Annotated in this window: 51 protein-coding genes, 1 tRNA gene, 2 other RNA genes and 1 pseudogene (1 of these 55 running past the window's edge); 29 read left to right on the top strand and 26 right to left on the bottom strand. The window is 50.0% G+C overall.

Annotated features, from left to right (window positions below; genetic code table 11):
* Positions 1–252: 252 nt before the first annotated feature.
* Complete coding sequence (locus K3G39_RS00005) at positions 253–1,794, bottom strand: amidohydrolase family protein (protein WP_220624123.1); 1,542 nt, start codon at positions 1,792–1,794, stop codon at positions 253–255.
* A 303-nt stretch (positions 1,795–2,097) separates the two neighbouring features.
* On the opposite strand from K3G39_RS00005, the gene K3G39_RS00010 reads away from it, so the two are divergent.
* Both K3G39_RS00010 and K3G39_RS00015 read left to right on the top strand, forming a co-directional pair.
* Positions 2,098–2,691 (top strand): hypothetical protein, encoded by a 594-nt coding sequence (locus K3G39_RS00010; RefSeq protein WP_220624124.1) that lies wholly within the window; start codon positions 2,098–2,100, stop codon positions 2,689–2,691.
* Between the two features lie 109 nt (positions 2,692–2,800).
* Positions 2,801–3,262 carry a DUF4440 domain-containing protein gene (locus K3G39_RS00015; RefSeq protein WP_220624125.1) on the top strand — a complete coding sequence of 154 codons (462 nt, stop codon included), beginning with the start codon at positions 2,801–2,803 and terminating at the stop codon, positions 3,260–3,262.
* A gap of 77 nt (positions 3,263–3,339) precedes the next feature.
* On the opposite strand, the gene K3G39_RS00020 is transcribed toward K3G39_RS00015, so the two are convergent.
* The 5 genes from K3G39_RS00020 to K3G39_RS00040 form a co-directional block, all read right to left on the bottom strand.
* Positions 3,340–4,572 carry a nucleoside recognition domain-containing protein gene (locus K3G39_RS00020; RefSeq protein ID WP_220624126.1) on the bottom strand — a complete coding sequence of 411 codons (1,233 nt, stop codon included), beginning with the start codon at positions 4,570–4,572 and terminating at the stop codon, positions 3,340–3,342.
* 92 nt (positions 4,573–4,664) lie between these two features.
* Positions 4,665–6,116, bottom strand: a complete 1,452-nt coding sequence (locus K3G39_RS00025) for a M14 family zinc carboxypeptidase (RefSeq protein WP_220624127.1) — start codon at positions 6,114–6,116, stop codon at positions 4,665–4,667.
* Positions 6,117–6,213: 97 nt separating this feature from the next.
* Positions 6,214–6,648: a hypothetical protein gene (locus tag K3G39_RS00030; protein ID WP_255593653.1), complete on the bottom strand. Its 435-nt coding sequence runs from the start codon at positions 6,646–6,648 to the stop codon at positions 6,214–6,216.
* Positions 6,649–6,798: 150 nt separating this feature from the next.
* A complete protein-coding gene (locus tag K3G39_RS00035; RefSeq protein ID WP_220624128.1) occupies positions 6,799–7,365 on the bottom strand; it encodes a cyclopropane-fatty-acyl-phospholipid synthase family protein in 567 nt (188 codons plus the stop codon).
* Between the two features lie 175 nt (positions 7,366–7,540).
* Positions 7,541–8,959: an APC family permease gene (locus tag K3G39_RS00040; protein WP_220624129.1), complete on the bottom strand. Its 1,419-nt coding sequence runs from the start codon at positions 8,957–8,959 to the stop codon at positions 7,541–7,543.
* Positions 8,960–9,209: 250 nt separating this feature from the next.
* Between K3G39_RS00040 and K3G39_RS00045 the strand changes: the two genes are divergently transcribed.
* The 4 genes from K3G39_RS00045 to K3G39_RS00060 all read left to right on the top strand — a co-directional run bounded on the left by K3G39_RS00045 (position 9,210) and on the right by K3G39_RS00060 (position 14,537).
* Entirely contained in the window at positions 9,210–10,688 is a 1,479-nt protein-coding gene (locus K3G39_RS00045; protein ID WP_220624130.1) for a Do family serine endopeptidase, read from the top strand.
* A 9-nt stretch (positions 10,689–10,697) separates the two neighbouring features.
* Positions 10,698–11,444: a DUF72 domain-containing protein gene (locus K3G39_RS00050; protein WP_220624131.1), complete on the top strand. Its 747-nt coding sequence runs from the start codon at positions 10,698–10,700 to the stop codon at positions 11,442–11,444.
* Between the two features lie 157 nt (positions 11,445–11,601).
* Positions 11,602–14,031 carry a TonB-dependent receptor gene (locus K3G39_RS00055; protein ID WP_220624132.1) on the top strand — a complete coding sequence of 810 codons (2,430 nt, stop codon included), beginning with the start codon at positions 11,602–11,604 and terminating at the stop codon, positions 14,029–14,031.
* Between the two features lie 86 nt (positions 14,032–14,117).
* A complete protein-coding gene (locus K3G39_RS00060; RefSeq protein ID WP_220624133.1) occupies positions 14,118–14,537 on the top strand; it encodes a DUF983 domain-containing protein in 420 nt (139 codons plus the stop codon).
* Positions 14,538–14,624: 87 nt separating this feature from the next.
* Here the strand turns inward: K3G39_RS00060 and K3G39_RS00065 are convergent, their stop codons facing one another.
* Positions 14,625–15,506, bottom strand: a complete 882-nt coding sequence (locus K3G39_RS00065) for a DUF3078 domain-containing protein (RefSeq protein WP_220624134.1) — start codon at positions 15,504–15,506, stop codon at positions 14,625–14,627.
* Positions 15,507–15,684: 178 nt separating this feature from the next.
* A complete protein-coding gene (locus tag K3G39_RS00070) occupies positions 15,685–16,386 on the bottom strand; it encodes a protein-L-isoaspartate(D-aspartate) O-methyltransferase (protein ID WP_220624135.1) in 702 nt (233 codons plus the stop codon).
* A gap of 192 nt (positions 16,387–16,578) precedes the next feature.
* Here K3G39_RS00070 and K3G39_RS00075 point away from each other — a divergent pair, with 192 nt between their 5' ends.
* Together K3G39_RS00075 and K3G39_RS00080 are read left to right on the top strand one after the other, a co-directional pair.
* Positions 16,579–17,790 carry a serine hydrolase gene (locus tag K3G39_RS00075; RefSeq protein WP_255593655.1) on the top strand — a complete coding sequence of 404 codons (1,212 nt, stop codon included), beginning with the start codon at positions 16,579–16,581 and terminating at the stop codon, positions 17,788–17,790.
* Between the two features lie 123 nt (positions 17,791–17,913).
* A complete protein-coding gene (locus K3G39_RS00080; RefSeq protein WP_220624136.1) occupies positions 17,914–18,198 on the top strand; it encodes a DUF2255 family protein in 285 nt (94 codons plus the stop codon).
* Positions 18,199–18,236: 38 nt separating this feature from the next.
* Here K3G39_RS00080 and K3G39_RS00085 read toward each other — a convergent pair whose 3' ends face one another.
* Positions 18,237–18,440 (bottom strand): hypothetical protein, encoded by a 204-nt coding sequence (locus K3G39_RS00085; RefSeq protein ID WP_220624137.1) that lies wholly within the window; start codon positions 18,438–18,440, stop codon positions 18,237–18,239.
* Between the two features lie 632 nt (positions 18,441–19,072).
* On the opposite strand from K3G39_RS00085, the gene K3G39_RS00090 reads away from it, so the two are divergent.
* A complete protein-coding gene (locus tag K3G39_RS00090; protein ID WP_220624138.1) occupies positions 19,073–19,231 on the top strand; it encodes a hypothetical protein in 159 nt (52 codons plus the stop codon).
* 154 nt (positions 19,232–19,385) lie between these two features.
* On the opposite strand, the gene K3G39_RS00095 is transcribed toward K3G39_RS00090, so the two are convergent.
* A tRNA-Glu gene (locus K3G39_RS00095) sits at positions 19,386–19,457 on the bottom strand.
* Between the two features lie 198 nt (positions 19,458–19,655).
* Between K3G39_RS00095 and K3G39_RS00100 the strand changes: the two genes are divergently transcribed.
* The 3 genes from K3G39_RS00100 (at position 19,656) to K3G39_RS00110 (ending at position 21,178) form a co-directional block, all read left to right on the top strand.
* Positions 19,656–19,931: a hypothetical protein gene (locus K3G39_RS00100; RefSeq protein WP_220624139.1), complete on the top strand. Its 276-nt coding sequence runs from the start codon at positions 19,656–19,658 to the stop codon at positions 19,929–19,931.
* A gap of 75 nt (positions 19,932–20,006) precedes the next feature.
* Positions 20,007–20,315, top strand: coding sequence for a hypothetical protein (locus K3G39_RS00105; RefSeq protein ID WP_220624140.1), 309 nt, complete (start codon positions 20,007–20,009; stop codon positions 20,313–20,315).
* A 152-nt stretch (positions 20,316–20,467) separates the two neighbouring features.
* Positions 20,468–21,178, top strand: coding sequence for an SIMPL domain-containing protein (locus K3G39_RS00110; protein WP_220624141.1), 711 nt, complete (start codon positions 20,468–20,470; stop codon positions 21,176–21,178).
* 86 nt (positions 21,179–21,264) lie between these two features.
* Here the strand turns inward: K3G39_RS00110 and K3G39_RS00115 are convergent, their stop codons facing one another.
* From K3G39_RS00115 to K3G39_RS00130, 4 genes are all read right to left on the bottom strand, one after another.
* Positions 21,265–22,263 carry a hypothetical protein gene (locus tag K3G39_RS00115; RefSeq protein WP_255593657.1) on the bottom strand — a complete coding sequence of 333 codons (999 nt, stop codon included), beginning with the start codon at positions 22,261–22,263 and terminating at the stop codon, positions 21,265–21,267.
* A gap of 621 nt (positions 22,264–22,884) precedes the next feature.
* Positions 22,885–23,342, bottom strand: an RNA gene (gene rnpB / locus K3G39_RS00120) — RNase P RNA component class A.
* A 140-nt stretch (positions 23,343–23,482) separates the two neighbouring features.
* Entirely contained in the window at positions 23,483–24,442 is a 960-nt protein-coding gene (locus K3G39_RS00125; RefSeq protein WP_220624142.1) for a DUF2027 domain-containing protein, read from the bottom strand.
* Between the two features lie 147 nt (positions 24,443–24,589).
* The gene (locus K3G39_RS00130) at positions 24,590–25,495 is read right to left on the bottom strand and encodes a DUF2279 domain-containing protein (RefSeq protein WP_220624143.1); all 906 of its coding nucleotides are present in this window, start codon (positions 25,493–25,495) and stop codon (positions 24,590–24,592) included.
* A gap of 711 nt (positions 25,496–26,206) precedes the next feature.
* On the opposite strand from K3G39_RS00130, the gene K3G39_RS00135 reads away from it, so the two are divergent.
* Positions 26,207–29,650, top strand: coding sequence for a pyruvate carboxylase (locus K3G39_RS00135; protein ID WP_220624144.1), 3,444 nt, complete (start codon positions 26,207–26,209; stop codon positions 29,648–29,650).
* Between the two features lie 358 nt (positions 29,651–30,008).
* Here the strand turns inward: K3G39_RS00135 and K3G39_RS00140 are convergent, their stop codons facing one another.
* On the bottom strand, positions 30,009–30,341 hold the full coding sequence (locus K3G39_RS00140) for a tetratricopeptide repeat protein (RefSeq protein ID WP_220624145.1): 333 nt from the start codon (positions 30,339–30,341) through the stop codon (positions 30,009–30,011).
* Between the two features lie 67 nt (positions 30,342–30,408).
* Between K3G39_RS00140 and K3G39_RS00145 the strand changes: the two genes are divergently transcribed.
* The 4 genes from K3G39_RS00145 to K3G39_RS00160 all read left to right on the top strand — a co-directional run bounded on the left by K3G39_RS00145 (position 30,409) and on the right by K3G39_RS00160 (position 34,161).
* Entirely contained in the window at positions 30,409–31,149 is a 741-nt protein-coding gene (locus K3G39_RS00145) for an electron transfer flavoprotein subunit beta/FixA family protein (RefSeq protein WP_220624146.1), read from the top strand.
* 1 nt (position 31,150) lies between these two features.
* The gene (locus tag K3G39_RS00150) at positions 31,151–32,131 is read left to right on the top strand and encodes an electron transfer flavoprotein subunit alpha/FixB family protein (RefSeq protein WP_220624147.1); all 981 of its coding nucleotides are present in this window, start codon (positions 31,151–31,153) and stop codon (positions 32,129–32,131) included.
* A gap of 18 nt (positions 32,132–32,149) precedes the next feature.
* Positions 32,150–32,749 carry a bifunctional nuclease family protein gene (locus K3G39_RS00155; protein ID WP_220624148.1) on the top strand — a complete coding sequence of 200 codons (600 nt, stop codon included), beginning with the start codon at positions 32,150–32,152 and terminating at the stop codon, positions 32,747–32,749.
* A gap of 101 nt (positions 32,750–32,850) precedes the next feature.
* A complete protein-coding gene (locus tag K3G39_RS00160; RefSeq protein WP_220624149.1) occupies positions 32,851–34,161 on the top strand; it encodes a NupC/NupG family nucleoside CNT transporter in 1,311 nt (436 codons plus the stop codon).
* A 294-nt stretch (positions 34,162–34,455) separates the two neighbouring features.
* On the opposite strand, the pseudogene K3G39_RS00165 reads toward K3G39_RS00160, so the two are convergent.
* Together K3G39_RS00165 and K3G39_RS00170 are read right to left on the bottom strand one after the other, a co-directional pair.
* Positions 34,456–35,199, bottom strand: a pseudogene (locus K3G39_RS00165) (ABC transporter ATP-binding protein); the annotation flags it as partial.
* 30 nt (positions 35,200–35,229) lie between these two features.
* A complete protein-coding gene (locus K3G39_RS00170) occupies positions 35,230–35,961 on the bottom strand; it encodes an ABC transporter permease (RefSeq protein WP_220624150.1) in 732 nt (243 codons plus the stop codon).
* Between the two features lie 116 nt (positions 35,962–36,077).
* On the opposite strand from K3G39_RS00170, the gene K3G39_RS00175 reads away from it, so the two are divergent.
* From K3G39_RS00175 to dnaN, 7 genes are all read left to right on the top strand, one after another.
* Positions 36,078–36,791, top strand: coding sequence for an SDR family oxidoreductase (locus K3G39_RS00175; protein ID WP_220624151.1), 714 nt, complete (start codon positions 36,078–36,080; stop codon positions 36,789–36,791).
* A 54-nt stretch (positions 36,792–36,845) separates the two neighbouring features.
* Positions 36,846–37,559: a hypothetical protein gene (locus K3G39_RS00180; RefSeq protein WP_220624152.1), complete on the top strand. Its 714-nt coding sequence runs from the start codon at positions 36,846–36,848 to the stop codon at positions 37,557–37,559.
* Between the two features lie 21 nt (positions 37,560–37,580).
* Positions 37,581–38,285, top strand: a complete 705-nt coding sequence (locus tag K3G39_RS00185; protein WP_220624153.1) for an SDR family oxidoreductase — start codon at positions 37,581–37,583, stop codon at positions 38,283–38,285.
* A 117-nt stretch (positions 38,286–38,402) separates the two neighbouring features.
* On the top strand, positions 38,403–39,314 hold the full coding sequence (gene gldA, locus K3G39_RS00190) for a gliding motility-associated ABC transporter ATP-binding subunit GldA (protein WP_220624154.1): 912 nt from the start codon (positions 38,403–38,405) through the stop codon (positions 39,312–39,314).
* A 9-nt stretch (positions 39,315–39,323) separates the two neighbouring features.
* Complete coding sequence (gene gldF, locus K3G39_RS00195) at positions 39,324–40,052, top strand: gliding motility-associated ABC transporter permease subunit GldF (protein ID WP_220624155.1); 729 nt, start codon at positions 39,324–39,326, stop codon at positions 40,050–40,052.
* Entirely contained in the window at positions 40,046–41,746 is a 1,701-nt protein-coding gene (gene gldG / locus K3G39_RS00200) for a gliding motility-associated ABC transporter substrate-binding protein GldG (RefSeq protein WP_220624156.1), read from the top strand. The genes gldF and gldG overlap by 7 nt, the downstream gene beginning before the upstream one ends.
* A 106-nt stretch (positions 41,747–41,852) precedes the next feature.
* The gene (gene dnaN, locus K3G39_RS00205) at positions 41,853–42,977 is read left to right on the top strand and encodes a DNA polymerase III subunit beta (RefSeq protein ID WP_220624157.1); all 1,125 of its coding nucleotides are present in this window, start codon (positions 41,853–41,855) and stop codon (positions 42,975–42,977) included.
* Between the two features lie 78 nt (positions 42,978–43,055).
* On the opposite strand, the gene K3G39_RS00210 is transcribed toward dnaN, so the two are convergent.
* Positions 43,056–44,090: an endonuclease/exonuclease/phosphatase family protein gene (locus K3G39_RS00210; RefSeq protein WP_220624158.1), complete on the bottom strand. Its 1,035-nt coding sequence runs from the start codon at positions 44,088–44,090 to the stop codon at positions 43,056–43,058.
* Positions 44,091–44,168: 78 nt separating this feature from the next.
* On the opposite strand from K3G39_RS00210, the gene gldC reads away from it, so the two are divergent.
* A complete protein-coding gene (gene gldC, locus K3G39_RS00215) occupies positions 44,169–44,510 on the top strand; it encodes a gliding motility protein GldC (RefSeq protein ID WP_220624159.1) in 342 nt (113 codons plus the stop codon).
* A 61-nt stretch (positions 44,511–44,571) separates the two neighbouring features.
* On the opposite strand, the gene K3G39_RS00220 is transcribed toward gldC, so the two are convergent.
* The 6 genes from K3G39_RS00220 to guaA all read right to left on the bottom strand — a co-directional run bounded on the left by K3G39_RS00220 (position 44,572) and on the right by guaA (position 52,119).
* Positions 44,572–45,018 carry a hypothetical protein gene (locus K3G39_RS00220; protein ID WP_220624160.1) on the bottom strand — a complete coding sequence of 149 codons (447 nt, stop codon included), beginning with the start codon at positions 45,016–45,018 and terminating at the stop codon, positions 44,572–44,574.
* Between the two features lie 213 nt (positions 45,019–45,231).
* A complete protein-coding gene (gene dcd / locus K3G39_RS00225; protein WP_220624161.1) occupies positions 45,232–45,768 on the bottom strand; it encodes a dCTP deaminase in 537 nt (178 codons plus the stop codon).
* A gap of 173 nt (positions 45,769–45,941) precedes the next feature.
* On the bottom strand, positions 45,942–47,297 hold the full coding sequence (locus K3G39_RS00230; protein WP_220624162.1) for a transposase: 1,356 nt from the start codon (positions 47,295–47,297) through the stop codon (positions 45,942–45,944).
* A gap of 118 nt (positions 47,298–47,415) precedes the next feature.
* Complete coding sequence (gene hemL / locus K3G39_RS00235; RefSeq protein ID WP_220624163.1) at positions 47,416–48,714, bottom strand: glutamate-1-semialdehyde 2,1-aminomutase; 1,299 nt, start codon at positions 48,712–48,714, stop codon at positions 47,416–47,418.
* A 75-nt stretch (positions 48,715–48,789) separates the two neighbouring features.
* Entirely contained in the window at positions 48,790–50,493 is a 1,704-nt protein-coding gene (locus K3G39_RS00240) for an ABC transporter substrate-binding protein (protein ID WP_255593664.1), read from the bottom strand.
* Positions 50,494–50,589: 96 nt separating this feature from the next.
* Complete coding sequence (gene guaA / locus K3G39_RS00245) at positions 50,590–52,119, bottom strand: glutamine-hydrolyzing GMP synthase (RefSeq protein ID WP_220624164.1); 1,530 nt, start codon at positions 52,117–52,119, stop codon at positions 50,590–50,592.
* A 732-nt stretch (positions 52,120–52,851) separates the two neighbouring features.
* Between guaA and ffs the strand changes: the two genes are divergently transcribed.
* From ffs to K3G39_RS00265, 4 genes are all read left to right on the top strand, one after another.
* An RNA gene (gene ffs, locus K3G39_RS00250) (signal recognition particle sRNA small type) lies at positions 52,852–52,949 on the top strand.
* Between the two features lie 200 nt (positions 52,950–53,149).
* On the top strand, positions 53,150–53,806 hold the full coding sequence (gene fsa, locus K3G39_RS00255) for a fructose-6-phosphate aldolase (RefSeq protein ID WP_220624165.1): 657 nt from the start codon (positions 53,150–53,152) through the stop codon (positions 53,804–53,806).
* A 125-nt stretch (positions 53,807–53,931) separates the two neighbouring features.
* Positions 53,932–54,135, top strand: a complete 204-nt coding sequence (locus K3G39_RS00260; protein WP_007654512.1) for a hypothetical protein — start codon at positions 53,932–53,934, stop codon at positions 54,133–54,135.
* Positions 54,136–54,141: 6 nt separating this feature from the next.
* Entirely contained in the window at positions 54,142–54,855 is a 714-nt protein-coding gene (locus K3G39_RS00265; protein WP_220624166.1) for a cell division ATP-binding protein FtsE, read from the top strand.
* Between the two features lie 108 nt (positions 54,856–54,963).
* Here K3G39_RS00265 and K3G39_RS00270 read toward each other — a convergent pair whose 3' ends face one another.
* Both K3G39_RS00270 and K3G39_RS00275 read right to left on the bottom strand, forming a co-directional pair.
* Positions 54,964–56,439, bottom strand: a complete 1,476-nt coding sequence (locus K3G39_RS00270; RefSeq protein WP_220624167.1) for a lipopolysaccharide biosynthesis protein — start codon at positions 56,437–56,439, stop codon at positions 54,964–54,966.
* A gap of 31 nt (positions 56,440–56,470) precedes the next feature.
* Positions 56,471–57,671 carry the 3' portion of a hypothetical protein gene (locus tag K3G39_RS00275; protein WP_255593667.1) on the bottom strand. The gene runs 113 nt beyond the window's last position, so the window shows 1,201 of its 1,314 coding nt (coding positions 114–1,314); its start codon lies off the right edge, out of view; the stop codon is at positions 56,471–56,473.

The following is a 57,671-nucleotide window of genomic DNA, read 5'->3' on the forward strand; positions in this document are numbered from 1 at the left end:
TTTGCTCACATAATGCTCCAGGTACTCTTTATCTGATTCACTCAATTTTATTTCTATCTTCTCCATGCTTCCTCCTGCTTTTAAGGAAGAAACGCAATCATTACCTACTAAGTTGACTGTGTACTAGAGGCAATCTTAGCGTTCTAAGCTTTCTATTATAAAGGCAGGGACATATAGCGTAGTGGCGAATCAGTGCTCAGTAAAAGTTGTTATATTCTATGGTTTATAAATACTTGTGAGTCTTATCTGTTATTATTTTAAGATCAATTGGCCCGTACCTGCTGTGGTTTCTACCTTAGCTTCCTTCACCACACTACCATTCAAAATAACAAACCGAAATCCGGTTGCCTGCTGATGCGGGTTCTCATATGTCACGTTTTCTTTTACTTCTTCTGGATTAAAAACCAGCAAATCAGCTTTATAGCCTTGCTTTACAAGGCCACGGTTGCGTAGGCCGATGGTTTCAGCAGACAGGCCTGTCATTTTATGTATCGCCTCTTCTAAGGGAAGCAGCTGCTTTTGAACGACATAAGTTTCCAGAATGCGGGCAAAAGTTCCGAAGCTACGGGGATGACGCATCGTAGGGCTGCCATCACTGCAGACCATCACATGCGGGGCCTTCAGAAAAGTCTCCTGCAGGTTTTCATCCATAATAAAGTAAGCGCCGTCCGCACCGTAGGGACCAATATCTTCCATCAAGGCCAGTTCAAATGGTTTGTTTAGCTCTTCAGCTACCTGTTGCAAGGTTTTGCTTTTGTATGGTCCTGAACCGATCAGCGTTGCTTCCGGGCCATTGCGCTGTATGATTTTACTGCGAAGGAAAGTGGCCAGCTCCTGGCGGCGGGTTTTCAGCATTTCCTGGTAATCGTGCGGCTTTTTGGCCCAATCCGGGAAGAGGATGGCAATGCCGGTATAGCTGGCGGTATACGGGTAAAAATCAGCTGTGACCCGAATACCTTGCTGACGGGCAGAATCCAGCAGTTGCAGGATACGATTGGCGCGTGCTTCGCCTTTGCCATACACTACTTTAAGATGCGACACGTGCACCGGGCAATACTGACCCTGCTCCAGGAGCTCTCTGATCGAAGCTTCAACGTAGGCATCGTCCTCGTTGCGCATATGGCTCATGATGATACCACCTTTTTTACCAACTAGCTCAGCAAGTCGGTTTAATTCGGTATTACGGGCGTAGTAGCCGGGGTTATACTCCAAGCCGGTAGTCAATCCGAAACAACCTGCATCGAGCGCATCTGTCAGGAGCTTTTCCATTTTCGCCATACCTTGGGCAGAAGGGATGGAATCGTATGCTATACCTGAGAGCATACGGAGTGTGTTGTGGCCGGCAAACAAGGCGATGTTTACCCCCAGCTTTTTACTGTTTACTTCCTGCATCCATTCTTTCAGGTCTTCACGCTCCGGGCTAAAACCATCCTGGCCCAGACAGATCGTGGTTACGCCCATCGAAAGGAAATTGGAAAAGTCGGGTGTTTCGAGTGGATCGCCGTGAGCATGTGTATCAATGAATCCCGGGGTCAGGTATAGGCCGGAGGCGTTAATGGTCCGGTCTGCAGTATAGGTTTTAGTGGTGTCGGTATCGATTAGCGCAATGGAGTCACCGTTTACCAGCACATGGGCCGCAAAAGCTGCTTTGCCAGTACCATCTACAACCATGGCATTGCGAATCAGGAGTTCGTAGCGGGTTTTATCAGTAGTCACCTGCTGGCAAGAGGCAAATACAAGCAAAACAATTACAAACCTGACAAACAAAGCGGCGGGACGATACAGTTTTTCCATTCTTAAAGATAATTTATTAGCTGTAAAAAGCAATACGTTCTTAACTGCAGTTGCACTACATATTCAACTGAAGAGTATAAATCATAATTTTTTTTAGTCCTCGTCATAAATTTTTTAATCAAGGGCTTTTTGTTTTATATATGTATATATACCAGATAGTTATGGTGTTACTCAGTGGTGTTGTATCTCCAATATTAGAGCTATTATACTGCGAAAGGAAAAGTGATTTTTATTGTACTGGCACGCAACTTGTAATTAATCCTGTCAACAGAGTTTAATGTTTTTAACAAAACTGAAAGTGTTATGAAAAAGATAAGCTATATCATGAGCCTGGCACTGATGGCATCAGTAGCTTTCGGCGGATCGGCAGAGGCGCAGGAAAAAAGAACTGGCTGGAGCCCGCAGGCTAAAGGCGCTGTAATCGGTGCTGGTACAGGTGCCGCAGCAGGTGCCATAATACATAAGCGTAACCGTGTAGTAGGCGGTGTTGTGGGTGGTGTAGCCGGTGGCGCCGTAGGTTACGGTGTAGGCAAGGTCATTGATAACAAGCAGAAGAAGCGTGAAGAGGAAGCCGCACGTATAGCCGCCGCTGAAAGAGCAGCCGCAGCACAGCGTGCAGCAGCGGCAGAGCGTACCGCAGCTGCCAACAGGGCAACAGTAGCCAAAAATACGCCGGCGCCGGCTCCTGCTCCTGCTAAAAGAACACCTGCTCCGCAGTCAAGTTTGGTGGCAGCCACTCCGGCTGAAACAGCAGCAGCCAACTCATTGGCGATGATGTATGCTTCTGAAGAGGGGCCAACCCCTCAGGTAGTTTATGCCAACTTCCTGCCTAACCTGGACTATGGTGACCGCAGCAAGCCTTACTACACTTCTGAGGTTCGCAGAAAGAGCTGGTAACACGTTTACCCTATACCTTCTCCCGGCACAAAGCTGGGGGAAGGTACAAATCCAGCGGCGCATTTTTTACGTATGGCGTCGGGGATTATTAACCTAAATTTTAGAAATCATGAAAAACATTCTTTACACCTTATTTGCTGTATTCTTTTTGGCTTCCTGTGCGAAGTCGGAAGGCGGCGAGTCAGTGGATGTCCGGGAATTGAACCAGGACTTTATCAGTGCCTGGAATGCAAGGGACTCTGACAAAGTAATCTCGATGATGGCCGAAGATGTGCAGTTTCTGCAAGGCGAGGTCACCTACCGGGGCAAATCTGAGGTATCGGATAAGTGGGTGCGCGAAACCATGGGCACCATCGCCGATCTGAAAACCTACCCCGTAAGTTCAGGTATAGATACACAAATTGCTTACGAGGCCGGCACATTTTCGGTAGACGTACTGCCGGCTAGTCCCGGTGAGCCCCGCGGACTGGGCGAGGGCAACTTTATGCTGCTCTGGAAGAAAGGGGAGGACGGTAACTGGAAACTAAGCTACGCCCAGCTGGAAGGACACCCGGTTGTAGCCCGTAATTAAAACGAGAAAAATATAGTTAACAAAAAAGCGGCTGGTCCTCTGGGATCAGCCGCTTTTTTTATAGGTTTAGCCGCTTTCTAATGGAAGAACAGGTAAGCGATAAAGATGGCGGCAATAGCACCGGCAAAATCTGCCAGCAAACCGCAGGTGAGGGCGTAGCGGGAGCGCTTGATGCCAACAGATCCAAAATATACTGCCAGCACGTAAAAAGTCGTTTCGGTAGAGCCCTGGAATACCGAAGCCATGCGACCTACGAAGGAATCTACCCCATAGGTGGTCATGGCTTCCACCATCAAACCGCGGGCACCGCTTCCGCTCAGGGGTTTCATGAAAGCAACTGGCAGGGCAGGTACAAAGTCCGTATTCACACCTGTCAGGGCGATCAGGTAGCCGATGCCATCCACGATCATGTCCAGTGCGCCGGATGTACGGAACACTCCGATCGCTACCAGGATGGCTACCAGGTAAGGTATGATGGTGATGGCTACCGAGAAGCCTTCTTTAGCACCTTCTATAAACGCTTCGTACACATTCACTTTCCGGATAAGCGCCAGTCCCACAAACGAAATGATAATCGAGAACAGAATTACATTACTCGTCACTTGGGATATTACGCTTACTTGCTCCTGAGAAATGGTGCTGAAGTAATAGATAAGTCCCACGATTAACAGCAACAGCGTACCAATGTATGCCAGGATAACCGGGTTGAACAGGTTGATGCGTTGGTATAGCGCTACCGCAATCAGGCCCACGGTAGTCGAGAAAAATGTGGCTAGCAGTATAGGTATAAAAATATCAGAAGGATCGGCTGCGCCCAGTTGCGCCCTGAACACCATGATGCTGATCGGTATGATGGTGAGTCCGGAAGTGTTGAGTACCAGGAACATGATCTGAGCATTGGAAGCCCGGTCCTTGATGGGGTTGAGCTCCTGCATCTCTTTCATCGCCTTTAAACCAAGCGGTGTGGCGGCATTATCGAGGCCCAGCATGTTGGCTGAAAAATTCATCAGGATAGAGCCGAACACGGGGTGGTTTTTCGGGATTTCCGGGAAGAGGCGGTTGAAGAAAGGCGCTACCAACCGGGAGAAAATAGCAATGATGCCGCCGCGCTCGCCAACTTTCATCAGTCCCAGCCAAAGCGTCATCACACCGGTCAGGCCGAGTGAAATTTCGAAACCGAGCTTAGCGTTATCGAAAGTGCTGGTAACGAGTTTCTGGAAAATCTCTACATCGCGAAAAACGATGAGTTGGAACAAAGCAATGGCAAAGGCGATCAGGAAGAAGCCCGCCCAGAGATAGTTTAATACCATGAAGCAAAGGTTGGTCTGGAATCAGTCTGTAAGATACAAACTGATTCCAAAAGGGGAAGAGCTTTGATTGACAAATTTGTCTTGTGGCGGACTTAATGCAGTAGCCCATGAAAAAGGGTTGGTCGCTCGCCCTGCAGATCATACATAAATCCATTGAGAATCGCATACTTGGCCTGGCCTTGCTCATCTTTCAGAATAAAGTTGGCCGGCTCGTCAAGCGCCAGTTGGTGGTTCACGATGCTGGCTATACCTGTCACGTTAAGCGGGAGTAAGGTCGGGTCGGGCAGCACGCCGGGCAGGTGACGCACCCGGATGGTGGTATAGCCTTGCTTTAACAGTCCGGATGCAAGCTCGGTTGTCAGCTCGTCCAGGCTCCCGATGGGTTGCTCGTATACCTGGCCCGGCATCAGCGTAAGACCGGTTGCATCCAGTTCTTCGTAACCATGGAACACACTCATATCGCCGATCTCTTCTACCGCACTGCTATGGTAAAAGCCAAGGTGATTGGGCGCATCCACTTCAAGTCGGTTGATGCCGATGTCAAGCAAAGTCTCGCGACCGTTGTCAGTATAGCGGACGTTTCGCAGCACCAAATCGTAGAGGTGGCGCTGGTTTTCAGGTATACGGTTGTAGCCTTCCAACTCAAATGCTTTGTAGGCATCCTCTGCAATCAGGTATAGCCCCGATAGTATTGCTGTGAAATTGAGCTTGCGGATTTGCTGCTTTTCCGGGTCACCGTGCTGGCCGCCCGATTCGACCAAAATTACACTGGTGCCCCATTTCTGGATATTGTCACCAAAGGCCCGGGGCTCGTGCTCATCGTTAAACTTGGCTACTTGCCCAGGTATAAACTGCTGCAGCACATGATCCATGCCGGCAATGGTGCGCATGGCCCTTTCACGTATTGTGTTGATGTTGCGGTCGTAGTCGTAGGCCGGGGCCAGAAAAGAGATGGTGGCCGGATGCGCGGTATAGCCAGCCGTATAGTAACGGCTCTGGTCGTGCAGGTTAAAACCGAAGGCTGGTTCCAGTTGGTCGCGCAGATGTTTCAGCAATTCAGACTCCGGACTCTGCAGACGCAGGGCATCGCGGTTCATGTCTATACCGAAGGCATTGCGGCGGTTAAATAGCTCCGCACCGTCCGGGTTAAGCATTGGTACCAGGTATAGCGTCAGGTGTTCGAACATGTGTTTTCGTGCCGGTTCCAATTCGTCGGAAGTGTTGAAAAATCGTAGCAGATCGAACAGGGCCATGGTGGCGGTTGGCTCATCGCCGTGCATCTGGGACCAGAGTAATACCTTGGTTTTGCCGGTCCCCACCTTGATCAGGTAAATCGAGCGGCCCTGTACCGAATGACCAGCCACCTGCACATCAAACAAAGGTTTTGCCTGCAATTGCTCGATCAATGGCACAATATCGCGGTGCCGGAAGCGGCGGTGCCGCAGGGCAGGCTCCTTATACCTGTTGTGACTGTTATAGAGGTGTCGGCCCAATTCCTGTATTGCGGCAGGAATATTGTCTTCTGAGGGGTTTGTATTCATCATACCATTTTAAGCTACTCTTTAATAAAAAGCGCCTCCCGCTTCAGGGCTATACCTGAAAGGGGAGGCGCTGCCCTATTGGGCTATACCTGATGGCAACTTAGTTGGTTGGCCATGCATGCCAAGGAATGCGAGCCAGTACCAGAATCAGGGCGATTGTATAGAAAATGGCGATGCTGCTGAAACGTTTTCTGTCGTCCTGCAGACGCTTTGCACGGGCATAACCCACCGTGATCAGTACCACGGCGATCACCATGGTAAGCGGGTGCTCCAGTACGTAAAGTCTCTGAACGGATTCTTTCATGAAGCCTTCAGTAGCCAGCTCAATTCCTCGTGGTGACACAAAGTAAAGAATCACGCCAAGCACCCACTGCAGGTGGGCAGGTATAAGACCCAACAGGCCTCTTTTTCTGTCTTTGTCAGTAAATGGCTTATTGCCAGACATGCCCATAAAGGCAAAAATAATACTAATGATAAGACCTAGCAGTACCAGGTAGGCCATAAATGAGTGTAAGTGCAGTAATCCTGTCTCCATATCAATGAAAGTGGTTTTGTCTGGTGTAAATATAGGGATTTTATTATCAATTCAGATGCGGGCGCCCAATTTTAGATAAGGAACCATCAGGCAAAAGAAAACCCTGCACACGCGAAGTATACAGGGTTTAAAGCTAAGGTATAGCTGTGATTACTTGCCTTTGCCAATCTTTTTGCTTTCAGGTACGGTCCACAGGTAGATTGTAGAACCGTCAATCACCTGCGTTTCTTCCGGTTCCCAGTCGCCCATATCAAAGGCATGGGACACGATGCGGGTGCCCGGCTTCAGCTGCTCGAGCAGCACCGGACGGAGTTTCATGTTCACATTTGGCAGCAGGTATAGCGTTACCACGGAAGCAGGTTTATAATCTACTTTAAACAGATCCTGCTCTACAAATTTCACTTTGTTTGTTACACCGGCTTCCTTTGCGTTTTCGTTCGCTTCCTTAATGCGTTCCGGGTTTATATCGAAGCCCATGCCGGTGGCACCATGCTCTTTTGCAGCCGTAATCACGATACGACCATCGCCGCAGCCCAGGTCATACACCACATCCCCGTCCGATACCTGCGCCAATTTCAACATGGCATCTACCACCTTCTGCGGAGTCGGCACATAGGGCACATCCAGCTTGGGCGCTGTGGTAGTGGTCTGGGCAAATGCAGCCGTGGCTAAAAGTGTCAGCACAAGTGTGCAAAACGAATGTCTGATTGCTCTCATCTTGTTTTCATTAAGTTAGTAATCCGTTTAAGAAACATTAAGGTATAAGGTGAGCGGTTTTGTGGTGGCGTAGCATTACACGCACAGGCTGTATTTACGTGCCACATGGGTCAGTAGTTCCTGCTTGTGGCATTTTATGTATATTTTAGTAGGATTCATTTAAGCAAGTCAGTTGTCAGGCTGCCTCATTTTTGTGTTTTTGAATACGAGGTATAGCCAGCAATACCAGCACACCCACCACCAGCACGCCTATACCTACCAAAGCTCCCAAACCCGTGTACATCAGGCTGGAGTAAAAAAGGTAGGCACTCGTAAAGCAGAAAATAAGGGGCAGCACAGGGTATAGAGGCACTTTAAAAGGTCTCGGGCGCCCGGGCTCCTTGCGTCGCAACACGAACAGGGCTATACCTACCAGCAACAAAAAGAACCAGAAAACCGGCGCTGTATACTCTACCATCGTTTCGAAACCGCTGCGGGTGAACAGGGCTAATCCGACCAGTGCCAGGGAGACAATCCCCTGCACGACATAGGCATTCACCGGAGAGGATGCTTTGGTGTTCCACTGCCCCAGGTAACTGAAAACCGGGAAGTCCCGGCCAAGTGCGTAATTGGTACGGGCACCGGTCAGGATGGTGGCATTGGCAGAGGTGAGGGCGGCGAGCACTACAATAATACCGATCAGTACCATACCTGCCTCGCCGATGGTTACCTGCGCCAGGTCGGCAGCTATCGCATCAGAGGAGGCCATACCTTCCAACCCCAGCACATGCAGGTACGCCAGATTAATCAGCAGGTAGATCAGGGTGATGACAGCAATGCTGGCAATCAGGGCGGTGGCCATACCCCTGCGTCCGCTTTTGAGCTCTGCAGAAATGTAAGCCGCCTCGTTCCAGCCGCCGAAGGTGAGCAGCACAAACACCATGGCCAGTCCCATGGAAGTAGTACCGTTGCCTGTGGCTGCAGTGCTTGTTACAGTTGCCGTTTCATTGGGCGTGAACAGAAAAGCGGCCCCCAGCACGATCAGGATTCCCAGCACCTCCAGTATGATCAGAAAACGCTGCACTCCTGTTCCGAAACTGACACCTATAATGTTGATAGTGGTAAGTATGACCACAACCAGCGCGGCATAAAGTACTGAAGAGAATTCCCCGATGCTGTAGAGCTGGGCCATATAGTCGCCTATGATAAAGGAAAGCAGCGCAATAGAACCTGTCTGGATGACGCTCATACGGGCCCATGCAAACAGAAATGCCAGTCGTTTTCCGAAAGCTCTTGTCAGAAAGTGATAATCGCCGCCAGGATGCGGAAAGGTAGTCGTCAGTTCAGCATAGCAGAGTGCCCCGATCAGTGAAACCAGTCCGCCCAGCACCCAGGTTGTCAGGAACATAGTCCCGCTCTCCACGTTGGCGGCCACCAGTGAGGGTGTCCTGAAAATGCCGGCACCCACCACTATCCCCACAATCACGGCGATGGCGTCGAACATGCTCAGGGCGGGTCTCGGTTCTGCTTTCGGTTTTTCTTCGGCCGGTACTGCGGTTTCGGTGGTGGCCAGGGTAGTGTCTGCTGTTGGAAATTCTTCGTTCAGGTTAGGCATAAGTTTTAGCTAGGTATAGGCTTAATCGACTCTGACCCCACTGTTTACGGACAGGAACAGGAGTTGAGTTGTAAACCATGCGCTTTTGTAAAGAGTAAATAGTATAAAGGGTGGGTGCCGGATCGATTCAGGTATAGCCCGGGTAACGATTCAATTATCTCTTAAATCAGCTGTTATGAACTCAAATCTGCCTTTCAGCCAACCTGGCCGTATGATAATCGGTAAAGCAAATGGTAAAACATCAGTATTTATGGGAAAAGCTGCCGGCACCTTTTTAATTGCCATTCTTTCTGCTGTGCTCGCCATTGTGGGCTACAAACTCATCGAGGGCGATTCGCCACAAAACGGGAACTTCAACAATAACAACTCCGGCGCTATACCTATGGTATCTTCGGTTGGCAATCCGGATTTTGTGGCAGCCGCGAGTACCGTGACGCCTGCCGTGGTGCACATCAAAACGGAGTACACTGGCGGTCAAACCAGCCGCAACCCTATTTATGAACTGTTTGGCATGCCACAGCAGTCCACTCCGGTGCGGGGCTCAGGCTCGGGCGTGCTTATTTCGAAGGACGGCTACATCGTCACCAACAACCACGTCATCGACCAGGCCTCAGGTATACAGGTAGTGCTGCCCGACCGCCGGACTTTCGACGCAAAGCTGATCGGAACAGACCCGAGCACGGATCTGGCTTTGCTGAAAGTGGAGGGCAGCGACCTACCGGTGGTGCCGTTGGGCGATTCTGACAAGGTGCAGGTAGGGGAGTGGGTGCTGGCAGTCGGTTATCCGCTTTCGCTCAACTCTACGGTAACGGCCGGTATCGTCAGTGCCAAAGGCAGGAGCATTGGCATTCTCAACCGGCCGAGTCAGGGTGGTTACGTGGATCCGGCGCAGGTGGCCAACACCGCCATCGAGTCTTTCATCCAGACAGACGCGGCCATCAACCCGGGCAACTCGGGTGGTGCGCTGGTGAACACTTCCGGACAACTGATCGGCATCAACACGGCCATTGCCTCCCAGACAGGCAGCTATGCCGGCTACGGTTTTGCTATACCTGTCAATCTGATGCAAAAAGTAGTGGGCGACATCCGGGAATTTGGCAAAGTGCGTCGTGGCTTTCTGGGTGTGAACTTTCCGGTGCCGGCCGTGGAGGATCAGCTGTTACGGGCACGTGGCATTGATCCGGGTAAGGTGAGCGGCGTGTACATCATGGGGGTACAGCCGGGAAGTGGCGCAGCGAAGGCCGGTCTGAAAGAAGGTGACATCATTCAAGGTATAGACGGTATTGACGTGAATACTTCCGCAGAACTCTCCGAACGCATTGCCCGCTATTACCCGGGCGACAAAGTAGAACTGGCCCTGGTACGGGACGGCAAGCAGCGCAAAGCTACCGTCACGTTGCAGGGCGAGGAAGAAGAGACTGTATCGGACACCGCAGCGAAAGGATTAGAGGCCAGACTGGGAGCTACATTCGCGCCGCTCACCGATCGTATGAAACAGCAATATCGTCTTAACGCAGGCGTATACGTCACAAAAATTCAGCCTGGCGGTTTCTTCGATTCGGCAGGTATACCAGAGGGCACTGTAGTGGCGCGCGTGAACGGCCGACCTGTCAACAGCCTGGCCGAGATCAGCAAATCGCTGGCGGCCTCTAGAAGCGGTATGGTGCGGTTGGATGGTATTACGCCAGACGGAACAGCCTTTGTGTTCAACTTCCCGCTGGGTGCATAAGGGGGCTGCATGACTGATCAGAACAAGCTATACATTGGCACTTCCGGCTGGAGCTACCGCTGGCGGGAAGTGCTATACCCACCCGAACTCAAATCAGCAGACTTCCTGAGCCACTACGCCACTCGCTTTAACTGTACAGAAATCAACAGCAGCTTTTATCACTTCACCATGGCCAAAACCATTGAGAAGTGGCTGGCGCAGACACCGGCGCATTTTAAGTTTGCACCGAAGCTGCACCAGGAGATCACGCACAAGCGCAAGTTTCAAGGTATAGAGGAACCGCTGCAGAAGTTTATGTCGCGCTACCTGCTGATGGGCGAACGGCTGGGGCCGGTACTGGTGCAGATTGCGGGCAGTTTCCGTTTCGACAAAGGTATAGCGGGCGATTTTTACCGTACCTTGCGCGAGCTATACCCGGAGCAGCCCTTTGCGCTGGAGGCCCGGCACGTGTCGTGGTTTACAGAGGATTCTTTTGAGCTGATGCGCGAGTTCAACATCACCACCGTCATCGCCAATGCCGGGAAGCGATTTCCGGGCACCGAAGTGACAACCACCGATCTGGTATACCTGCGCCTGCATGGGGACGAGAAAATGTACGCCTCATCCTATTCCGACAAAAAGCTGGAGCGCTACGCCTACATGGTGAAAGACTGGCTGGAAGATGGCAGGGAGGTATGGGTTTTCTTTAACAACACGATCGTCGGCAATGCCGTGCTCAATGCCGACAGGATCCGGCAGCTTGTGATTGATTTGTAATTTTCCTGACAGAAATAAGCTTCTAAGTGTTTAAACGTCAATGCTTTGGTTTTGCTGTTAAGTCCTTGAAAATCCAGCAACTAAAAATATATAGCGTTTTCAAAACATTTCAGGTGCAAGTGTGTAATACCTGCGATATCTTGTAGTTTAATCAGCCATGCGTTTATTTTTATTCTTCTTACTTTTTATACCTACACTCAGTTTTGCACAATCGGGGGTGATAACAGGTATTGTGCGCGATGCCAATACCAATGAGGCCCTGATCGGGGTTTCGGTGCAGGTAGTGGGTGCACAACTGGGAACCGTTACGAACGAAAACGGCGCTTACCGGATCGATAATATTCCGTTGGGAAGCTATACCTTGCAGAGTTCTTATATTGGCTACCAGCAGTTGAATAAATTCAATGTGAACGTAACGTCGGGCAATGCTCAAATTATCAACTTTGAGCTGGTACCGGCATCGAGTCAGTTGGGTGAGGTGCAAGTGGTAGCGCGGCGCCGGCAGAGCGCAGCCATTGCAGATATCGTGACGCCGCTGTCGGTGCAGAGTCTGAGCACAGAGGAGATCCGCAGTAACCCGGGTGGTAATTTCGACATCTCGAAAGTGGTGCAGGTGTTGCCGGGTGTGGCCACCAGCGGCACAGGCGGGGGTAGTCGCAACGACCTGATCATACGGGGTGGCGCACCAAGCGAAAACGTATATTACCTTGATGGCATCGAGATTCCGCTCATCAACCACTTCACTACACAAGGCAGTGCCGGCGGCGCAACAGGTATACTCAACGTGTCGTTTATCGAAGATCTGAAAGTGAGTTCTTCCGCTTTCGACGCCCGTTATGATAATGCCCTGGCTTCAGTGTTTGAGTTCAGACAACGCTACGGAAACCCGGAGCGTTTTTCGGGAAATGTGCGCCTGAGCGGTTCGGAGTTCGCGGCCACGCTGGAAGGACCGATTTCCCCTAAAACAACCTATTTGGTTTCGGCCCGCCGCAGCTATCTGCAGTTTCTGTTTAAGTTGCTCGATTTGCCCATCCGACCTAATTACTGGGATTTTCAGTACAAAGTAGACCATAAGATCGACAACAAAACTTCGCTTTCCTTTATCGGGGTGGGAGCAATTGACGAGTTTGCCTTTGGGGTGCCACGCAAAAGCACGCCCGAGAGCGAGTACATCCTGCGCTCTATACCTTCCAACAACCAATGGAATTACACGACAGGCGTCGCGATGAAGCGACTCGTGAACGATGGCTACGTAAACCTGGCGCTAAGCCGAAATGCTTTTAACATTGATCTGGAGAAAACGGAGGCGGCACAGGAGGGAGGCACTCCGCAACCTACCCTCCAATCGAATTCACGTGAAACCGAGAACAAACTGAGGCTGGATGTGAACAAGTACCAAAACGGTTTCAAGTATGCCTACGGGGTGTCAGGTCAGTATGTACAGTTCACCAACGACATCTTCAGTTTGATCCGTAACGAGGTGCGGGATGAGAATGGCAATCTGGTGGAGCCTGCTGTTAGGGTTAACTACGATACCAATCTCGACTTCTTCAGGTATGGCGCCTTTGGCCAGGTGTCGCGCTCGGTGCTGAATAACCGGCTTGGACTATCATTTGGCCTGCGCACCGACATGAACTCCTTTACAGACGAGGGACGCAACCCCTTGAAAACACTTTCGCCGCGCCTGTCGGCTTCATACCTGCTCACCGATAAATGGACGATCAACGGCTCTTGGGGTACCTATTACAAACTGCCAACCTATACGGTGCTGGGTTATCAGGAAAATAATGATTTCCTCAATCGTTCTGCTGATTACATTCAATCGATCCACTATGTGCTGGGTACCGAATTTCTGCCGCGCGAAGATCTGCGCTTTACCGTAGAGGGCTTTTACAAAGATTATAACAACTACCCGGTATCGCTGCGCGACGGCATTTCGCTGGCCAACCAGGGAGGTGATTTTGGATCAATTGGCAACGAAGCAGTGAGCACGACCGGAAAAGGAAGGGCTTACGGAGCTGAGTTTTACGTGCAGAAAAAGCTGACAGGAACTGTATTCGGCGTGCTTTCCTATACCTATGTGGTCAGTGAGTTTGCGGGCACCGATGGCCGTTATGTGTCCAGCGCCTGGGATTACCGCCACTTGGCCTCCGGCTTATTGGGCAAGAAGCTGCCGCGCAATTGGGAGTTTGGTGCCAAGTATCGCTATGCCGGCGGAGCGCCTGCCACGCCTTTCGATCTGGAAGCCTCACAACGCAACTACGCTTCACTGGGTGTAGGTATACTCGACTATGGGCGCCTCAACACCGATCGTTTGCGGCCGTTCAGCCAGTTGGATGTACGCATCGACAAGAAGTGGAATTTTAACCGCATCACCCTGGACCTCTTTCTGGACATTGCCAATGTGCTGGGCAGCAACACCCCTGGATATGACCGCTATACCTTCCAGCGCAACGAGAACAATTCCGGCTTCGCCACCACCGACGGCAATCCGCTGCGACTGGATGGAGGCAATGCTATACCTTTCATCCTCAAAAACGACGATGGTAACCTGGTGCCTACACTCGGATTTATAGTAGAATTCTAGTCTTGTAAATTTGCTGCACTGGCGGTCTTTGTTTCTAAAATTCGTACCTTTGACAAGTATGTTGTAACATCAGACAAAGACCCAGCATGAGCCAGAAAAAATCCGCCTTATACAGCATTTTCTTTAACCGCTGCCCACGTTGCCGCGAAGGTAAAATGTTTAAGAGTGGCCTCTATACCACTAAATTTGCCGACATGCACGACGACTGCCCCTGCTGCGGGCAGGAGTTCGAACCGGAGCCCGGTTTTTACTACGGCGCCATGTATGTGAGCTTCGGTTTTAATGTGGCTATTTTCGTTATCTCGCTGGTTATCCTGTACCAGTTTGTCGAGGAGATCACGATGGCTATGATGATCGGGGTAGTGACGGCTGTAGTGGTCGGCCTGTTGCCTGTTATTTTCAGATGGTCGCGCTCCATGTACATCCACATATTTGTGCGCTATGAAGGTCCTTGCAGCGAAATTCCTAAAAAGGTGCATTCTTATCCGGCTAGCAAAGAACAGTAAACGAATACACGATTTCCTATACCTTAAAACGAGCGAGCGCATCCTGGGATTTCCGGGATGCGCTCGCTGCTTATTGATTAGGCTGGGTTAATTTAAGCTAAAGCCCTGCATGGTATAAAGGATGCCCAGCCCGAGTGACTGGTTGTATTGCACATCGCTGTCCTGGTCGTAGTCGTAAATGAAATTGGCCATCAGGTTGACGTTGATGTAGCGGTTTACTTTGGCCGTCAGTACAGAGTTGAACATGTGGTCGATGCGCTTACCGGACAGTTCCTTGTAATTGATATAAGACATGTAGTTCAGTCGCAGGTTGACGTTGGTGAAGATGTCACGGTTATAGCTGGCTTGCACCATCGCGGCGAGCCATTCTGTGCGCACGCTCTTATCTTCCGGTACACCATAACGCTCATTGGCCGCTACGGCATCATCTGCCAGAAAGGTAAAGCGAGGCGCAAAAGGACTCAGGCGCAGCGAGAAGTATGGATTTGGTTTATACTCGGCCCCCAGCGCAAAAGTCAGGAAACCCGGTGACAGGAAGTTAGAGATCAGGCGGTCATTGCCATCGGCATCTATATCGTATTCATAACCTTTGGTGAACTGCGACAGAAAGTTTGCTGACACAAAGGTGTTCCAGTCAGAAGAGATCGCATACCCATACTTGGAGTCCAGGTAGATGCGGTCGATGCTCTTGCGGCGTTCTTCGCCTTTGTTTTTGAGCAGACCATACTGCATCTGCACGGCATTGTCCCAGGATGTTTTGCCTAGCTTGTAGTCGGCCCGTGCATCGAGGTGTGCGTTAAAGGCGATCGAGCTGATGCCGCCCGCTTTCCAGTTGTCGCTGAAGGCAGCTTGGTTGAGGTTGACACCCGCAGCGAATGTTCTGCGCCAGGTGGTATCGGGTTCGACCTGCGCCGAGGCATTGGCCACAGCAAACAAGGCGAGCAGGAGGGAAAGTAAGGTTTTATTCATGTCTCAGGGGTTGGTTTTCCGGGGTGCGCTGTTCAGCAAACGCAGGTAATATGGAAATATCGCTATTCCCTATACCTGCTATATAGCGCTTACGCAATTTCGCAGGTATAGGTATAAAATTTACGAAGATGCCTCGATAACAAATCTTTCGCTGAATAGAAATACCAGAAGTACGGGATTATTTCTTCCGACCTTCTCTTGTAAAAGGCACAAAAACCACAGGCATCAGGTTGCGGGTAACCGCTTTGCCTCGTTTTTTTTCGATCAGTTTGAGGGTTTGTGTCCTGTAGACCGGGCCAACAGGTATAACCATACGCCCACCTTCCTTGAGCTGCTCAAACAGGGGAGGGGGAACAGACTCGGCTCCAGCCGTCACGACAATCGCATCGAAGGGTGCATGCGCTTCCCAGCCCGCATAACCGTCGCCGATTTTTACTTCCACGTTATCATAGCCCAGTTGCTTGAGTCGTGCGGCGGCCATTTTTCCATGTTCTGGTATGATCTCGATGGTGTATACCTGTTTCACAATCTCAGCCAACACAGCCGCCTGGTAGCCCGATCCGGTGCCAATCTCCAGTACTTTCATACCTGGCTTGGGCTTGATCGCCTCCGTCATGTAAGCCACCATGTAGGGCTGGGAAATTGTTTGATTGTGACCAATGGGCAATGCGTTGTCCTGGTAAGCTTTTGAGGCAATAGCAGGAGGTACAAAGAGATGTCGGGGGACGGAGCGCATGGCATGCAGTACGGCTTTGTCACTTATCCCACGTCGTTTCATCTGCTGCTCCACCATTTGTTCACGCTCTGCCTTGTAAGCGTCTTCCTGGGCTGGATCCACAGACAACAGCCATGAAAGCAGTATGTAAACCGGGATCACCATCGCCTTACAAATGTTAGGTATAGTTAATTATACTTCTGGCTATGGTTTATGTTTTGGGGCCGTGAAGCACGATTCAGGGTGCTGTAGTCTGTGATACCGGGGAAATACAAATTTCTTTAAGTAAGCGTGCTGGGAAAACCGATCACTTCTTTTATATTTAAAGCTCATTTCCCTTGTTGGTATATTTCAGGTATGGCATTTAGTAATATTCAGTCGCTTTTAATCCGAGGCGTAGTGGCGTGCGCTTTGTTTCTGTCTTTCAGTGCCTGCTCCGGCTTTAAAAAAGAAGAGCTGATTGTAGAGGAGGACTGTGAATTGCACGTAGAGGCGCCGGAAACCTTTACGCCCACCGTGGCCACCAAACTTGGCAAGCAGGTTGATTCCCTTTTCACACAATTGCACAAAAGAAAGGGCTTCAACGGCACTGTGCTCGTTACCAAGTATGACCAGATTATTTACCGTGGCGCTTTCGGGTACGCCGATTTCAATTCCAAGGACACCCTGAGCACCCAAACCGTATTTCAGCTCGCCTCTGTGTCGAAGCAGTTTACAGCCGTAGCCATTATGATGCTGAAAGAGCAGGGCAAACTAAATTATGACGACAGCCTGCAGGTATACATCCCGGATTTTCCTTACAAAGGCATCACGATTAAACAACTGCTCACGCACCGCTCCGGCCTGCCCAACTATACCTACTTCAGCGATGAACTATGGCCCGATCGCAAGGTAGACCTGAGCAACGATGATGTGCTAAGCATGATGGCTGTGCACAAACCTAACATCTATTACCAGCCCAATCGCACTTTCAGTTACAGCAACACAGGTTATGCGCTGCTCGCCTCAGTTGTAGAAAAGGCCTCGGGACAGCCTTTTGCCGATTTTATGCGTGAGCACATCTTTGAACCGCTTAACATGCGCAACACCTATACCTTCAACCACGAGCTGGTCGCCCAAAGCGGTAAGGTGGCTGCAGGACACATTGGCGGTCGCCGCAAACGCCTGCCAGACTACCAGGACACCGTGCTAGGTGACAAAGGCATGTATTCTACTGTGGAGGATTTATATAAGTGGGACCAAGCGCTCTATACCCAAAAGCTGGTGAAGCGCGAAACACTGGAAGAGGCCTTCTCGCCGACGGGCAAAGTGAACCGACGCGACGAGTCCTACGGCTACGGTTGGCGCATTAAGCAGCTGGAAAGTGGCGATACAGCTGTATACCACGGCGGACTGTGGCATGGGTTTAATACCTATTTCCTGCGCAATCCAAAAGATCATAGCTCTATAATCGTGCTCAGCAACCTGACCAACGGCAGCCTGAACTATATGAAAGACGTGCGCAATTTTATGTATCCGGCGCGTCCGAAAAATGAAAAGAAACAGGTGCAGGTGGCGAGTGCCCGGTAGTATGCCTGTATAGACCTGATGAAGTAACAGCAATTTCCAACCGATTTTATCAAATATCTGGGCTCTTCTACTCTCGTAGGTGTGAAATGCGGTGTAGCGCGGGAAATTTTTCTCAATATCTGAATGGTCGAAGTGGGGGGAAGAGTTTTCTCTCGTAGCTGGGCCAAGAGTGACAGAAGCTGGTTCACGGCTTTTATAGAAGAGGGCGTGGGGCAAATTCAGCATGGCCAGCGTGTACTGAACGTAAGAAGGGAGCGGTTGAAAGATACTTATCTGAACATGCTTATTGACGATGCCTATAAAGCCAAGTATACCGAGGAGCACAACCTGCCTTATGTAGCTGGCATCACCCAGCCTGAATACCACCAATATACGATGGAGTTTATTTTTGACAGTCTGTCGACTTAGCTGCCTATCAGTAACATTACAAATGCGGGTTTGATAATTTAAAAAATCGCCAGCTCCTTCCTGAACTGCCTGGGCGATACGCCGCTTTTCCGTTTGAAAAATTTTCCGAAAGTCAATTGGTCAGAGAAGTTAAGGCTATCGGCTGAATCGATAGTTTGGGTTGCTGTAGCAGCCTCGCTGTAGAGCTTCTGGAAAATGAAACCAGACACCGTCTGGCTGGTCAGGCGCTCGACTACCAGCATCAGGTAGTGGGGCGTGATGTGCAGTTTTTCAGTATAGAAGGTAACATGATGCTCTGATTTATAAAAATCCGACAGCAGCTCAATGAACGACTGAATGATCAGCTCGTCCCGCGAAAGGGTGGTACGCTGCGAGATGGATTTCTCGTTTTCGATGAAGTTGTCGAGGTCGAGCAGGAAAATCTTAAGTGCGTTCCGGATGATTTTCTTGTACTAGTTATGTGAGCTTCCGGCCAGGATCTCTTCCGCAAACTGCATGCGCCTGTAGAGCTGCTTTGCCTTGTCATCCAGCAGGTATAGCACCGCTGTTTATACTTTAAAAGTATTCGTATTATCCAAGATTCACGCTATACTCGATAAAGAAAATTAACCTGAGGTTTCTGAGAAAGGAGATAGCTTATTCAAGGTTCTAAAATGTACAGCCGGATTATCCTGTATTAAAAAGAAGCCTTCAGTTTTGCTGAAGGCTTCTTTTTAATAGAACATAGCTGTGAGAGATCAAACAAAATTCCTTTTACTTACTCCCCCTAATGCAGAAAATTATTTACTTTCGTTTAAGTGTATAATTAAGATCACGATGTAAATCTAAGTATAGGAAGGTCCGGAAATTAGTTGCAGACAAATTGAATTAGAGTATGAGTACCAGATCAAGTGACCAGCAGAAGAAGCAGCGGCAAAAAGAATTCAAGGAAAGGAAAGAACATCAGGAGCTCCTGAAAGCTGCGGCAAAAAAAGCAAAACGCGATTCATCTAGAAATGATGAAATTGATAAGGGGCCAAAAATAGAAGACTAGACTTGTCTCTTTCTTTTTCAGCACACAGTGCAGTTACTTGCGCTGGCGAAGAAGTCTCCTTATAAAAACAAGATTGGTAGACTGGAAAAGCTTTACCCGAGACCTAAAGTGCATAAAAAAAGCCGCTGCAGGTATACCTGAAGCGGCTTTTGAGTAGTCCGTAGGGGAATCGAACCCCTGTTGCCAGAATGAAAATCTGGAGTCCTAACCCCTAGACGAACGGACCGTGCTACTGTATTGCGGGTGCAAATATACAAGTCGGTTTTTAGGAAGCAAAATTATTTTCAGAAAATTAATTTTAACTCTTTGTATAGACTTAAAAGCCACTTTCGGGCAGCCGGAGGGCGTTCTAAAGCGGGTAGTTTTTGCAAACTTCATCTTATCTTGTGCCGTTATACCTACATCAGTAAAAAAGATACATACTATGTCAAAAAGAGCATTATATACGGGCGTAACGCCGGAAGCATACAACGAACTGAAAAGCAAACTTCAGACCTACGGCATGAATTTGCAGGGCAATAGCGGGCGCATAAACGAGAAAGGCGTGAATGCCAACTTCAACTACGATCCAGATGCGAAGTCGCTCGAGATCAGTGACCTATCGGTGGGTTTTCCGGCCAGCATGATGATCAACGCCGACAGCCTGATGCAGCGCATGAACGAGATGATTACTAAGTACGGAGGGCGTGCAGAGGGTTAAGGCAAATCCTGACGCGGATAATGCCGTATAAGAAAACCACTTGAACTTAATACCTAAACGAAACCGAAAATAACTATGGAAAACGATAACAAGAGCAACCAGAATGCCGACAGTAGCAAACAAAGCCAGGGCAAGAAGGAACCAAGCGCTCTCAAACTCATGCAGCCACATGATATGTCTAAAACTGTGGAGTCGGCCATGCATGTATTTCAGGGTAAGCACGACAAACTGCCTGAACTGCTGCACGATGTAGGAAAACTGGTGTTGCAGGGCGCCCGCCGCATGAGCACGACACAGCTTATCCTGACAGCAGGGGCAGTAACCCTCGGTGCGGTGCTGGTAGCGAAATATGTGGCTGACCAGGATTTCGACTTCGAAGCCTAACAGGCTGCCTTTTGATAAAAGAGAGACCCTTCACCTTAATTGTGAAGGGTTTTTTTGTGCTTCCCCATTTCTGGTACGACCTTTGTAATTGAAGCCTATATAGCAAGTGGCTATATATACCCGAATCTTTCTAACTTTTTTAAATCAGAATTATGAAAAAAGTATCCTTTATCGCCCTAATGTTTATGCTGGCAGCCGTATTTCCGGTAGTGGCCCAGCAGCAGATTATGCCTCCGCTTATCAGCGTGAACGGAATAGGGGAGGTGAAGCTTGAACCGAATGAAGTTGTGATTAGCCTGGGAGTGGAGACGCGCGAGAAGACCCTGGACCAGGCACGCAAGCAAACTGATAAACAAGCCGCTGCTATTATCGCCTATTTGCGTAAGCAAGGCGTCGATGCTAAAGATATCCAGACCTCTTTTGTGAACCTGCAACCAATTTATGCCGGTACCGAGTTCGGAAAAGCACAGCCGGAGTTTTACATGGCCCAGAAAACGATGACCATCGTTATCAAAAAAATCAACAAGTTCGACGAGCTGTTGTCAGGTTTGTATGACAATGGTGTGAATCGCATCGATAACATTTACTTCAGAGTGTCAGACATTGAAAAGCATCGTGCCGAGGCTCGTAAAAAGGCCGTAGCCGATGCCAAGCAAAAAGCCAATGCCCTGACAGCGGAGTTAGGGGCCAAAGTAGGCAAGGTATACTCCATCAACGAGCATACCTCCAACGGTTCGCCGCGCATGGGTTATGCAAAAATGTCGATGGACATGGAAATGGCACAGGGCGGTGGTCCGTCTATTGCCGGTGGGGAAGTGACTGTGACGTCTAATGTCAATGTAAGCTTCGTGATTGAGCAATAGCCAGTTCAGGTATAGAGAATCAAAAAGAGCTCCCCGGCATGTGCCAGGGAGCTCTTCTTGATTTGATGCAGGTATAGCATTGGTATTTAATTCTGCTTCTGAAAACGCTCTATCGGGTTGAAGTTGTGCTGATCATCCAGCAAAAAGCTAACCGGCTTGCCCGGATCTACCAATATCTCTTTTTCACGGATATCCCAGGGTTTGAGCATCTCCTCCAGCATGTGCGCATACGCCGTCATTTCCCAGGGGTTGAAAACCTCATTTGTTACATCATCTATAATGGTGTCGAGGGTGATATGCGTGTCTCCTGGCTTGAGTGGGCGCTCAAAATACTCGGGCACTACGTTAAAGATATAAGCCGCATAAAATACGCGCGCCTTAAACTCCGCCACTTGTATTGGGTGCAGTTGCTGTGATAGCGTGAGGCGGTAGAGTTTGCCGAGCGCTTTGCCGATAATGCCATTATCGAGGAGCGTGCACACGAGCACGACCGGACCCAGTTTGATACTGAAGGCCATAGTCGTCAGTTCATCCTGATACTCAAAAGGTAGCTCATCTTCTAGCGGGTTAACCTCCAGTATAAACAACGAGCAGGGCAGAAAATCAGAGAATTCTACCGGCACTCGCATCGACTGCAGTACTTTAAAGAACTCACGGAATTTGCCGAGCATTTTTGGGTTTTCACTCACCGGATTCTGGGGCATAATCAGCGGGTCCGCCTCTTTGATCAGCTCGGTGATCAGGGTGCCATAATACATTTTACCGATCCACTGAAACAGTTTTTTAGGATCGAGCGCCTGCAGCCCGGCTATACCTTGCTCAGCGGCTTCAGCAATTTCCTTTTCGAGCGGAATAACGTGGTAGGTATGGCAGTGGTCACAGCAAGGGATAGTGAGTGCACCGTAAGTCGTGATGCTCTTGTCGAGCAGAAGCAGTTCCTTATCGCGCAGCTTATACCTGTCTTGCAGCCAGGTAGCAAAAACAGGCGTTCGGTTTTCGGGTTCGGTATGGGCTCCGCACAGAAAGCAGTGCTTGTCGCTGAACTGCATGTTCGGAAACGGGTCGTATAGTTTCAATTCCGTCATGATCGTGTCGTTTGAGGGTGCAAAGATACGAAGAAGTGCTTGCCACAATCAGGATTTTGAGGATAAAGAAGGATTAATGGGATTGATATTGTCTGAGAGTAGGGTACAGATCTTATAGTGAATTTCAGTACTGAATGTGTACAGGTATAGCTGCAGTTTCACGTGCACGGTTAACATTCCCCTGCCCCCTGCAAAGGAGGAATCTTAGCCGCTACTATATAGGTATAAGAAGCGTTGCAGTAACTGTCACGCGCCACTGGCAGGTATAGCAAAGGTAACTTGCCCCTTGAACTATGAAACAGATCACCTAAGCCAGGTGCACTTTTTGACGCTCCACTGTTGGGGGTGAAGGGGTCCCCCTGTCAAGAGCGTTCAGCGAGTGGGGGTAGGGGCTCCCGATTTGTAGGGTCTTGATTTTTTTGCTTACTGGGGGTAGGGGCCCTCTATTTTTTCTTAATCGAGGGCCCCTATCCCCATCAAGGGAAAAAGTAAGGCCCGCCCGGCCAGGGCAAGCTATAAAACAACCAAGTTGCTATACCTGCAAAAGCCGCTGCGTTAGCCAGCAAAAAGGAAATAAGCGTAAAAGGAAGGATAGCTTCGAAATAGAAGTGAGAAAGAAAAATTAACAGCAAGCCTGTAAGCCGGGTTCTGTCGTCAGGCCAAAGCCCAACGTCTTATCATTTATCTAGGCCTGCACTCGCGCGCAGGCTCCATCGACCTACCCACTGACATCGGACGAGCAGCCCTTAGCCCCGCCGAAGCGAGACGCTGTCAGCCTATTTGGTCTTTCAACTCCTAAGGTTTACCCAGCCGGACTGGTCACCCAGCCGCTGGTGCGCTCTTACCGCACCTTTTCACCCTTACCCTTTTTCAGTAAACAGTTAGCAATAAGCAGTTACCAGAAAACTGATCCCACTTTATTGAGCCCTGTTGACTGTTAAGGGCGGTTATTTTCTGTGGCACTGGCTGTAGCTTTCCCGTCTCCAGGAAGGCCCCTTCCCGTTAGGAAGTAGGATGCTCTGCGTTGCCCGGACTTTCCTCTCCTCCCAGGCGGGAGCAGCGATAAGACGGCCTGCTGTTAAGTTTTCTACACCTGCAAAAGTACGAAACAGTAAACAATGAACAATTATCAGTAAACAAGAATCACAGATAAATAATTCTGATGCTGAATTCTCTGAGTTTATATGGGGACTTACTGATAATTGTTCATTGTTTACTGTTATCGCAGTCTTACCAAAGTAGCACCGTAGCCGAACTTTTCTTTCTTGGCATCTTCGAAGAAGCGGATACCCGGAGTACGGCTCAGGATTTTCTGAATTTCTTTGCGGAGTACACCGTTACCGGAGCCGTGTATGAAGACGATCTCATGCATGTTGGCGGCCATGGCGCGTTCCAGGGCATCCTGAAAGCGGTCCAGTTGCAGCTTCAGCATGGCGGTGTTGCTCATGCCGGCATGATCCTCAACCAACTTTTCGATGTGCAGATCTACTTCATGATCGGGTGCCTGTACCTTAATCTTTTCCTGTGCGGCTGGCTTTTCAGAAAGTTGTTCCTTTATCTTGTCAGTGTCAACTGTAACTGGTTTGGTATCGAGTTGAAAGAGGTAGGCTTCTTTGTTGAGTACCGGAGCGGTTTTCTTGCTCTTGTAGAAAGAATTGGCGCGGAACTGCACCTTCTTGGTAACCGGCTCAAACAGACCCGGAGCGCCATTGCGATGCTGCAAAAACTGCACGATCAACGTTGGCCATTTCTCGAAATCTTTCATGTGAAAATGCGTCACCACACGGCTTGCCTTTGGAGCCAGTTTGTCGTTCTGCAAACCACGGTACTGATTATTGCGCTCTTCGCCAGATGTAAAAAGCACGTCGTAATCGGTGTTGTTCACAACGGTGGCGGCCAGTAACTCGTCTGATTGGTGCACCATGGCCAGGTAAATGCCTTTTTCGGCCAGCACCGGAGCAGCCGGTTCTTTGCGGGCTGCAGGCTTTGCATAGGCCTCCGGTTCGGTATTGCGGAAAGCCTTGGCTTCTTCCGGGGCAATTAGCACGATCTCCCTTCTGGAAACAGGTATAGTAAAGTCGTTGTCAATGGCGACTTCCACAATGTTATTTTCTAGTATGCGGGTGATGATGCCTTCCTCACGGCCCGACATTAGGCGCACGCGATCTCCTACGTTCATATTCTCGTTATTCGTTAATGGATGTTGGTTGGTCACAAGCATGTGACATGTGCCAAAGGTATAAAGCTTATGACTATACCTTATTATATAAGTACAGCCTGATTTTAATCAAAGATACGATTTGTGCGCCGGATTAATCATCCTGCTTTAGAAGTATACCGGATGGAAGCTTAGTCCGTCGGCCCGGTTGTACTCCAGCGCCGGAGCCGGTATTTTGATGATACTGAGCAGGTATAGCGTGGTGTTGAGCACTTTACTGCGGCCTTTAAAATGCATCAGGTTGAGGTCGGGACTGAGATAGAACTGCCGGCGCGCATCAAAACCACGGGCCTTGTTCAGCTCCGGATCGTTGTATACCATGCCCTCTGCGCCATAGCCGACCGCGATGCTCAGCCATTTGGGGTAATTGCTTTCTTCGCTCAGAAAATCTCCCACATTCACGGAGAGCCAATAGGTTTGCCCGTTGTAGTCTTTAAGCGCCTGCTCAGCCAAGGTATGGCCCAGCACATTTGGACGCTCCGCAGCATAAGGGGTGGTCCGGAAGGAGTATTTGGGCATAATGCGCACCTCCCGCCAAGCTAGTTCCTGCGCCATAACCGCTGCCGAGCCTACCGTATTGGCAAAGGCATCGCCAACCGAAGCACCATAATCCGCCTGAAAACCGTCGAAGATCTCGATAGGAGTTTGTAGGATGATGCCCGTCAGGCCACCGTACAGGATCGCTTTTTTTTCGGGCACACCCGCCCAGCGGAGCAGGTCTATACCTGCCCGGCTCTGGTGGAAGGCGCCCCAGAAGTGACCGGCCTTATCCATTTGCTTCCATTGCCGGTTATCGTTGAAGAAGTGGAAACCAGTTTGCTCCTGATCTTGGTACCACGCTTTATTAAGAGAAACCAGCAGGCTCGTATAGCCCACCCCAAATCCGGTACCCAGCACCACCAGCCGCTTTTTGTTGACAACGGTAGTGGCGGAGTCAGGTATAGCGGCACTGCCTGACAGCGGTTGCAGGAACGTTAGGGCGCAGAGCGAAAGAAGGAAAAGGTAATGGGACATGGCGCCAAATATACACAAGCCCGGCTACAATCGTGTCGATCTCCACATTTAGACCTTCGTTTAATCAAGATTTAATTTCCTTTTAACCTGCTTTTAATAGGTCCGCTACACCTTCGTTGCATTCCGAATTGGGTTTAAGAAACGAACTTTTGTAGGATTATTCGAAATTTGATAATGCTCAAGGTATAGAAGAAGATGCAGGAGAGGCACATGGGCCAGCGTAGCTGTTGATGCAGGAGAAAATCGGTATCGGGGCAGTTACAAAGGTTACAGAAGTACGGGAGCGCATATGCTTTTTTAGCGTGATATACGAACCAGGCCAAGTAAGGCAGATCAGGTATAGCAATTGATTTTCTGATAAAAATAAAGTTTGGGTGTTTATTTGTTTGGTAGCGTTACTGTTCAACAGTGGCGCTATTTTTTTTGCTTGCCGCCGGATCAATCTCTATATTAGTGTTTTACAATGTGTTGCGAACCCCTGAGAGGAAAAGTATAGGGAGGGCTCGTTTCTGCCTCGATTGCAGTATAACCTTATCCGGAAAAAGCCTGTATTAAGGGATGTTTTCAAAAGGGCAGGTCGCTTCATTTCCCATCTGCCATTCGTCTATACCTAGTTATTATAGTGTTGCTTGTACCGGTGGCGTATGGGGTTTTCCCTTTCGCCGTTTATCCATAAAATATAGTGCAGCTATACCTTACATCTCACCTTGTATGAAAATCAAAAAAGTACTTGTCGCTAACCGCGGCGAAATTGCCATACGTGTGCTGCGGGCCTGTACCGAGCTCAACATTCAGACGGTGGCCATCTATACCTACGAAGACCGCTATTCTCTGCACCGCTACAAAGCCGACGAGGCCTACCAGATCGGCAAAGATAACCAGCCGCTGCAGCCCTACCTCGACATCGAGGGCATTATCAAAATAGCCAAGGAAAACGGCGTAGACGCCATTCACCCGGGCTACGGCTTTTTGTCTGAAAACCAGCATTTCTCACGAAAGTGCGCCGAGAATGGTATTATTTTCATCGGTCCGCGACCGGAGGTAATGGGGGCATTGGGGGATAAAGTATCGGCCAAAAAAGTGGCGATGAGCTGCGAGGTACCCATCATCCAGAGCAGCAATCTCGACCTGAATACCTACGACACCGCTTTGGAAGAAGCCCACCGCATTGGCTATCCGCTCATGCTCAAAGCCGCTGCCGGTGGTGGCGGACGTGGTATGCGTGTGATCCGGGATGACGAGCAACTGGAAAAAGGCTTTTTCGAAGCGAAGAACGAAGCCCTGAAAGCTTTCGGTGACGACACGCTGTTCCTGGAAAAGTACGTTGAGAACCCGAAGCACATTGAGGTGCAGATCGTGGCCGACAACTATGGCAACATTACCCACCTGTTTGAGCGCGATTGTTCGGTGCAGCGCCGTTTCCAGAAAGTGGTGGAGGTGGCCCCGGCCATCAGCCTAGACGAGGAGACCCGCCAGCAGCTTTACGACTACGCCATCCGCATCTGTAAAGCCGTGAATTACAACAATGTGGGCACGGTGGAGTTTCTGGTGGAGCCGCACAACAATAACATCTATTTCATCGAAGTGAATCCACGCATCCAGGTGGAGCATACCGTGACGGAGATGATCACAGGTATAGACCTGATTAAAACGCAGCTTTTCATCGCCGACGGCTATACCTTGGATAATGAAGAAGTACTGCTCGGTCCGCAGCATACCGTGCGGGCAAATGGCGTGGCTATCCAGTGCCGCATTACTACCGAAGATCCCGAAAACGACTTTAAACCAGATTACGGTACCATCATCGCCTACCGCAGTGCCGGTGGTTTCGGCATTCGTCTCGACCAGGGCAGCGTATACCAGGGCGCCAAGATCAGTCCGTTCTTCGACTCGTTATTAGTAAAAGTGTCGGCACAGGCACCGACCTTGCGTCACGCTGCCATGAAAATGTCGCGTACCCTGGACGAGTTCCGAATCCGGGGTGTGAAGCAGAACATCCAGTTCCTGCAAAACATCATCACGCATCCGACTTTTATTTCAGGCGATGCCACCGTAGACTTTGTGAAGAATCACCCGGAGCTTTTTGTGTTCCGAAAGAGTAAGGACCGCGCGACCAAACTACTTAGCTTCCTGGCTGATGTGATCGTGAACGGCCACCCGGATGTGAAGAATCCAGATCCGAATAAAGTGCTCACCAAACCGGATTTCCACGGCTTCAACCTGAACAAACCTTACGAACCGGGCACCAAAGACCTGCTTACGCAACTCGGACCGGATGAATTCTCGAAATGGCTGCGCAACGAGAAGCAGATTCATTACACTGACACCACTTTCCGCGACGCGCATCAGTCCCTGCTGGCTACCCGTATGCGTTCGTTCGACATGCTCAAAATAGCTGAAGCCTACGCTAAAGACCATCCGCAGATATTCAGTATGGAGGTATGGGGTGGTGCTACCTTTGATGTCTGCCTGCGCTTCCTGCATGAGGACCCGTGGCGCAGACTGGCCGAACTACGCGAGGCTATACCGAACATTTTGCTGCAAATGCTGATCCGGGGTTCCAATGGGGTAGGGTATAAAGCTTATCCGGATAATCTGATTGAGTCCTTTGTCGAGAAATCGTGGGAGACGGGGGTGGATATTTTCCGCATCTTCGACTCGCTCAACTGGATGAAGAGCATGGAGCCCTGCATCAACTTCGTGCGCAAACGTACGGGCGGTCTGGCTGAAGGCGCCATTTGCTATACCGGTGACATCCTCAACCCGAGCAAAACCAAGTATACCTTAGATTACTATCTGCAGCTGGCCAAACAGCTCGAAGATGCCGGGGCACACATTCTGGCTATCAAAGACATGGCCGGGTTGCTCAAGCCATACGCAGCGCAGGTGCTGGTAGAGGCACTCCGCGATACTGTGAAGCTGCCGATTCACCTGCACACGCACGATACTTCAGGTATACAGTCAGCCACTTACCTCAAAGCCATTGAAGCAGGCGTGGATGTGGTGGACGTGGCGCTGGGTTCGATGTCGGGGCTTACCTCGCAGCCGAACTTTAACTCTATGGTAGAGGCGATGCGTTTTCAGGAGTCGCACCGCGAGTTTGACCAGAAGAGTCTCAACCGCCACGCCAACTATTGGGAAACGGTGCGCGAGTACTACTATCCGTTTGAATCGGGTCTGAAGGCGGGCACGGCCGAGGTATACCACCACGAAATTCCGGGGGGACAGTACTCCAACCTTCGTCCGCAGGCCAATGCGCTGGGGCTGGGTGATAAGTGGGAATTAATAAAAGAGACTTATGCCGAAGTGAACCAGCTGTTTGGCGACCTCGTGAAGGTAACACCAAGCTCCAAAGTAGTTGGCGACATGGCGCTATACCTGGTATCGAACGGCCTGACAACGGTAGATGTGCTGGAGCGCGGCGATCAGATTTCGTTTCCGGAGTCGGTGCAGGCGCTGTTCCGCGGCGATCTGGGCCAGCCGGTGGGTGGCTTCCCGAAAAAGCTGCAGGCCATCGTGCTTAAAGACGAAAAGCCCTACGACAGCCGACCAAATGAACACTTGGAGCCTATTAACCTGGAAGAAGAATTCAGGGCGTTTCAGGAGAAATTCGGGGAAAATACCAAGTATACCGACTTCCTCTCGTATCAGCTATACCCAAAGGTGTACGAAGCTTTCCACAAACACTATGAGCAGTACGGCAATGTCTCCAAAATCCCGACACGCCTCTTTTTCTATGGTATGCAACAGGGCGAGGAGGCTATCATTGACATCGCACGCGGTAAATCTATTGTGGTGAAGTACCAGTCACTGGGCCACGTCGACGAGGACGGTATGCGCACCGTGTTCTTCAAACTCAACGGACAGACGCGAAACATAGAAGTGCGCGACAAATCGGTGAAAGTGGAGCGGGTGCAGCACCAGAAAGTAGACAAAGGCAATTCGAAGCACATCGGGGCGCCACTACAGGGACTGCTCTCGAAGATACTGGTGGAGAAAGATCAGGAAGTGAAGAAAAACACGCCGCTGTTCGTAATTGAGGCCATGAAAATGGAAACTACTATCACGGCCTCCGAAGCCACTAAAATTGCTGACTTGCACCTGCCGGAAGGCTCACTGGTAAATACCGACGATTTGGTGGTGAGTTTGCGCTAGGCTATACCTGTTATACCTTTTCTCGAGGGCGTTTATCTCCTTTTTCCGGAATAGGGAGGAGGGTAAACGCCCTCGCTTAATTAGGACATGGGAGAAGATTGAGCTGACTCTGGCCATCACGACACTCTTTCGGATTTGCAATGACTTCCTTTTGATTGGAAATCCCCGAGAGTAGCATATTGGCAAAATAGTAAGAAGTTAATAGCTTCTACCGGATCCCATCAATCCGTGGAATAGGTTCTCCTCCAAGATTCAGGTACAGAAAAATATACCTGCAAAAGTTATGTAAGTATAATTTGCAAATACGCTGCATGCATACTATTTTTGAAACGGTACCAAACTTGCGTTTAGCAGACGGCTATTCGTCTTCATAATCCAGGCCCATAAATTTGTTGTACGCCTGTTGCAGTTCGGCGAAAGCGTGCATGTTGCCTTCCTGGCGGCTCACGAGCATCCCTTTCTTATAAGTTTGCTCCGCCATATCGTTTTGCCCGAGTTCTGCGTACAGACTGGCAGCGTGGTAATAAGTACCTACGTAGCGCTCATGTTCAGACAGCAGTTTTTCGTAAAATTCCATCGCTTTTTGCGGGTCGGAACTACGCAGCTCAGTCGCAATTGCGTATAGCGTAAACGAATCATTCGGGTCTTCTTCCAGAAACTTATAGAGTTGTTCTAATCTGTTTTGAGACATTTCTATTTGGCTATATTTTAACTAACTTCGCACAAATCTAATTTTAAATAAGCTAACATTTCTAATCATGAAAATATTAGTTTGCATCAGTAACGTTCCGGATACTACATCCAAAATCAACTTTACTGGAGATAATAAAGAGTTCGACAAGAACGGGGTGCAGTACGTGATCAACCCTTGGGATGAATACGCATTAACCCGCGCCATTGAGCTGAAAGAAGCTAAAGGCGGCAGCGTAACCGTGCTGAACGTAGGCGAAGCCGACGCTGAGCCGAACATCCGGAAGGCACTGGCCATTGGCGCCGACGACGCCATCCGCGTGAACGCACACCCGAAAGACGCTTTCTTCGTGGCACAGCAGATCACTGCCATCGCCAAAGAAGGCGGTTACGATATGATTTTGATGGGCAAGGAGTCCATTGACTACAACGGCTTCCAGGTACACAACATGGTGGGCGAAATGATGGGTATTCCGTCTGTAACGCCGGCCTTTAAACTGGATATGGTAGACGATAGCACGGCCCGTCTGGAGCGTGAGATCGAAGGAGGCAAAGAAGTGGTGGAAGTAAAACTGCCTTTCGTAGCCAGCGCCCAGCAGCCGATGTGTGAGCCCCGCATCCCAAACATGCGCGGCATCATGACGGCCCGTACCAAGCCACTCAAAGTAGTGGAAGCTGCCGGTGGCGAAGCCAAGTCGGAATACGTGAACTACAGCAAGCCCGAGAAAAAGAGCGGCGTGAAGCTGATTGACGCGGACAATGCCGGCGAATTGATTAAACTATTGAGAAACGAAGCTAAAGTACTGTAATATGTCTGTATTAGTATTTGTAGAAGGTCTGAACGGAGAGATCAAGAAGTCCTCGCTGGAGGCTGCATCATACGGCAGCCAGGTGGCACAAGCCATGGGCACATCCGCCACGGCGGTAGCCATTGGTGACGTACACGAAGACGCTTTGGCCAGACTGGGCGAGCAAGGTATCAGCAAAGTATTGTACGACGCGGACGACCGCCTGAAACAGTTCGTAGCTGACGCTTACGTGAAAGTTATCGCGAAAGCTGCCCAGCAGGAAAGCGCTAAAGTACTGGTGTTCTCCAACTCCAACATCGGTGCTGCGGTAGGCTCTAAGCTGGCTGTTCGCCTGAACGGCTCACTGGCCACCAACGTAACCGAACTACCGAAAATTGACGGCGGCAACTTCACTGTGACACGTGGTGTGTTCTCGGGCAAGGCATTCGCGCAAGTGAACCTGACCTCTGACCTGAAGATCATCGCGGTAAAGAAAAACAGCACCGACATCATCAGCAACGGGGGCACTTCGGCAACAGTAGAAAAAATCTCCGCTGATCTGGCTGAGTCTGATTTTGCTGTAGCTCCAAAGGAAACGGTGATGCAGGAAACCGACGGTGGCGTTCTGCTGCCAGAGGCTGAAATCGTCGTATCGGGCGGTCGCGGTATGAAAGGTCCTGAAAACTGGCACCTGATCGAAGAACTTGCAAAAGAATTGGGTGCAGCAACAGCTTGCTCCAAACCAGTGTCTGATATCGGCTGGCGCCCTCACCATGAGCACGTTGGCCAGACAGGTATCACGGTAAGCCCGAACCTGTACATCGCGGCTGGCATCTCTGGCGCCATTCAGCACCTGGCAGGGGTTAACTCTTCTAAAGTGATTGTCGTTATTAATAAGGATCCGGAAGCGCCGTTCTTCAAAGCCGCTGATTATGGCATAGTTGGCGATGCGCTCGAGGTACTTCCTAAATTGATAGAAGCTGCCAAAGCTTTAGACAAATAGAACAAGAAGCGCTTAATTGTGAAAAAAATACAGCTAGAGATACTCGGGCTCTCCTCCAGCCAGTCGCAGACAGGATCGTTTGCACTGGTGCTGGGAGAGCGTGATGGAAACCGCAGGCTGCCGATCATCATCGGTATGTTCGAGGCGCAGTCCATTGCCATACAGATAGAAAAAATCAACCCCAACCGTCCGCTCACGCACGATCTGTTCAAAACCTTTGCCGAGCAGATGAGCGTGAACATCACTGAGATCCTGATCTCTGACCTGAAGGAAGGCGTGTTCTATTCCAAGATCATGTGCACCGACGGAGAGAAGGAGTTTGAGCTGGATGCGCGTCCATCCGACGCTATTGCGATCGGGCTGCGTTTTGGAGTACCTATCTATACCGTGGAGAGTGTGCTGTCGGAAGCTGGCATTATTCTGAGCGACCTGGAAGAAGAGGAGGACGAAGATGAGGAAATGACTGTTAAAAGCGGTTCAACATCGAGTTCGACAACCAAGGAGCCCCTTAACCAGACTTCGGTAGACGACCTGAACAAGATGCTCAACGAAGCCCTCGAAAAAGAGGACTACGAGCGTGCCGCCAAAATCCGCGACGAGTTGAACAAGCGCAATTAGCCTAACATACGCTATATGCGAAAAGTCCTGCACCTTAAGGTGCAGGACTTTTTGTTTTAACAGATATTCGCCTTACTTTTGGCCAAATTTTTTCCCACAGCATGTTCGATATTTTCAGAGGGCTTCTTGGCCTCCTAGCCATTATTGCCATCGCCTTTGCGTTCTCCAAAAGTCGTAAAAACATAGATTGGCGTCTCGTCGCTTACGGTGTTTTCCTGCAGATTCTTTTTGGCGTGCTTGTAACGCAAGTGCCCGTAGTGGCAAAAGGCTTTGCCTATGTGAGTGAGGGCTTTGTTACCTTTCTGGATTTCTCGCAGGCAGGTGCGCAATTTCTCTTTGGTAACCTGGCCGATCCTTCCAAAAATAACGGACTAGGCTTTATTTTTGCCTTCTCGGTTCTCCCTACCATCATTTTCTTTTCTACCGTATCGGCTGGCCTCTACTACCTCGGTGTGCTCCAGAAGATCGTGTATGGCATTGCCTGGGTGATGTCGAAGGTGATGCGCCTTTCGGGTCCTGAGAGCCTATCTGCGGCAGGTAACATATTTTTGGGGCAGACGGAAGCACCGTTGCTGGTGCGTCCCTTCATCGCCCGCATGACGCGCTCGGAACTGATGTGCCTTATGACAGGTGGTATGGCAACGCTGGCAGGTGGTGTACTGGCGGCATACGTGTCTTTTCTGGGAGGCGATGATCCTGCCCAAAAGGCTATTTTTGCAGCTCACTTGCTCACAGCCTCCATCATGAATGCTCCTGCAGGTATAGTACTGGCTAAAATTCTGGTACCTGAAACGGAGCACGAAGAAATTACGAACAAACTGGAAGTAAACCAGGAGCAGTTGGGTGTGAACCTGATCGATGCGCTCTCAAGGGGAGCGGGGGATGGTTTGCGCCTGGCCGCTAACGTGGGTGGTATGCTGCTTGCTTTTATCGCTGTAATCGCTTTGGTTAACTACATCCTGACTGATATGATCGGCGTTTGGACAGGGCTGAACGAAATGGTAGTAGCCAGCACAAATGGACAGTTCAACGGCTTCTCCCTGCAGTATATACTAGGTCAGATCTTCCGTGTATTTGCCTTTATCATGGGTGTACCCTGGGCTGATACACTGCAGGTAGGCAGCTTGCTCGGGCAGAAAACTGCCATCAACGAATTTGTGGCTTACTTAGACCTTGCCAACATGAAGGAGGCGGGTACACTTGGGCCAAAGGCGCTCGTTATGGCAACTTATGCGCTGGCTGGTTTCTCTAACTTCAGTTCTATCGCCATCCAGATTGGAGGTATAGGCAGCATGGCACCAAACCAGCAGGGGCAGCTTTCCAAGCTTGGCTTTATCGCTTTGCTGGGTGCTTCCCTGGCTTGTATGATGACCGCCACTGTAGCAGGTATGCTGTTCGGCCTGGACTTCTAAAAAGATTTCTATACCTATAAAAAAGGCTCCCGCTTTACCTTAGCGGGAGCCTTTTTTTCTGAGCGGTAGGTATACCTATACCTATACCTATACCTATACCTATACCTATACCTATACCTGAGTCTTACCAGTCTGTGTGGTGGCAGTCGGCCCCTCGGGGTTTTCGGGCTGCGGTTCGTCCTGTGTTTCTATCGTTTCTGCTGAAGGCGCTTTCTCCTGGTCCTGAGTTGCTTGCTGCTGGTTATGCTGGCGCTCTTCTTCTTCACGTTCTTCTTCGCGCTCTTCTTCCTCCACCTTTTTGGCGTCGCGCATCAGGCGGTTGGCGAAGATAAAGTCGTTGAGCTCTTTGATGTCCGTGTCCATGATCTCATCTCGGGTGCCTTCCCAAAGCTTTTTGCCTTCGTACAGGAACATGATCTTGTCACCTATCTCAATCACCGAGTTCATGTCGTGTGTCACGATGATGGTGGTGATGTTGTACTCTTCGGTGATTTCTTTGATCAGTTCGTCAATCTTCAGAGCGGTCTGCGGGTCAAGGCCTGAGTTAGGTTCGTCACAGAACAGGTAAGTACAGTTCGGAGCAATGGCGCGGGCTATACCTACGCGTTTCTTCATTCCGCCACTAATCTCGGAAGGCATTTTTTTGTTTGCGCCCTCCAGTCCCACGCGCTTTAAACAGAAGTTCACACGCTCCATGCGCTCTTCCTTGTTCATTTCGGTGAGCATTTTGAGCGGGAACTCCACATTTTGTTCCACCGTCATTGAATCAAACAAAGCCGAGCCCTGGAAGAGCATGCCAATTTTGCGGCGGATCTCCTGGCGGATGTCGAGCTTGTTGTTGGTGAAGTAAGTACCGTCGAAGGTCACGCTGCCAAGGTCGGGTTTGATGAGGCCCACAATGCACTTGAGAAGCACGCTTTTGCCGGTTCCGCTGGCGCCGAGTAGCAGGTTCGTTTTACCGGTCTCGAAGACGCCGCTTACGCCGTCCAGCACTTTCTTGTCGCCAAAAGCTTTATGTATGTTGTGTATTTCAATCATGTGTTTTAAAATAGAATAAAGCAGGCCGGCCTACAGCAGGAGGTAAGCCAGCAAAAAGTCCCCGATCAGGATGGCGATAACACTGCTGGTCACGGCTGATGTACTGGCCGCCCCCACTTCCAGTGCTCCTCCGCGGGTGTTGTATCCTGTGAAAGAAGAAATAGACGAAATCAGAAAAGCGAACACCACCGATTTGATCAGGGCAAAAGTAATGTTGTAAGGTATAAACTGGTCGCGTATACCTGTAATGTATTCCTGCGGCGTCAGTTCACCTGAAATTGTTCCGGCCAAGTAACCGCCCAGAATCGAAAGGAACATAGCCAGAATCACCAGCATTGGAAAAACCAGGATAGAGGCCACCATTTTCGGCAGCACCAGGTATGAGGCTGAGTTGATGCCCATTACCTCCAGCGCGTCTACCTGCTCGGTAATCTGCATCGTACCCAGTCCGCCGGCAATACTCGAGCCCACTTTGCCTGCCAGCACAATAGACGTGATGGTAGGAGCCAGTTCCAGGATAGTCATTTCGCGCACCATAAAGCCAATGGTGGAACGGGGGATAAAAGCGTTGTCGAGGTTATAGGCTACCTGCACGCAGGTTACGGCGCCAATGAAGGTGGAAACGATGGCAACGATTAAGATAGAGTTGATGCCGATCAGGATAGCCTCGTCGATAGTGCGGCCGAATAGAATGCGTGTCGATTCTTTCCGGGTGAAGAGGCTTTGCATGAACAGCAGGTATTTCCCAAAGGATTGTAGCATACAGGCGATACGTGTTAAACAAGGTATTAAACGTGTTTCTAATCAAAAATACTGTTTAAATGCCTATATTACGGTTAAATTTTGAAAACGTATTATCTTAAATCTATATAGAGCACATGCAGCAGTATATTTTGGTGACAGGTGGCACAAAAGGCATTGGAAGAGCCGTAATCGAACAATTTGCAAAAGAGGGTTTCCATATCATCACCTGTTCCCGAAACGAGAAAGACCTGAAGAAGTTAAAGCTGGAGATTGAAGAGCGCTATACCTTCTCCAAGGTGTTTTACCAGGAGGCCGACCTGAGTGATATGGGCTCGCTGAAGAATTTTATCAACTATGTAAAAGGGCTGAAGGTAAAGTTAGAGGTAATTGTCAATAACAGTGGCCTGTTTATACCTGGCAAAGTGCACGAAGAGGAAGACTCTGCGCTGCCGATGATGATCAATACGAACCTGTACAGCGCTTATTACATCACCAAAGCCTTTGTTCCGGATATGAAAAAGCGCAGAAGCGGACATATCTTCAACATGTGCTCTACGGCCAGCATTACCCCTTATACCAACGGCGGTTCATACTGCATCTCGAAATATGCTTTACTGGGTATGTCAAAAGTTTTGCGTGAGGAGATGAAAGAGCATGGTGTGCGTGTGACGGCCATTCTGCCAGGCGCAACTTTAACGGCTAGCTGGGAAGGCGTGGACCTGCCGCCGGAGCGCTTCATGCGGCCTGACGATGTGGCCATGGCGATTTTCGGTGCTTATTCCATGTCCCCTAATAGTGTGGTTGAAGAGATCTTGATCCGGCCGCAGCTGGGGGATATTCAAGGATAAAAACCGAGAAAGGTATGCCAGCTATAACTACACCAAAAACAAACTTATACCTGTATGAAAAAAGTATACCTGTTATTACTCACGCTGGGTAGCGCTACTGTAGTATTTGGCCAGAAAATGGAGTACAGCGCCCAGCTGAATTCAGGCTTATCCAGATTTGGAGGAGAATCTGCCACACGCAGCACCATGATGTTGGTTCATGGTTCCAGGCAGGAGTTTGTGCATACGTCTAACCCCTACGGCAGTAGGTATAATGCAACCTATGGGGCCAGTTTGCAGGGTCAGTATGTGACAGCTAGGGGTTTTCTGCTCGGGGCGCAGGTAGGGTACGAGCAATTGCGTAGCCGGGCCAATATAGATAGGATTTATGGCTTAGCAGACTATAGTTCATCTATAACAACTCCTGCTGATGGAAAAGCGGTAATCGTGGCAAATAACATCAACGTGCAACCTTACCTGGGCTGGCGTATCATGCATGGTGTACTGGACCTGGACCTGACCGTGGGCTCAGACATCGCGCTAAATCACCGCCAGGTAGAAAAGTCGGAAGCTACTACTGAGGATGGTACCGAATTTAAAATAAAACAAGAATATGGCATCCTACACACCGATTTCAGACCACGACTGGGATTGACGGGGTATAAGGGCCATTTTGGTGCGTCGCTTAGCTATGCGCATGGCCTCCGAAACCACCGCGCAAATATGGATGGCGCCAACATGAAGTTATATACCCAAGTGCTCCGGATAGGACTGCTTTACAGGCTATAACAAACCCAAAAACGAAAAACCATGAAACTGGAAAATAAGATAGCCGTGGTAACCGGCGTGAGCAGAGGTATAGGGCTGGCAACTGTAAATGCACTACTGGATCAGGGCGCGATAGTGGCAGGCTGGGGAAGAACATCGCCGGAAGTGCAGCACGAGAATTTTGAGTTTGTAGAATGCGACGTTCGTAATGCCGACTCAGTACAAATGGCCTATAAGCATACTGTAGAGCATTTTAGTGGACAAGTTAGTGTGTTGGTAAACAATGCCGGCCTGGGTCGCTCTGCCATGCTCGAAGACCAGGACTTGGACGAGTGGCACCTGATGTTCGATACCAACGTGCATGGCCTCTTCTACTGCACCCGTCTGGTGGTGCCGGGTATGAAGGAGATGGGAGAGGGGCACATCATCAATATCTCTTCCATTGCGGGTACCACAGGTATAGCGCAAATGTCGGCTTACTGCGCCACCAAGCATGCGGTGCGGGGCATTTCGCACTCACTCTACAAAGAGGTGCGCGATTATGGTGTGAAAGTCACCTGCATCTACCCTGGCTCGGTGCAAACCAACTTCTTCGACAACATCGACAGCGTGACCGTGAACGATAATATGATGCGACCGGAAGACATCGCTTCTACCATTTTGCATTGCCTGGAATCGCACCCTAATTACCATCATGTAGACATAGAAGTGCGTCCTTTGATGCCGAAGGGGAGAAAGCAGGTATAGCAGATATTTGAATCAGCTTTTGTAGCTTTGCAGGCCTAATTTATGATGAAATTCGGATGATGATTGAATAATGAGGAAAGCCTGTTCATTGTTCATTATTCATTAATCATTACAAACATGTCAGTTGAAGTAAAGAACCTTACCAAAATATTCGGGTCGCAGCGGGCCGTCGACGATATTTCCTTCTCCGTTGGGCAAGGTCAGATTCTAGGCTTCCTGGGTCCGAATGGTGCCGGCAAGTCCACCACCATGAAGATCGCGACCTGCTACCTGCCCCCTACCAGTGGTACGGTGCTCGTGAATGGCTACGATGTCGTACAGGACTCCATTGCCGTGCGTCGCAGCGTAGGCTACCTGCCGGAACACAACCCGCTATACCTGGATATGTATGTGCACGAGTACCTGCAATTTGTGGCTTCTGTTTATGGCCTGAAAGGTCGCCAGTCAAAGGAACGCGTTCAGGAAATGGTGGAATTATGCGGACTCACGCTGGAGCAGGGCAAAAAGATCGGGGCGCTTTCCAAAGGTTACCGGCAGCGGGTGGGACTGGCACAGGCGCTGGTGCACGAGCCGCAAGTACTGATTCTCGATGAACCAACCACCGGCCTCGACCCCAACCAGATTGTAGAGATCCGGGCACTGATCAAGCGCATCGGCCAAGACAAAACTGTGATCTTCTCGACCCACATTATGCAGGAGGTAACCGCCATTTGCGACCGCGTCGTGATCATCAACCGCGGCAAACTGGTAGCTGATAGTGACGTAGCCAGCCTGCAGGCCGGTGCCCGCAATGAAAAGACGACCCTGGTGGAGTTTGAGCAGCCTATACCTGTAGAAGCCCTGGAGCAGGTACCGGGTGTACTGACGGCTACGCTTACAGAGGGCGCGACTTACCGGGTAGTTTCACGCAAGGATACTGATATCCGCGCTACCCTTTTTCGTGTCGCTGCCGAGCGCCAATGGCCTTTAGTCGGCCTGCGCCATGAAGAAAACTCCCTCGAAAAGATATTCCAACAACTCACGAAGTAGGTATAATTAATGCTCGCTATACTTAAGAAAGAATTTAACGGCTTCCTGAATACCCTGATCGCCTATATTGTGATTACGGTGTTTTTGGTGGCCATCGGCATGTTCATGTGGGTCTTCCCTGAGAGCAACGTGCTCGACTACGGCTTTGCTGACATGCAGACGCTGTTTAACATGGCCCCCTGGCTGTTTCTGTTCCTGATTCCGGCCATCACCATGCGCACCTTTGCCGAAGAGAAACGTGAAGGTACGATCGAGCTCCTGCTCACCAAGCCGATCTCAGATCTACAACTTATCCTGGGCAAATACTTCGCAGCGCTCCTGCTGGCGCTCTTCGCCCTTATACCTACCCTGATCTACTACTATACTGTGTACGAACTCGGTAACCCGCAAGGCAACGTGGACTCTGCCGCTGTGGTAGGCTCATACCTAGGATTGATATTTCTGGCGGGCGTGTTTGCGGCCATCGGGGTTTTTGCTTCTTCTGTTTCCGATAACCAGATCATTTCTTTTGTGATCGCCATTTTCCTGTGCTATATTTTTTACGCCGGCTTCGAGTTGATCGCTTCTATACCGGTGTGGGGCGGGAGCGGCTATTTTATCAGCCAGTTAGGTATAGAGTACCATTATTCGGCCATCAGCAAAGGGCTGATCGACTCGCGTGACGTGCTCTATTTTCTGAGTGTGATCGCGATCATGATTCTTTCCACCAAACTTGTCCTAAGCAGCAGAAAATGGTAACAGAGCAGGCAACGATACCTAAAAGTAAGCGCAGCCGCGACCTTACCCGGTTTCTGATCGCAATAGCGGCCATTGTATTTCTCAACGTACTGGCCGCCAACTTCTTTTTCCGCCTCGACCTGACGGAGGACAAGCGCTATACCATTTCACCTGTTACCAAGCAGATGTTGTCCGAGCTTCCCGAACCGGTGTTCGTAGAGGTATACCTGGAAGGCGAATTCCCGGCGGGCTTCAAGCGCCTGCAGCAATCGGTGCGCGAGACGCTGGATGAATTCCGCATTTACTCAGGTGGCAACGTGCGCTACGAATTCATCGATCCGAACGATATAACGGACGAGCAGCAACGTACAGAATTTTTCCAGAAACTGGCAGCGTCAGGTATACAGCCAACAAACCTACGGGCCAGTGAAGGCGGCAAGCAAGTGGAGCGTCTCGTATTCCCGGGTGCGCGTATCATGTACAAAGGCAAGGAAACCGGCGTGATGCTGCTGAAAGGCAATCTGGCTGCTTCCCCTGACGAGCGATTAAACCAATCGGTAGAAGGTGTGGAGTATGAACTGGCCACTGCGATCCGTAAAATGGCTTTCCAGGGCAACAAAACCATCGGTTATATCAGCGGACAGGGGCAGTTGGAGACGCAGAACGTGACGGATTTGCTGGGATCTTTACAGGAGTTTTACCGGGTAGCCCGCGGCGAGCTGCGCGATATCCCTTCATTAGAGGGGTTGGATTTGATCATCATTGCCAAGCCAACCGAAGCTTTCACCGAAGCCGACAAGTATAAGATCGACCAGTTCATCATGAACGGGGGCAAGGCCGTTTTCTTCGTGGATGCCCTCAACGCAAATATGGACAGCGTAGGAGCAGGTGGCATGTTTGCCATGCCCTACAACCTCAACCTGGATGATCTGCTTTTCCGCTACGGTGTGCGCCTGAACCCGACGATGATCATGGATCTGAACTCTGGTTTTATACCGATCGTAACCGGGTATATGGGCGAGCGGCCGCAGACGGAAATGATCAACTGGCGTTTTTATCCGCTGCTCAACACTTTCAGCAAACACCCGATCACGCGCAACATTGATGCAGTATACTCCAAATTCATCGGAACGATGGACACGGTGCGGGCCGACGGAATCCGCAAAACTCCGCTGGTCTATACCTCGGTTTACTCTCGTGTTTTGCAGCCGCCTGTGCCGCTTACACTAGAAGAAGCCCGTATGGAAGTGAAGCCGGAGCAGTACCAGGCTGGTCCGCAGCCAGTGGGATACTTACTGGAAGGTGCCTTTACTTCGCTCTTCCGTAACAGGAGAGCACCGGAGGGAGCCGCGAACCCGCAAGTGAAAGAGACAGGAGTACCGAACAAAATAGCAGTTTTCTCGGATGGCGACCTGGTGCGTAACGAGGTAAACCCACGTACCGGACAGGCTTATGAACTAGGCTTTGACAGGTATAACAACGTGACATTTGCCAATCGCGAGCTTGCCATGAACACGATTCACTACCTGCTGGACTCTGAAGGTTTGATCAATGTACGCAGTAAAGAAATACAGCTACGCCCACTGGACAGAGTGCGGGTAAAGGAGGAGCGCACTTACTGGCAATTGCTCAACCTGGTGGCCCCGATCGTGCTGCTGGGCCTATTTGGTGTGGTGCGTTACTACCTGCGCAAGCGCCGCTACGAGCACTTCTAATTTTTTTGCCCTGTATGTAAAGAAATTGTGAAATGCCGGCCCGTTTCAGGTAGTATAAATGCGAAAATTTTTTAACTTTGTCCAAATAACATTATAGCTATACATAATGAAATTTATCGTCTCTTCTTCTGCTCTTTTGAAGCAGTTAGCCAGCATAAACGGCGTAGTGACCAACAACCCGGTGGTCCCTATCCTCGAAAATTTCCTGTTCGAAATCAACGACAGCACCCTCACCATCACAGCCAGTGACCTGGAAACCTCCATGATCACCGAACTGCAGGTAGAGGCGAAGGAAAGCGGCCGCATTGCTGCTCCTGCCAAAATTCTGATCGAGACGCTGAAGAACCTGCCAGACCAGCCGGTAACTTTTACGATCGACGAAGAGACCTATACCATCGAGATCAGCTCGGCAAACGGACGCTACAAGCTCTCCGGCGAAAATGCAACTGACTTCCCGCGCATACCTGTGGTGAAAGGGGGCAGTGCTATCGAGATTCCGTCTAACGTGCTCGCCCGTGCCATTAACAAGACTATTTTTGCAGTAAGCAACGACGAGCTTCGTCCAGCCATGACGGGTATCTACGTGCAGCTGCGCTCTGATAATGTAACCTTTGTAGCAACAGACGGTCACCGTTTGCTACGTTTCCGTCGTACGGATATCGCTACGGCTCAGGAAGCTTCTCTGATCATTCCACGCAAAGCCTTCACGCTGTTGAAGTCTACGCTGCCTTCTGAGGCAACCGCTGTGCGTATGGAGTTCAACCAATCTAACGCTTTCTTTAGCTTCGACAATATCCGCATGATCTGCCGTCTGATCGACGAGCGTTATCCAGACTACGAGAACGTAATACCGGTTCAAAACCCGAATAAACTGGTGATTGACCGCGCCGCTCTGCTGAGCTCTGTGCGTCGTATCTCCATCTACTCCAATAAGACCACACACCAGATTCGGCTGAAGCTGTCAGGTTCTGAGCTGCAGGTTTCTGCTGAAGACCTAGACTTCTCTAACGAAGCAAACGAGCGACTGACTTGCCAGTATGACGGTGAAGACATGGAAATCGGCTTCAACGCGAAGTTTTTGATCGAAATGCTCAACAACATCGACGCTGACGAAATCTCTTTTGAGCTGTCTACACCGAACCGTGCCGGACTGCTCATGCCGCTTGCAAATGAAGATAATGAAAATGTTCTGATGCTGGTGATGCCTGTAATGCTGAACAATTACGTATAAGTAAATAATTTCTCCTAATGCAGAAAGGCGGACCGTTATGGTTCGCCTTTCCTGTTTTATAGGGCAGCTTACTGGCGCCTACCGCTGCAGTTTGATGTATACCGGGAAGTGATCGCTAAACCCGCCCAAGTATAAGGTATGTGACCAGGTCTGGCGAGGCGTATCCTTATACCTGCCGAACGTGAATTTGGCAAACTCAGGATCATGGATCTGGGCGGAACCATGTACATAATGCAAGCCTGCCTGGGTGTTTACCATCGACTTGGAAACCATGATCTGGTCGCGCATCTTGTTGTCGTTACGGGTGTGGTAACTGCCGTTTCCCTGCACAAACCACAGGTAGAACGTATTAAACAACTCATCCTGGAAAGCAGGATTAGGACGACCAGAAGCCTTCAACACCTTCTCCACACTCACGGAGTTCGGTTCGTCTGCAAAGTCGCCCAGCACGATGATTCTGGCATTCTTGTCTGTTTTCAACTGAGCATCCAGCTGACGTCGGAGTTCAGCTGCAGCATCACGCCTGTGGGCAGCGCCCAGAGCACTACTTCCTCGGTCTTCAGGCCAGTGGTTCACATAGACTGTAACCGGCTCACCGGCCAGCGTACCCTTCACCCGCAGAATGCCACGCGACGCGAATCCCTTTTCTGAGAACGTAATGGGCAGAATAGTGTGCGTCGTCGGCTTAAATTCCTTTGGGTTGTAGAGCATCGCCACGTCGAGTCCCTCTGGGTCTGGTGAGTCGTAGTGGATGATGCCGAAGCGGCGTTTGCGAAGTGGCGAAGAATTCACAAGATCATCCAGTACCTGCCGGTTCTCCACCTCACAAAGTCCGATGATATCAGGTCCGTTCTTACCTCCAATGGTCTGAATCACTTCTGCAATATGGCGTATTTTGGTCTTATACCTGTTCTGGTCCCATTGCATAACCCCGTCCGGTGTGAAGCCGTCATCATCTGTTTTGGGATCATTCTGGGTATCGTAGAGCTTCTCAGTATTATAAAAAGCGACGGTATAGAGTTTCGGTTTTTTAATAGATGAGGTTAAGCTGGCGCACCCCGAGAGGATGGTCAGGCTAAAAAGAATGAAGAAGGTTTTTATTCCGTAGCGCATCGCGTAACTTTGTACTTGGTTTTAGTATTCAAGCATAGTACGAGATATATATAGCCCAAAGTTTAAAAAGAAAAGAAAATGAAGAAGTCTGAGATATACTTTAGCATAGCACTAGACGAGCAGCGTATACCAGAAGCCATTAGCTGGAGAGCCACTGACGCAGGTGAAAAGATCCATTTTGCCAAGGCCATCAACATTTCCCTGTGGGATCGCGACGAAGCAGGTACGATGAAAATTGATCTTTGGACCAAGGATATGCCGATCGACGAAATGAAGTATTTCTATATCGATACCATTGGCGCCATGGCACAGAGCATCGCCACTGCCACCAGCGACAAAGTAATGGCCGATAAAATGCGCGCCCTGTGCGAGGACCTGATGAGCCACGTAGAAGAAGAACGCAAAAAGGAAAATAACTAGACTGTAAACAATGAAAGCCACCTATAGAGGTGGCTTTTATGCTTTTAAAGTTTATTTCGGATTAATTTACGTTAGAGGCAACTGCGTTTTTATTAGCATCCTGGTTTGTAGCCAGGTTCTGAGAACCCTGCTCGTTCAGGCTTGTTACAAACTCACGGTCAGCTTTCGAGTACATTTTGCGGTCACCGAAGTAGTCGTTGTACTGCACTGTGCTCAGAATATCCTCGAACTGCAGGTCACGAGCCGCCAGCACTTCCTTGCACTTCTCTGCAATCAACTGCTCGTTGCCCGCATGCTGCTGCTCAATTTCGGTGATCTGGGCAGCTACATCCAGGTTGATCTCTCTAACTTTATTTGACTGGTAGTTGTTCAGACGCAATTCACGGATCATTTGCTCAGAAAGGTGGTTAGCACGCTTCTCAGCCACAACTGTTAAGTTGTTACCTGTAGCAAATGCGCCGAATACAGTTCCGAATACCATCAATGTCATTACCAGTAGCTTTTTCATAATTTTAGTGTTTTTGGTGTTTTCAATGCTTTTAGATTCTATTCTGAGGCATCGTAGTTTTAAAACGTGGGTCACTTGTAAATGATTCCGGCATCATAAATTTTTTTTGAATGCCCTCTCAGTGTCGAATACGGGTAATATTGTGCAGAAATAATGCCAAAAAAGGCCAAACAAGTTAATATTTGGCCTTTTTTTAAAGTTTTATGTGATACACTACCATTCGTTCCGCCACATCATCGACTCGACGGGTTTGGTTGTGCGATTGTTGTATTTAGCGTTTACTTTACTGTTGTAGTAGTTCTCGATACCACCTTTCACTTCGAAATAAATCAGCTGGCCTATCGGCATACCATGGTATACGCGTACCTGCTGGGTTACCGAAATTTCCAGTGTCCAGGTATTGCAGAAACCTACATCGCCTTTCCCAGCGGTTGCATGGATATCGATACCCAAACGACCTACGCTAGACTTGCCTTCCAGGAATGGAACGTGCGCGTGTGTTTCGGTATACTCCAGCGTTACACCCAGGTATAGCGTATTGGGCTGCAGCACAAATCCCTCCTCCGGAATCTCAAACACATCGATCTGGTTATGGTGGCGGGCGTCCAGCACTTCGTCGCGGTAAGTGGCCAGGTAGCGGCCCAGGTGTACGTCGTAGGAATTGGTGCCAAGGCCAGAGCGTTTGAATGGCTCAATCAGAATAGTGCCTTTCTCGATCTCTGCTAAAATCTGCTTATCTGTAAGAATCATGGGGGTGCAAAGTTATGACCGTAAAAGTAAGCAAAATGGTTGATTGTTGAATTGCTGAGTTGTTAAATTGTTGAATTGCTAAATGGTCAGGCAGGATGACGACCAAGTTGCTATCAAAAGCTTCTCCTTTTTCAGTAATATCAGGCTATACCTGACTTGAATAGAAACATGAATCATCCCGGAGTTTGAATCAGGGATAAGTAGAGCAGATTCCATAAGTTGGCCAGTGCCAGGCGGATGCGGTAAAGCGGTGTGGGAGTTTTCCTGCACCGCTTTCCTGTTCTATGGCAGCCCTGCCGGAGCAGGTTGGAGACCGCCTGGCGCAGCTCCTTTTCCAGCAGCGAGAGCAGGAAGGCATACACCAGCGTGACGATCTGCAGCAGCTTCATTCTATTGTCCCAGAACCAGAGGCGGCAGCTCTCCATGCCCATCTCTGCCTTGTTGAAGCGGAAGGCCTGCTCGACCTGCCAGCGGCGGGCGTAGGCAAAGACCAACCGCCAGGCGTCCCGGTCCGTGTGCACCTCTTCATTGGTGAGCAAATACCAGGGCGGGCGGCCCTTTCGGCCCGGCCGGCAGATGATCAAAGTGAGCGGGCAGTCGGGGTAGTCGGGGTGCAGGCAGCGCTGCCAGAGGAGGCTGCGGCGGTAGGTGAGCTGGCGCACCATGTCGCGCACTACCTTGGAGGAGGTGGCTTTTTTGCCCACCGAAAAGCGGTAGCCATTTTTCAGCAGTCCCTTCACGTCCAGAAGCTTGTAGCGGGAAGGCCAGCGTAAAAGAAAGCGGTCTCCTCGGGCCAAGAGCAGCCCCAGCCACCTAGAGGAGGCGTAGCCGCGGTCAAAGACGTGCAGCACGGCCCTGCCGAAGGCCTGGCGGGCCCACAACAGCAGCCAGAGCCTGACTTGCTCCAGGGAAGTGGCGTTTATCCCCCGGCTGGTCCACCACGTGAAGCGGGCCAGGCGGGGCTGAGCCCACAGGCCGCAGCACAAAAGCCCCACCCAGCGGAAACCCGGCACATGCACCGGCTGACGGGTAGGGGGATCATAATAACCGGGCTTTACGCGCAGCTGCCGCCTGGCCTTCATGCTGCGCACAGCACACAGGCCCTGGCTTTTGATGCTTTCGGTTTTCTCCTGCACGCTCTCGTCCCAGAGCAAGAGGGGCAGCTCCCGCTCCTGCTCCAGGAGCCTATCCACATACGTTTGGGCTTCACCCGTCAGGTAATCGGTGATGGCTTCGGCCGACCATTTTTTGCTCCTCAACAGGTTGGAGAGGCGCTTGGTGCCAGCCGGCGCCTTGTGGGGGGAGAGCAGCACCCCGCCCAGCTCGCTCAAAAGCAGGCCCGAGGAGCGGCTGCGGTGGCGCACCAGTGCCTGGCACAGGGCCTGGAAGGTCAAAACAAGGCGGTGGTCCAGCAGCCGGTCGAGCTGCACCAGGAAGGGAGCGAGGAAATCCTCCAGGCGGTGGGAGAAAAAACGGGCCTGGGAGAGAACCTCAGCCTGGAAAGATGCGTTTTTAGAAGTAGTAAACATAAAAACCTCCTGTTTTTAAATGGTCATACAACCACAAAACAGGAGGTTTTCCTTTTTCATCCCATTCCTAAACTCCGGGATGATTCATGTCTTCTTTTGTCTTATTATAAGGTATAGCTTATTGCTGTAAAGCTTCCTGTAGTGCCTCGCGGTTTACTTTGATATATTCTTCTACCAATTCGTCTGTTATCGCTGTAGACACAAAGAGTGACTCGTACTGTGAAGGTGCCAGGTATACGCCGTGCTGCAGCATGCCGTTGAAGTAACGACCAAACATGGCTGTATCGGAGGTTTTGGCGCTTTCGAAATCTGTAACAGGCTGCTCTGTAAAGAAAATACTGAACATAGAGCCCACGTGGTTGATCGCGAAATTCTTGCCAAGTTCCTGCATGTTCTGCTTCATGCCGTTTACCATTTTATTTGTAGTCTGCTCCAGGTTCGTGTATACCTCCGGATGAGCCTGCAGGTACTGCAGCATGGCCATACCTGCTGACATCGCAATAGGGTTACCCGAGAGCGTACCTGCCTGGTATACGGGGCCGGCAGGTGCTACAAAGTTCATGATCTCTTTCTTGCCGCCATAAGCGCCCACTGGCATACCGCCCCCGATGATCTTACCGAGTGTGGTCATATCCGGCGTAACACCAAACAGCTGCTGCGCGCCACCCGGTGCCAGACGGAAACCTGTCATTACTTCGTCAAATATCAGCACGATGCCTTCTTTGGTACAGAGGTCACGCAGACCTTGCAGGAAACCCGGCGCTGGCAGCACCAGGCCCATGTTACCGGCTACCGGCTCCAGGATGATGGCCGCTACCTGATCTTTGTTGGCTTCCACTAAGGCCTTAACTGCCTCCAGATCGTTGAAGGGAGCGGTAAGCGTATCGGCGGCAACGCCCTGCGTTACACCCGGGCTGTCCGGAACGCCAAGGGTAATGGCGCCGCTACCGGCAGCGATCAGGAAAGAATCGCCGTGGCCGTGGTAGCAGCCCTCGAACTTGATCATTTTGTTGCGACCGGTATAGCCTCTGGCCACACGCACCGCCGACATAGTAGCCTCTGTACCAGAGTTTACCATGCGCACCTTCTCAATCGACGGTACCATGTCCACGATCAACTCCGCAATCTCGATTTCTTTGCGTGTAGGGGCCCCAAAAGAAAGCGATTGAGGTATAGCCTGCTGCACCGCTTCCTGTACTATCTCAGCGGCATGACCCAGGATCATCGGTCCCCAGGAGTTGATAAATTCCATGTAACGGTTGCCGTCCTCGTCGTACATGTAAGGCCCTTTGGCCGAAACCATAAAACGCGGATTGCCACCTACGGCCCTGAAGGCACGAACAGGAGAGTTTACCCCGCCCGGTATGGAGTGCTGTGCCCGCTGGAAAAGTTCTTCGCTGATTAGTGCTATTTTCATAATGCTGAGTTCTTTGATAGTTAAAAGCAATAGTGTGATCAGGCGGCTATACCTTGAATTGTGCTGCCGAGATACTTAAAAAACCGGATTTACGACAGTCAGTTGCAGGTTCTCCAGCTTGGTGATCGGGATGTATTGGTTATCGCGGCGCACTTCGTTGAGAGCTGCACGATTGGTATACCCTATACCCTGATAGAAAATACCCGGTTTGATTCCTTCTGACCCTAAAGCCAGGTTGAAGCGAGTACCGTATTTTTGAAGTAATGTTCCGAAGTAATACATCATCTCAAAGCCAGCGTAAGCATACGGAGAGGGCGGCATGTTATACCTGGCAGCGTACCTTTTGCGAAAGTTACGCACCGCCGGACTCATCTGGTCAATGTATTTCGGGTTCACAAAATAGATTTCCAGGTCATCCAACTGGCGCAGTGTCAATTGCCCAATACCCAGCCAGTTTTCAAAAGTAACCAGCGGGAGGGTGGCAGCTCTTGACTGTAGGGTGCTAATCGTATTGGCAGCGGCTGTCATCTGATCGGAGAAGACAGCCAGATGGCCTATACCTTCCAATTGCAAGTCTTTAAAAACAGCGGCGGTGGCAGCGCTCTGGGCTGAACTTATTTTTTTATAGGTTACTATTTTCCCTCCCAGCTTCAGGAATTGCTCACGGTAGTGCTGGCTAAAAGCGATGTCATCTTTGTTGTCTTCGTGCAGGATAACGGCTGTTTTAGGCTCAAATGTATTGTAAGCGTAGGTGGCAGCCTGTTGCGCCTGCGTTGCTACAGAAGACTCAAACAAGAAAATGTTCGGATTCTCACCAGCTACTTCGAGATCCTGCGAAAGCGGATTGACCACGTTCACATTGTTCTGTGATGCAAAACGGGCAGTAATTTTGGCGGATGATCTGTAGACAGGACCAATAACCAGATCCATACCCTTCAGCTCTGAAGTTTCCAGAAGGCGCTTTACGGCAGTTGTGTCTGTACCTGCATCGTAGGCATAGAGGTTAATGTTAATACCCTGGCGCTTGAGCGAATCCTGGGCCATCTTCATACCGGCATAGAGGTCGGTGGCAAACTGGTTTTTGCGTGCTGCCTGTCCCAGGTCCTGGTCCAGTTGAAATGGCATCAGGGCAGCTACATTATATACCTGCTTGCGCATAGCATTGGCACTCAGGTAGCGGTTACGGTCCAGACGGTGCTTCGATACAATGCTTTCCAAATTGGATTTGTCTTCAGGACGGTACCAGCCCGCTATCAGCTTGTCAGCATAAGACTGGGCTACAGCATTGTCGTCTGGGTAGCGCTGCAGCAACTGCTCAAAAGCGCCGCGGTCGGTGATCCGCATCAGGTAGTGGCGCTTCAGCTTTTCGGCATCGGCTTGCAGCTTTGCAGATCGTATACTGTTCAACTCGGCCAGCGCCTGTTCGTATTCACTTTGCTCAAAAAGTACATTGCCGAGGAGGTAACTCGCTTCGGGCTGGTTGGGCCAGTTTGGATGCTGACCCTGAAGCTGCTGCAACATACGACGGGCTTCCGGCAGTTTATTTGCCTTGAGCGCCGCTAAGGCATAGAGGTAAGCAGCTTCGGGAGCGTATTGATTCTTAGGTCCGGCCTGCGTGACAGGCAAAAGCTCGGCCATGGCCTTGTCGTAACGCTCCTGATCTATCAGTACCTTGCCATTGCTATAGGTTGTGCTATAATCCTGCTGAGCCTGTGCCGGCAGCACAAGCACAGCCAAAAGCAGCACACCCGCTGCATGCTTCAATAAGCTTCCTTTCATGTTCTATTCAGTTTTGAATGAGCGAATGAGTGATTGAGTGAATAATACTGAAAAACCATTCACTCAATCACTCATTCAAAATTCACTCATTAATTACTATTCCCACTCAATGGTTGCCGGTGGTTTTGAGCTGATGTCGTATACCACGCGATTCACACCTTTTACTTTATTGATGATCTCGTTAGAAACATCAGCCAGGAACTCATACGGCAAACGGCTCCAGTCTGCTGTCATCCCGTCTATAGAGGTTACAGCACGAAGCGCTACTACATTCTCGTACGTACGTTCGTCGCCCATAACACCTACTGATTGCACCGGTGTCAGGATAGCACCTGCCTGCCATACCTCGTCATACAAGCCTGACTTTTTCAGGTTGCTGATGAAGATGTGATCTACCTGCTGCAACACGTTTACTTTTTCTGGCGTGATATCGCCCAAGATACGGATTGCAAGGCCCGGACCAGGGAAAGGATGGCGGCCCAGAATGTTGTCGTCGATTTTCAGTGTTTTACCTACCAGTCGTACCTCGTCTTTAAAGAGCGCCTTGAGTGGCTCCACCACTTTCAGTTTCATGAAATCAGGCAGACCGCCTACGTTGTGGTGCGACTTGATGGTAGCCGAAGGACCTTTTACGCTCATGGATTCGATTACGTCCGGGTAGATCGTACCCTGTGCCAGCCACTTCACGTCCTCAATCTTGTGCGCTTCATCATCGAATACCTCAATGAACACGCGGCCAATGGCTTTGCGCTTGCCTTCCGGATCAGAGATGCCGGCCAGTGCCGTGTAAAATCTTTCCTTAGCATCCACGCCTTTCACATTCAGGCCCATGTGCTTGTAAGAGTCAAGTACCGACTCAAATTCGTCTTTACGCAACAAGCCGTTATCTACAAAAATGCAGTACAGATTCTTACCGATCGCCTCGTGAATCAGCATAGCGGCCACACTCGAATCCACACCGCCGGAAAGCCCGAGTACTACTTTGTCATCGCCCAGTTGCTGCTTTAGATCTGCAACGGTTGCTTCCACAAACTGCTCAGACGTCCAGTCCTGCTGGCAATCGCAGATGTGTACTACGAAGTTGCGAAGCAGGGTTTTGCCTTCGTCGGAGTGTGTTACTTCCGGATGAAACTGAATACCGTAGGTTTCCTGGTCACGCAGTTTATAAGCAGCTACGCGCACAGTTTCAGTACTGGCTATTACTTCAAAATTGTCTGGAATTTCTTTGATGGTATCACCATGCGACATCCACACAACCGAACCCGGTGTGAGTTCTTTCATCAGGCGATTGGCTGTGTGAAGCTCAGTTAGTCTGGCACGGCCATACTCGCGGATGGTGGATGGGGTTACTTCGCCCTGGTTCTCGTAAGCGATCAGCTGTGCGCCGTAGCACACGCCCAGCAATGGGAGCTTGCCCATAAACTGGCTCAAATCGATGGTAGGGTGTTCGTGGTCGCGCACCGAGCAGGGGCTACCCGATAGAATAACGCCTTTGACATCTTCCGTTAGTTCCGGAACATTATTGTAAGGATAAATCTCACAATACACATTTAGCTCGCGCACCCGTCTTGCGATCAACTGGGTGTACTGGGAGCCGAAGTCGAGAATCAGTATTTTTTCTGGCATGCGCAAAGGTAAGGTGTATTAGGCTTTTTTGCCAAAAATAGGGGAGATATGTTTTGAGAGGTGTAGTAATGGGGTGGGGCAGGCTGGTACAGGTATAGCGTGTTAGTGCTTTTTAGTATACGGCAAGTCTAGCGGAAGCAGGAATTTGGTTAAGTATGATGCCATTTTATAGCTGGCGTAGCGGTGGCATATTTGGTGTAGCAACTAGTTTTGTTCTATAGCTTCGCCTGTGCGGCGGGCACTCACTTTTTCTCTTGACACAAAAATCGAGAGCCCCTACCCCCACTCGCTGAACGCTCTTGACAGGGTGACCCCTTCACCCCCAACAGTGGAGTGCCCAAAAGTGCACCTGGCTTAGGTGATCTGTTTCATAGTTCAAGGGGCAAGTTACCTTTGCTATACCTGCCAGTGGCGTGTGACAGTTACTGCAGCGCTTCTTATACCTATATAGTAGCGGCTAAGATTCCTCCTTTGAAGGGGGCAGGGGGATGTTAATCATGCACGGGAATCCTGAATACCCTAAGTCAGACAAGCTATACCTGTGTATCCAGCATTAATACGCGCAGTTGTGAAAGATTCAGCGAGATATTCACATTCCCCTCCGCAAGTATAGCAATCATCCTTTTAAAATTAAACTGACTGAGTAGTAGCACGATCGGCTTCCTCCGGTAATCCTGATAGATGATTCTCAAGAATAAATTTGCACTTCAAGATAATCTTCGTACTTTTGTAACGGCAAATCGGCACGGCCAGCTCCCGTCGAACTCCCCCAGGGCCGGAAGGCAGCAAGGGTAGATGGTTGAAGCGGCGCGATGTTGGTTTGCCACTTTTTTTTTGCCCATACTTTTCTGACCGGCTCTCTGCCGGTCTTTTTGTTTTAAGCCCTATTACTTCTGCTATACCCTGCCATACAGTAGGTTAACCTGCTTTAAGGGGCATATACCCTAATTGTCCTGCATCTTTTATACAATGTCTTTTGACTTAGGGCATATTGCGTTAGATTTGTAGGAAAATCTACATCCTCAGCATTATGAAATTCTTTGTTGATACTGCAAACCTGCAGGAAATTCAGGAAGCGCACGACCTCGGTGTGCTCGACGGTGTTACCACCAACCCATCGCTGATGGCCAAAGAAGGCATCTTCGGACACGATAATGTGATGGCACACTACAAGCAGATTTGCGAAATCGTGGATGGCGACATCAGCGCTGAAGTGATCGCAACGGACTTCGACGGCATGGTACGCGAAGGGGAAATCCTGGCCGAACTGCACCCAAACATCGTAGTGAAAGTGCCGATGACGCGTGAAGGCGTAAAGGCGATCCGTCACTTCAGCGAGCGCGGTATCAAAACCAACTGTACACTGGTATTCTCTGCTGGTCAGGCTATTCTGGCTGCTAAGGCAGGTGCTACTTATGTGTCTCCGTTCGTTGGTCGTCTGGACGATGTGTCAACAGATGGTTTGCAGCTGATCGAGCAGATTGTGCACATTTACGGCAACTACGGCTACCAGACGCAAGTACTGGCAGCTTCTGTTCGTCACGTAATGCACCTGGTGCAGTGCGCTGAGTTGGGTGCCGATGTGGTAACCTGCCCGCTTTCTGTGATCACGGGTCTGCTGAACCACCCGCTGACTGATATTGGTTTGCAGAAATTCCTGGCCGACCACGCCAAGGGCAATAAATAATGACGAATGATTAATGATTAATGGAGTATAATGAATAAAGTATAGCACTAAACCATTATGCTTCATTAATCATTATCAATTCTATACCCAGTAATTAGTCATTATTCATTATTCATTCTACCAAGATGTACATCATCAAAGTAAAGGGCAAGGCCAAAATTCCCGACTATATTCAGCTGCGCGACGACAATTTCGTGCTGATTGCTTATTTCAGGGCAGACCGTCCACTCAAGAACCTGGACCGCTACGGTCTGGAGGGGAAAGAGGAGGCTTTGGCAGCACTGATTGAGTCCCTTGAGTTTGGTAAACTGCAGCAACTAGACATTTAATTTTTTATGAGCTTTTCTTCCTCTACCCCTGTGGTGTCGCTGCGCGACGTGGCTATTTATCAGGACGTGAACACCGTGTTGAGCAGTGTCAATTTTGACATTGACAAAGGCGAGTTTGTATACCTGGTGGGACGGACTGGTAGCGGGAAAAGCTCATTGCTCAAAACTTTATATGGTGATTTGCCGCTTCAGACGGGCGTAGGAAACATTGCCGATTTCAAACTGAGTAAGCTCCCACGTAAACAAGTGCCTTTTCTTCGCCGCAAGATCGGCATTGTATTTCAGGACTTCCAGTTGTTATTTGACCGCACGGTGGCTGAGAACCTGGCCTTTGTGCTGAAAGCTACTGGCTGGAAAGACAAATCGAAGCGCAAGCAGCGCATCACAGAAGTGTTGATGCGAGTAGGGCTGGATGCCGCTGCCAATAAACTGCCGCACCAATTATCCGGCGGTGAGCAGCAACGCATTGTAGTGGCCCGCGCCCTTCTCAACGAACCGGTTATTCTGCTGGCTGACGAACCAACCGGTAACCTCGACCCAATCGTGGCAGACGGCATCATGCAGCTTTTCAACGAGATCAATAACAGTGGCACGGCCGTCCTGATGGCGACGCATAACTACGAGATCATCAACCGCTACCCGCACCGCGTACTCAAGTGCGAAAACGGAAAAGTACTCGATTCAAAGGTGGAAACCTTCAACCTGACCACAGGTTACTAAATCTGATTTTTCTGATTTTATAGTAGTGAAGCTTTTATAGAAGGCCTCCCGGATAGGTATACCCTTTCCTATAACTTATCATGGTTTTCAGTCAATGAGAACTATGTCTTAAGAAAGTCTGCGCCACTGTGCGAGCATCCACTGGTTCATGTCTGGGTATACCCGCAGGCTAAGCATCAGTCCCATGTAAATGGTTGTAATCAGCAGGGAGCGAACCAGTATGTCCAGGTATAGGTTGCCAAGGAATGGCACCAGGTATGAGGCTCCAAGCGCTACGGCTGCAATGGCTGTGACGCCCAATGAATTCCAGGCAAAAGGCTGCATTTTGTAGAGCCACTGCACAAAGAACAGGCGCAATAGGTTAATCGTCACATAGGAGATCATCGAAGCCAAGGCCGCTCCGTTTATCCCATACCGCGGAATGAAAACATAATTAGTCCAGATCGTAAGGCCAGCTAGTACCACATTAAAAAGCAGATCCCAACGATATTTCTCAGAAGTAGCCAGGATAATGCCGTTTATACCTGTTGCCAGGTCGATTATACGAGCCATGGACAGGAAGAGCACCACGTACTTACCCGCCCGGTAAGTCTCCGGCATAAAAGAAAAGAGATTGTCAATATTAGCCCAGATGCCGATGAAGAGCAGCAAACCAACGATCAAATTGATCAGCGTGATCTGCTTATAAAGTCGCTCCATCCCTGCCATATCCTTGTCTTTCCAATACTCTGCCACCTGCGGAAAAGCGATCTTGAAAATAGACCTGGCTGGCACCATGATGGCGCTGGTGATAAAGAAAGCCGTTGTATAAATACCGTTGTCGCCCAGACTGTAAGAGCTGATCATGATCTGGTCAACGGTTGTGATAATCGTGATGGAAATGTTGCCTAAAAAGGTGAAAAAACCATAATAGAGCATTTCCCGCAGGGGAACGATGCTGAGCGCTGCCAGACGCGGACGCAGAAACAGTTGCTTCAGCCAGACTGCATACACTACCAGTGAGAGTGTGATCACTGCATTGATGACAATGTAGAGCAATACAAATTGCCTGAACTCAATCCAACCAAATGCATAGAGTCCAATGAGCAGCGTAGTGAGGATGCGCAGCAGAAAATCCTGGGCAAAAGACGAGATAATGGTCTTGAACAGCGAGCGCAGGTAGGCTGTGAGCAGGTTAAAGAGCAGCGTGAAAAAGGCCAGCGGGATCACAAAATAATAGTAATCGAGCAGGAGAGGGGAATTCTCGATGTAGTAGTCGATCACGACCGGCTTGAACAGCAGGAACAGCCCTGAAATGGTGCCGAAGCCCAGCACTGGTATAGCCAGCATCAGAAACAGGAAACCATGGTGCTCTTTGCTTTTGTCCCTGAAATAAGGGAAGTAGCGCACACTCATGTTCACAAAACCGAGCGCCGAGAACTGCGCAAACATCACCGAGATCTGGATCAGCAGGCGTGTCAGACCTACTTCTTCCTCCTCCAGATAGTTTGGGAAAAGCAGAATGGTGTTCACATAGCCGATGGCGATGCCGGCATATGAGATCACGGTGTTCCAAATTCCCTCGCGCTGGAGATGTTTGCTCATGTTTCTTATTCAGGCCACAAAGGTAGACGATTCAGGCAGAGTTGCCAGTATGAAAGTGATAGCTCCTGTCCTCAGCCAGCATATTATTGATTAGCGCACTTGCCTTTTCTCCGCTTCTCCCGTCATAAGAAGTTCCCACCGTTGCATTGTAGTACCTGGCCCGCAGGTAAACGTCTGGCTTTTGCTGTACACCTTGCTCCAGCATGGGTTTGAGTGCTGCGTAAGAAATCACCTCTTCCACAAGTTCGTTTGCAACATAGCCGTAGTAGTCGTGCAGTTCCTCTTTGGGGTTGAAGTTGAAGTAAACGGACCAAACATTCAGCAGCACGGCCTCCAGGTGTATACCTGAATTACCGCTGATCAGCATATCCAGCTCCCGCAGATATTCAAAAACTGACTGCTGCCTTGCGTTGGAAAGGCTGATGTTTGGATTGATGCCGGTGGCGAAGGTATAGCTGCGTTTGTCGCGGGGGTGGGGGCGTAGCAGGATGCGGAGCTGCGGAAAATCACGGCTGATGTGGCGAACCAATTGCTCTACTTCCTCCACCCGGTCCATCAGGTTGCAGGCTATACCTAGTGTTTGCACCTGCTGGTTCTTGTTACGGTGCTGTATAAACTTGTCGACCTTTGGCATGCCTATGAATTCGACCCGCCGATGCACCGGCCCACATTGCCGGTACTTGTCCAGCGAGTCCTGCCCCTCCAGTAGATTTAAGTCAAAAGCTAGCGGCGGGAATAAATTGCTCACACTCGAGTGCTGCACATAAACGGTAGGTATACCCAATTCTTTTGCTGCTAGGAGCATAGCCCGTGCATCAGCATTATGATCATTGGCAAACACAATAGCATGAGGACGGTACTTCTTCAGCTTTTGCAGGTATACCTCATAGAAACCAACGGCATCGTAGAGCAGGTCCACGAAGCGTATAGTGCTGCGTTTTCGGTGCGAGAGAAACTGAAAGAAAAGCGGCAGAAATTTGTAGTAGTGCAGCAGCTTTCTACGCAGTGAGAGCCGCGCCACTTGCTGGTTATACCTGCCAATGGCTTTACTTTGCCCTGCTACCATCACGGCTTCAGGTATAGCCTCTTCTAAAAAGTGAAGACTGTCGTAGTTATTCTGACTCACCACATAGAGCCAAATCTTGCCCTGCAGTCGCTCCGGCTGCTCCACTGACTTGAACAGGTTGCCAAAGAGCCGCACCAGAGTATAGCCGGCCATGCGCAGGAGTCGC

It is taken from the genome of Pontibacter sp. HSC-14F20, from assembly GCF_019599265.1.
Classification (GTDB): domain Bacteria; phylum Bacteroidota; class Bacteroidia; order Cytophagales; family Hymenobacteraceae; genus Pontibacter.

Bases quoted from the DNA above. Each gene is read 5' to 3' on its own strand.
- K3G39_RS00005 (WP_220624123.1), bottom strand. From the start codon at position 1,794: ATGGAAAAACTGTATCGTCCCGCCGCTTTGTTTGTCAGGTTTGTAATT.
- K3G39_RS00010 (WP_220624124.1), top strand. From the start codon at position 2,098: ATGAAAAAGATAAGCTATATCATGAGCCTGGCACTGATGGCATCAGTA.
- K3G39_RS00015 (WP_220624125.1), top strand. From the start codon at position 2,801: ATGAAAAACATTCTTTACACCTTATTTGCTGTATTCTTTTTGGCTTCC.
- K3G39_RS00020 (WP_220624126.1), bottom strand. From the start codon at position 4,572: ATGGTATTAAACTATCTCTGGGCGGGCTTCTTCCTGATCGCCTTTGCC.
- K3G39_RS00025 (WP_220624127.1), bottom strand. From the start codon at position 6,116: ATGATGAATACAAACCCCTCAGAAGACAATATTCCTGCCGCAATACAG.
- K3G39_RS00030 (WP_255593653.1), bottom strand. From the start codon at position 6,648: ATGGAGACAGGATTACTGCACTTACACTCATTTATGGCCTACCTGGTA.
- K3G39_RS00035 (WP_220624128.1), bottom strand. From the start codon at position 7,365: ATGAGAGCAATCAGACATTCGTTTTGCACACTTGTGCTGACACTTTTA.
- K3G39_RS00040 (WP_220624129.1), bottom strand. From the start codon at position 8,959: ATGCCTAACCTGAACGAAGAATTTCCAACAGCAGACACTACCCTGGCC.
- K3G39_RS00045 (WP_220624130.1), top strand. From the start codon at position 9,210: ATGGGAAAAGCTGCCGGCACCTTTTTAATTGCCATTCTTTCTGCTGTG.
- K3G39_RS00050 (WP_220624131.1), top strand. From the start codon at position 10,698: ATGACTGATCAGAACAAGCTATACATTGGCACTTCCGGCTGGAGCTAC.
- K3G39_RS00055 (WP_220624132.1), top strand. From the start codon at position 11,602: ATGCGTTTATTTTTATTCTTCTTACTTTTTATACCTACACTCAGTTTT.
- K3G39_RS00060 (WP_220624133.1), top strand. From the start codon at position 14,118: ATGAGCCAGAAAAAATCCGCCTTATACAGCATTTTCTTTAACCGCTGC.
- K3G39_RS00065 (WP_220624134.1), bottom strand. From the start codon at position 15,506: ATGAATAAAACCTTACTTTCCCTCCTGCTCGCCTTGTTTGCTGTGGCC.
- K3G39_RS00070 (WP_220624135.1), bottom strand. From the start codon at position 16,386: ATGGTGATCCCGGTTTACATACTGCTTTCATGGCTGTTGTCTGTGGAT.
- K3G39_RS00075 (WP_255593655.1), top strand. From the start codon at position 16,579: ATGGCATTTAGTAATATTCAGTCGCTTTTAATCCGAGGCGTAGTGGCG.
- K3G39_RS00080 (WP_220624136.1), top strand. From the start codon at position 17,914: ATGGTCGAAGTGGGGGGAAGAGTTTTCTCTCGTAGCTGGGCCAAGAGT.
- K3G39_RS00085 (WP_220624137.1), bottom strand. From the start codon at position 18,440: ATGCTGGTAGTCGAGCGCCTGACCAGCCAGACGGTGTCTGGTTTCATT.
- K3G39_RS00090 (WP_220624138.1), top strand. From the start codon at position 19,073: ATGAGTACCAGATCAAGTGACCAGCAGAAGAAGCAGCGGCAAAAAGAA.
- K3G39_RS00100 (WP_220624139.1), top strand. From the start codon at position 19,656: ATGTCAAAAAGAGCATTATATACGGGCGTAACGCCGGAAGCATACAAC.
- K3G39_RS00105 (WP_220624140.1), top strand. From the start codon at position 20,007: ATGGAAAACGATAACAAGAGCAACCAGAATGCCGACAGTAGCAAACAA.
- K3G39_RS00110 (WP_220624141.1), top strand. From the start codon at position 20,468: ATGAAAAAAGTATCCTTTATCGCCCTAATGTTTATGCTGGCAGCCGTA.
- K3G39_RS00115 (WP_255593657.1), bottom strand. From the start codon at position 22,263: ATGACGGAATTGAAACTATACGACCCGTTTCCGAACATGCAGTTCAGC.
- K3G39_RS00125 (WP_220624142.1), bottom strand. From the start codon at position 24,442: ATGAACGTAGGAGATCGCGTGCGCCTAATGTCGGGCCGTGAGGAAGGC.
- K3G39_RS00130 (WP_220624143.1), bottom strand. From the start codon at position 25,495: ATGTCCCATTACCTTTTCCTTCTTTCGCTCTGCGCCCTAACGTTCCTG.
- K3G39_RS00135 (WP_220624144.1), top strand. From the start codon at position 26,207: ATGAAAATCAAAAAAGTACTTGTCGCTAACCGCGGCGAAATTGCCATA.
- K3G39_RS00140 (WP_220624145.1), bottom strand. From the start codon at position 30,341: ATGTCTCAAAACAGATTAGAACAACTCTATAAGTTTCTGGAAGAAGAC.
- K3G39_RS00145 (WP_220624146.1), top strand. From the start codon at position 30,409: ATGAAAATATTAGTTTGCATCAGTAACGTTCCGGATACTACATCCAAA.
- K3G39_RS00150 (WP_220624147.1), top strand. From the start codon at position 31,151: ATGTCTGTATTAGTATTTGTAGAAGGTCTGAACGGAGAGATCAAGAAG.
- K3G39_RS00160 (WP_220624149.1), top strand. From the start codon at position 32,851: ATGTTCGATATTTTCAGAGGGCTTCTTGGCCTCCTAGCCATTATTGCC.
- K3G39_RS00170 (WP_220624150.1), bottom strand. From the start codon at position 35,961: ATGCTACAATCCTTTGGGAAATACCTGCTGTTCATGCAAAGCCTCTTC.
- K3G39_RS00175 (WP_220624151.1), top strand. From the start codon at position 36,078: ATGCAGCAGTATATTTTGGTGACAGGTGGCACAAAAGGCATTGGAAGA.
- K3G39_RS00180 (WP_220624152.1), top strand. From the start codon at position 36,846: ATGAAAAAAGTATACCTGTTATTACTCACGCTGGGTAGCGCTACTGTA.
- K3G39_RS00185 (WP_220624153.1), top strand. From the start codon at position 37,581: ATGAAACTGGAAAATAAGATAGCCGTGGTAACCGGCGTGAGCAGAGGT.
- gldA (WP_220624154.1), top strand. From the start codon at position 38,403: ATGTCAGTTGAAGTAAAGAACCTTACCAAAATATTCGGGTCGCAGCGG.
- gldF (WP_220624155.1), top strand. From the start codon at position 39,324: ATGCTCGCTATACTTAAGAAAGAATTTAACGGCTTCCTGAATACCCTG.
- gldG (WP_220624156.1), top strand. From the start codon at position 40,046: ATGGTAACAGAGCAGGCAACGATACCTAAAAGTAAGCGCAGCCGCGAC.
- dnaN (WP_220624157.1), top strand. From the start codon at position 41,853: ATGAAATTTATCGTCTCTTCTTCTGCTCTTTTGAAGCAGTTAGCCAGC.
- K3G39_RS00210 (WP_220624158.1), bottom strand. From the start codon at position 44,090: ATGCGCTACGGAATAAAAACCTTCTTCATTCTTTTTAGCCTGACCATC.
- gldC (WP_220624159.1), top strand. From the start codon at position 44,169: ATGAAGAAGTCTGAGATATACTTTAGCATAGCACTAGACGAGCAGCGT.
- K3G39_RS00220 (WP_220624160.1), bottom strand. From the start codon at position 45,018: ATGAAAAAGCTACTGGTAATGACATTGATGGTATTCGGAACTGTATTC.
- dcd (WP_220624161.1), bottom strand. From the start codon at position 45,768: ATGATTCTTACAGATAAGCAGATTTTAGCAGAGATCGAGAAAGGCACT.
- K3G39_RS00230 (WP_220624162.1), bottom strand. From the start codon at position 47,297: ATGTTTACTACTTCTAAAAACGCATCTTTCCAGGCTGAGGTTCTCTCC.
- hemL (WP_220624163.1), bottom strand. From the start codon at position 48,714: ATGAAAATAGCACTAATCAGCGAAGAACTTTTCCAGCGGGCACAGCAC.
- K3G39_RS00240 (WP_255593664.1), bottom strand. From the start codon at position 50,493: ATGAAAGGAAGCTTATTGAAGCATGCAGCGGGTGTGCTGCTTTTGGCT.
- guaA (WP_220624164.1), bottom strand. From the start codon at position 52,119: ATGCCAGAAAAAATACTGATTCTCGACTTCGGCTCCCAGTACACCCAG.
- fsa (WP_220624165.1), top strand. From the start codon at position 53,150: ATGAAATTCTTTGTTGATACTGCAAACCTGCAGGAAATTCAGGAAGCG.
- K3G39_RS00260 (WP_007654512.1), top strand. From the start codon at position 53,932: ATGTACATCATCAAAGTAAAGGGCAAGGCCAAAATTCCCGACTATATT.
- K3G39_RS00265 (WP_220624166.1), top strand. From the start codon at position 54,142: ATGAGCTTTTCTTCCTCTACCCCTGTGGTGTCGCTGCGCGACGTGGCT.
- K3G39_RS00270 (WP_220624167.1), bottom strand. From the start codon at position 56,439: ATGAGCAAACATCTCCAGCGCGAGGGAATTTGGAACACCGTGATCTCA.